Here is a 54573-nt window from a genome sequence, read left to right on the forward strand (position 1 = left end):
AGTCCAGCATGGGCGTGCTGCGCAATGGTCTCGGTTTCCTGTCGTTCGCTTCCCGAAACGTCGGCCTGCGCGAAGACCAGGCGATGATCGCCGTCGACAACGTCTTCCGCTTCGTGCGCGTGCCTGAAGGCTGCGACAACCCGTACGCGATGCAGCCCGATATCATTCGCTCCTGCTTCGTCGGCGACTTCGCACAGCCGTTGCGGTTCGAAGATGCGGCAAAGCTCAACGTGCCGGTCGAAAAGTGGACCGCGCCTGCCGATAAGGGTGATGGCACCGAGTTCGCCGCGGTGAAGGGCGAGCATGCCGAGGCCTACTGCAGCCGGCTGCGCACCGGCAACTTTGCCGACTGGCGCGTACCGACCCCAGTTGAACTGGAGATGCTCTGGCAGATGTTCCCCTACAACCAGTTGTTCACACAGATGGGCTGGTCCACCGGCGCGCACCTGACTTCCGAGCGTAATGGCGCCGGGTACACGGCGGTCAACTTGTTCGACGGTCGCCACGAAGGGCATTGGAACGCGCTTCCGGTGACCTGCATCCGCTGATTCATCGCGTCACTTGCACGTGTCGCCCATTTCTGGGCGACACGTCGAATCTTCACCGACAACATCGAGCAGCATGTCCGCGGGATGCGCGCTCCTTCCAAGGAGCGTCCTCCATGCGTCACCCACTACTCACCGCGCTCGCGTGTAGCGCCGTGTTCTTCTCCTTCGGCGCCAACGCGGCGAAGTCCGGTACCGACGGTACCTTCACCGGCACCTACGTGATCGAAGCGCTGCCGAACAACACGCTCGACCATGCGAATGCGAAGTGCATGATCTTCGATGCTGCGCAGGGGGCCTACGGGATTCGCCTGCATCGCGGGATCTGCTCAGGGCCATGCGGGGAGGGCCATCCGTATGTGGCCATCGCGATCGCGACCCCGGAACGCGCCTGGGATATCGCCCCCGTTAAACACAGCGATGGCCGCACGGCGCATGTCATTCGCAATCGCGCCAATGGGCAATGCCTGATTCGCAGCAACAACGGCCATGACGTCGTCCCGCGCCTCTTCATGTGGAACGCTTCCAACCCGCAGTGGTGTGGCCTTTCTTCCGCAAATGCGGTGATCGAAAACGGCCAGGCGGCGTGGGTGTTCGGCGACAGCCCGACCGAATCGGGCACCCTCGTATCCAGCATGGGCGTGCTGCGCAATGGTCTCGGTTTCCTGTCGTTCGCTTCCCGAAACGTCGGCCTGCGCGAAGACCAGGCGATGATCGCCGTCGACAACGTCTTCCGCTTCGTGCGCGTGCCTGAAGGCTGCGACAACGCGCACGCCACGCAGCCCGACATCATCCGCTCGTGCTTCCACGGCGACTTCGCGCAGCCGTTGCGATTCGAAGATGCGGCGAAGCTCAATGTGCCGGTCGAGAAGTGGACCGCGCTTCCCGGCAGGGGTGAGCCCGGCGCCGAGTTCGCTGCGGTGAAGGGCGAGCATGCCGAGGCCTACTGCAGTCGACTGCGCACCGGCAACTTCGCGGACTGGCGCGTGCCGAACGCAGGTGAACTGCACGGGCTCTACCTCACTTTCCCGGACAACCAGTTGTTCGAACAGATGGGCTGGTCCACCGGCGCGCACATGACTTCCGAGCGTAACGGCGCCGGCTACACCGCGGTCAACTTGTTCGATGGTGAGTTCGAAGGCCACTGGAACGCGCTTCCGGTCGCCTGCATCCGTTGATCCATCGCGTCACTTGCACGTGTCGTCCACGACGGGCGACACGTTGCAATCACTTCGCAGAAGTGTCCTTCGCAGGTTCCGTCGCCGCCGACTCCGCAGGCGAATCGCGAACGTCAGCCGCCGACTTGCGCTGCGACAGGATCCATCCATGCACCGCGATGCCGAGCGCCACCAGCGCCAGGATCGACAAGGTCAGCTTTCGATCGATCTGCATCGCATCCCTCCGCGCACCGTTCCGTCCCCCTAAGGTTGCACCATCTTCACCCGTGCGGGCGATACGTGCAGGTTGCCGGGCACGACGAAGCGCCACAGGTGTTCCAGTCCGTGGCGGATGCCGATACGCGGTGTGGCGATCGGATGCAATGGCGGCGCGGTGCCGTCGTCGTAGATCCGCGGGCCGCCGCCCTTCACCAAGTCCACCCCGTTCAACGCACCGGTGATGCCCAACGCCTGCGTCAGCCTCGCAGGTCCACTGCAGAGTAATCGCTCCGACACGCCGCCGCGCGCGTCATGCATCGCATCGAGTCCCGCGATCGGTTCGAGCGCACGGATGAGTACGCCGGCGCCGGGCGTGTGGTCCCACGCCACCGCATTCGCGCACCAGTGCATGCCGTAGGTGAAGTAGACATACATATGGCCGGGTTCGCCGAACATCGTCGCGTTGCGCGCGGTGCGGCCGCGAAAGGTGTGCGCGGCGGGGTCGATGCCCGCGCAATACGCTTCGACTTCGACGATGCGACCCGCACGACCATCGGGCATCGCCAGCACTTTGTTGAGCAACTCGCGCGCGACATGCACGGTGTCGCGGCGATAGAACGCGCGGGGCAGGCGGGTGCGTCGGGGTGGCATGCAGCGAGTCTAGGCTGCCGCGCGTCGGCGCCCGTTCACCCGTGCGACCGGCGGTGACCGAGCGGCCGTTGTCTGCGCGTTGGTTCCATTCGCCCAGTTCCGGGCGACTGATCGAGGGGTCTCGCCATGACACGCTCCCTGCTCGCGACCGCCCTGGCGGCCGCCCTCGCCACCACGCTCGTCGCGGGCTGCCAACGCGGCGAACCCACGGGTGCGGAAGCACCTGCGTCGTCCACCGCAGCCGCCGCACCTGCCGCCGACACCGCCGCAGCGACCGTCGCCGCCAAACCCGCGCCCACCGACTTCGACCAACTCTCCGGCCGCCTCGTTTCCAACGCCGCCGTGAAGGAAGGCGACGTCGTGTTGATCGTCGGCCGCGTGCACGACGCCGAGTTGATGGAAGACATCGCGGTCGCCGCGCGCAAGGTCGGCGCGTTCCCGATGATCAACTACAGCAGCGATCGCCTCGCCAAGCGCATGTTTTTCGACGTGCCGGAGAAATGGGATTCGCAGGTCGACACGCTGGACACCGAGATGGCCGATGTCGTCGACGTGATCATCTCGCTCGGCAACGGCACCAGCGAAAACCTGTTCGAAGGCGCCGATCCCAAGCGCATGGCCGCGCGCGGCAAGGCGAACGAAGGCATCGGCCAGCTGTACCAGCGCAAGGGCGTGCGCAACCTGGAAGTCGGCAACAACCTGTATCCGACGCCGTGGCGCGCGCAGCGGTTCGGCGTCAGCGAAGACGAGCTGTCGAAGATGTTCTGGAGCGGCGTGAACCTCGATTACGCCGATCTCGTGAAGCGCGGCGCCGACGTCAAGGCCGCCCTCGCCGGCGGCAGCGCCGTGCACATCACGCATCCCAACGGCACCGACCTCACCGTCGACATCAAGGGTCGCCCCGTGCTCGTCAGCGACGGCGTGATTTCGGAGGAAGACATCGAAGCCGGCGGCGCATCGAACGCGGTGTACCTGCCCGCGGGCGAGGTCTACACCACGCCGGTGAAGGGCACCGCCAACGGCAAGCTGGTGAACTCGAAGTCGTTCTATCGCGGCAAGCAGATCGACAACCTGACGATGGAGTTCAAGGACGGCAAGATGACCGGCATCACCGGCAGCGGCCCCGGCTTCGCCGACCTGAAGGCCGAATACGACGCCGTCGACGACGCACGCAAGGACGACTTCGCCTTCATCGACCTCGGCATCAATCCGAACATCAAGCTGCCCGCTGAATCCACCGTCGGCAACTGGGTGCCCGCTGGCACGATCAGCGTCGGCACCGGCGCCAACGTGTGGGCGGGCGGCGACAACACCGTGCCTTACGGCCAGACGGTGTCGTTGCCGGGCAGCACCGTGACGCTCGATGGGAAGGCGATCATCGAGAACGGGAACCTGAAGCTCTGACGCACTAGACTCCGCGGGGTCTGTCCATCGCAGGCCCCGCCCATGCCCCGCCAGTACCTGCTCGTCGATTTCGAGAACGTGCAACCCGCGAACCTCGGCGCGTTGAAGCCGGGCGAGTGGGACATCCGCGTGTTCCTCGGGCAACACCAGACGCGGCTCGAGTTCGGGCTGGTGCAGGCGGTGCAGGCGTTCGGCGCGAACGCGCAGTACATCCAGATCGTCGGCAACGGCAAGGACGCGCTCGACTTCCACATCGCGTTCTACATCGGCAGGTTGTCGATCGAAGAACCCGGATCGACCTTCGTGATCGTTTCGCGCGACACGGGGTTCGATCCGCTGATCAAGCACCTCGACAAACTCGGCATCGCCTGCAAGCGCGTCGCGACGATCCCGGGTGCGGCGGTGCGTTTGCCGACGGCGACAAAAGCGGCGAAGCAACCGGCGCCCGCGAAGCAACCGGCGCCCGCGAAGCAACCGGCGAAGCAAGCCGCGCCTGCGAAGGTCGCCGTAAAATCGACCAGGACGCCGGCCAGGAAAGCCGCAGCGAAGAAAGCACCGGCCGCGCCACCCCGCCTGCAGGAAGTCGTCGATCGCCTGCGTGGCATGAAGCATGCCCGCCCGCGCACGGTGAAGACCTTGCGTTCGTCGCTCGCGAGCTTCAATCCGCCGTTCGTCGACGCCGACATCGACCGGATGTTGCAGGCCCTGCAATCCACGGGCGTGCTGCGCGTCGAAGGCACGAAGATCGTCTACGACGCCCAGGCCTGAAGCTGAGCCGGGCTTCACGCGCCCGGCGCTAGTCTCCGCCGAATGGACGAGCAACAGGACGACCGCCGCCGCTATCCGCGCCAGCCGATGGTGCGGGCGATCATGGTGCGACCGAACGGCCACAAGATCGACGCGCACGTGCTCGATCTTTCGCTCGGCGGCGCACGCGTCACGCTGCCGCAGAACTGGAACCCGGAAAGCGGCGCAACGCTTCGCATGTACTTCCAGAACGGCGACGAACAGGAGTCGATCACCTTGCGCGGCCATGTCACGCGCGTGGGCCTGGACGACATGGGTGTCGAGTTCGAGCCGCAGCAGGAACAGGACATCCGCGAGCTGTTCGCTTCGCTCGGTCCCCGCCAATGACGACCGCTTCGGCCGGGCGTATGCTCGATCCATGGGGAACGGCGACTACAAGCTGAAGCTGGTGCACGACGGCGATGGCCTGTGGGCCACGGTGACGGGCACGCGCAGTGTCGCCAACACCGCCGCCTACTGGGAAGCGATCCTCGCCGAAGTCCTGCGCCAGCGTCCTCGCTGGTTGTACGTCGACGATCGCATGAAGGGCGCGGAAATCGCGATCGGCGAATGGTTCGCCCTTGTCGATGCCATGAAGGGTCGCGGCCTCGAAGGCCTGCGCATCGCGCACGTGAAGCCCGTCGGCGTGAACCACCTGGAGTACTGCGAGATCTTCGCGCGCGAAGCGGGACTCGAAGCGCGCGCGTTCTCCGATCCGGGCACCGCAGAACGCTGGCTACGCTATGGCGTGCCGGAAGAAACGCGGTGATCCGAAGACGCTGAACGCGCGCGTCCTTCACGCGCCATCGCGCGAACGCTGACGACACTCGAACCTCCACGTCACGGAGGCGCCCATGGCCACGCGTTCGGAGAAGACGCAGCGCATCGCGAAGCTGCTCGAAGACATCGACATCTGCATGTTCACCACGGTCGGCGAGGCTGGCTACCTGGTGAGCCGGCCATTGTCGACGCAGGCCGCCGAATTCGACGGCGAGCGATTGTGGTTCTTCACCAGCGCGCGCAGCCCGAAGATGCGTGAGATCGCGCGCAATCCGAAGGTCAACGTGGCGTACGCCTCGAAGGATCGCAACGTGTATGCGTCGGTGACGGGCGATGCGCGCATCAACCAGGATCCGGCACGCATCGACGAATTCTGGAGCGACGCCTACAAGGCTTACTTCCCGCGCGGGAAGAACGACCCGAATGTCGCGCTGGTCGAAGTCCTGGTGCGCACCGTCGAGTACTGGGAAGGCCCGGGCTCCTGGATCGGCAAGTCGGTCGCTTTCGTGATCGCACGCGTGACGAAGCGCGAAGAGATCATGGCGGAGAACAAGTTGATCCGCGTGCGCAAGGGCGCGCCGAAGAAGCGCGCCGCTGCGAAGAAGGCCGGGGCGAAGAAGGCCGCGACAAAGACGGCGACGCGAAAGACGGCGGCCCGCAAGACCGCGACGCGAACGGCGGCGACGAAGAAATCGGCTGCCAAATCGACACGCAGACCCGCCGCGAAAAAAGCCCGGCGTTAACGCCCGCCGGCCAGCGCGTTCTTCCCGCGTGCCAACTCCAGCGCCGCCTCCAGCACCGTGTCGCGCCCCGCGCGGAAATCCGCGACGGTCGGATGCACGACGACCTGCGGCTTCACTCCGACGCCGACGAACTCGCGGCCATCCGGATACGTGTCGCGCTTGGTGCAGATGCGCGCCATGATCCCGCCCGGCAGCGACACGATGAGCGGTTGCCCCGTGCTGCCGCCGGTGGCTTCGCCGACGATGCGACCGCGCTGCATCGCATCGAACGCGACCGCGAAGTCTTCCGCCGCCGAGTACGTGCGTGCGCTGGTGAGCACGTACACGGGCTTGTCGTAACGGCGCGCGCCATCGGGCGCCACCACGCCGGCCGCTTCGCGATGCGCCTGTTCGCCCTGCTGCCAGGCGCGGTAGGTCGGCACGTATTCGCGCGTTCGCCATGCGCTCGTCTGGAAGGCCTTGTCGGTGAGCGTCGCAAGCACCTTGTAGCCGACGCCGCTGTTGCCGCCGCCGTTGTCGCGCAGGTCGAACACGATCGCGTCGGCCTTCGCGATCTGCGCGAACTGCGCGAGGTATTCCTTCGCCGCCGTGTCGTCGCCGAACGAGCGCAACGCGACCCACGCGACGTTGCCGGGCAACATGCGGAACTCGAACGGCGCAGTGTTCGGCAGCAACGCGGTGCGCGGCTTGGCCGCCATGCGTGGCATCGAAAGCTCGTGCGACTTGCCCTGCAGGTCGCGCACCGTCACGCGCGCGGGCGCATCGAGCGGACCGGTCAGCAGGAAACGCTCGTACATGCGCGATTCGCGGTCCTGCTGTGTCGATGCCGCGATGTAAGGCAGCACCGCATCGTGCGCGAACGCCGTCACCGGACGGCCGTCGACTGCGACGATCTCCCAGCCTGGCGCAACACCCGCGGCACGCAGCGCGGGATCGAACACATCGCGCACGATCACGCGGCCTTCGAGCCACAGCGTGTTGATGCCCGGTCGCGACGCCCAGGCATCGGCGGCCTCCTTGTCCGGGAACACGCTCGTGTGCCCGTCGCCGAGCTGCGCGTAAAAGCGCTGCATTTCCTTGTAGTAGGCCTCGTTGCTCTTCGCGGCGCGCACGCGCGGCAGCGTCGCAAGGTAGAGCGCATCCCAATCGAGGTCGGGCACGAGATCGAAGTTGACGAAGTTGTACTTCGCTTCGCTCCACGCGCGCGATAGGCCGGCGACGCGCTGGTCTTCGGTGAGCGGCGCGTCCCACGCGCTCGTCAACGCCGGGTTGTTCCACATGCGCTCGCGTTGCGCGCCGATGCGATCGATCCGTGCAATGAGCGGCGCCCAACGTGCATCGGCGTGCAGCGATGCGAGGTCCGAGTCCTGCGCCATGTGCTTGCCGTTCGCCCAGCCTGCGTCGACGGCCTGTTGCAGGAAGTCGAAGGCAGCATCGCCGCGGCCGGCGAGCGCCGCGGAACACGCGGCGTTGTAGTACACGCCGCCGGTGTCCGCACCGGCCTTCGCGGCGGCGGCGTACAAGTCGGCGCTGCGTGCATAGTCCTTCGCGGCGTAGGCCGCCTGCGCCTGCTCGGCGAGTGCGCTCGCATCCTGCGCCAGTACGGGCAGGGCGAAGCCCGCGGAGAGGGCGAGGGTCAGCAGCGAAAGGCGCAGGCGCATGGGCGGCTCGTCGAACGATCGGGGGCTGCGCATTGTCGTCGCGCCCCCGGCACCGCCCATGTGGCGATGGTCATTCCAACCTTTCGCCGAACCTCCGCATCGCGGCTCACGCCGCGTCGGCCACCAGGCCACCGCGGTGCTTGAAGCGCAGCCACACCGTCTGCGCGACGAGCACGACGGCCAGCGCCAGCGCACACCACGCGGCAGCGGTCGCGCCCGGCACGCCCCAGCCATGCTGCATCGCGTACACGCCGAGCAAGCCCCAGGTCGCCGCGCCCGCGTAGTCGACGTTACCGCGCATGCGATGGTTCGCCCACAGCAACAACGCGGCGAGTCCCGCGAACAACACCAGGCTCCACGACAACATGTCGGTCGTCGACAACAACCGGTACGCGACGATCACCTGCGCGAGATTGAGGAAGGCCGCGAGCGACAACCACCCGGCGTGCAACGAGATCGGCGACCACGCCCACAACCACTGCTGCGGCAGGCGTTGCGCATCGTCGGTGAGCACGATCGCCGCGCGCAGCAGGCACGCAAGCGCGGCGAAGATCACCGCGAGGCACAACCAATACAGCCCCATCGAGAACAACGGCATCCACGCCGCTGTGAGCGCGAACCCCGCCGCCGTCCACGGTGCGATGCGCGACAGCGTCGCGTCGCGCCGGCGTTCTCCCGTCGCCTGCCACACGCCGTACAACACGTCGAACACGAAGATCAGCCCCCAGATCGCGAAGGCGTATCCCGCCGCGACGAGCAGCGTCGGATATTGCGCGGACACCGCGGCATTGGTCGGACCGAACGTCCCGCGCTGCGATAACCACGCAACGACGGGCATGGCGAGCGAACACAACAGGACGAGCAGGCGCATGACGGGGCACTCCATGGCGGATGCGACGGGCGAAGGTACTTCGACCCCGCCTCGCGACGCCGTGATTGCCGCTTCGCCTGCTCGCGTTCAACTGCATGAATCATCCCGCCACGCACTGTCGAGTTCGCGCCTGTCCGTTGACCGGCCGCTCACTATTGCCCGCGCACGCTCGGGGACTCTCCCAGCAGGAGTTCCACGGATGACACGCAAGACACTCTGCACGCTCATTGCCGCCATGCTCGCGACCGCCGCGTTCAGCGCAGCCGCGAACAAGAGCGGCGACGACAAGTTCAAGATGATGGACACCAACAGCGACGGCCAGGTCAGTTCGGCCGAACATGCCGCCGGCGTCACCAAGATGTTCGGCGAGATGGACGCCAACAAGGACGGCTTCGTCACCGCCGCCGAAATGGACGCCAGGCACGCCATGAAAGCCGACAAGGGCGACATGCGCGGCCACGACATGAAGTCGTCCGACAAGATCGCCAAGATGGACAAGGACGGCGACGGCAAGCTGTCTGCGGCCGAACACGACGCCGGTGCGGCCGACATGTTCAAGATGGCCGACAGCGACGGCAACGGCATGCTCTCGCAGTCCGAGATGTCCTCCGCTCACGGCAAGATGATGAGCAAGGACAAGGCATCGAAGGACAAGGACAAGGACGCGGCGGGCATGACCGATCACTCGGGCCATGACGCCGGTTCCGGCACCACCACGCCGCCCCCGGACGGCAACGACGGCTGAAGCACCGTCGCGCCGTACCGTCCTGCCTCGACGGCAGGGCGGTACGCGCGCGTCGTGTGAAGACGCATTAACGCGCGCGATGGTCCAATACGCGCGCGCGCCGCGGGGAGGTGCGCCAGCACTCGAGGGGTCCGCTTGAACCGCAATGCATCACCTTGGCCCGCGCCGCCGCCCACGGCGTGGAAAGACGACGACGCCATCTTCCGCCGGCTGGTGGAGGAGGTGCCGGACTACGCCATCTTCATGCTCGACGCCGAAGGGTGCGTGCGTACGTGGAATACCGGCGCCGAACGCATCAAGGGGTACACGGGCGACGAGATCATCGGTCGCCACTTCTCGGTGTTCTATCCGCAGGAACGCATCGATGCCGGGTGGCCGCAACACGAGTTGCGCGTCGCTGCCGAAGTCGGCCAGTTCGAGGACGAAGGCTGGCGCGTCCGCAAGGACGGCACGCAGTTCTGGGCGAACGTGGTGATCACGCGCGTGCTCGACGACCACGGCGACCTGCTCGGCTTCTCCAAGATCACCCGCGACCTCACCGCGCGCCGCCGCCAGGAAGAACTGCTTCGCCGTAGCGAAGAACGCTTCCGCCTGCTGATCGAAGGCGTGCGCGACTACGCGATCTTCATGCTCGATCCCGAGGGTCATGTCGCGAGCTGGAACGCAGGCGCGCAACAGACCAAGGGCTACGGCGCCGACGAAATCCTCGGCCGCCACTTCTCGACGTTCTATCCGCCCGAAATCGCGCGCAGCGGCTGGCCGCAGCGCGAACTCGAAATCGCGCTGGAGGAAGGCCGCTGCGAAGACGAAGGCTGGCGCGTGCGCAAGGACGGCTCGCGCTTCTGGGCGAGCGTCGTCATCACCGCGTTGCGCGACGAACACGGCAAGCACATCGGCTTCTCGAAAGTGACGCGCGACCTGACCGATCGCCGGCGCGTGCGCACGCTGGAAGACGAAGGCCGTCGCGTCACGACGTTCCTGGCGATGCTCGGCCACGAACTGCGCAACCCCCTCGCGCCGATCGCGAATGCGGTGGCGATCATGCAGCTGGAAACGCTCCAGACAGAACGCATGCGCATGTGCCGCGACGTGATCGCACGCCAGCTCGGGCAGATGTCGCGACTTGTCGACGACCTGCTCGACGTGGGCCGCATCACCAGCGGCAAGATCCACATGGAGATGGCCCCCGTCGACCTGTCGAGAACGATGGCGACGGCGATCGAAGCGATCGAACCCTTCGCGCGCAGCCGTTCGCAGACGCTGACGCTGGAACTTCCCGACGAACCGGCGTGGGTCTCCGGCGACGCCGCGCGCCTGCTGCAGATCGTCGGCAACCTGCTGAACAACGCGGTGAAATTCACCGACCGCGGCGGGCGCATCCTCCTCGCATTGCGTCGCAGCCGCGCGTTCGCGGAGATCGCGGTGTCCGACAACGGGCCGGGCATCGACCCCGCGCGCCTGCAGGACATCTTCAACCTGTTCGTGCAGGGCGACCAGGACATGGCGCGCACCCAGGGCGGCCTCGGGCTGGGCCTGAGCCTGGTGCAGCAGCTGGTGACGCTGCATGGCGGCGACGTGGCGGCGTACAGCGCCGGCCTGGGCAAGGGTGCGGAATTCGTCGTGCGCATCCCGATGATCGAAACGCCCGACGCAGATGCGGACGACGCCGGACATGCACCGCAACTGAAATCGCGCAGCGTGCTGGTCGTCGACGACAACCGCGACGCGGCCGACACGATGGCCGCGCTGCTCGAACGTCTCGGCTATCGCGCGCGCACCGCGTACGACGCCGCGACTGCGCTCGATGCGATCCGCGCCGAACGCCCGGACATCGCCTTCCTCGACATCGGCCTGCCCGACACGGACGGCATGACGCTCGCGCAGAAGATCCTCGCCGAGTGGGGCGACGGCATCGCGCTGATAGCCGTCACCGGCTACGGGCAGGGGCAGGATCGCGCGGCGACGTCGGCCGCGGGCTTCCGCGACCACCTCGTCAAGCCGATCGTGTCCGACGCGCTGACCGAAGCGCTCGCACGCATCAACGCTTGAATTCGCGGCGGATCCAGGTGTCGATCAGGCGCTTGTCGTAGCGCAGCGGATCGTTGGCGGGGAAGGGCGGCTGCGATTGCAGGTACGCAAGGTCGGCGATCTTGCGTTCGCCTTCGGCCACCACCGCGCCGCTGGCGTCGACGTGGCGGAAGTTGAGCGTCATGCGCGGCGGATAGACGTCGCGCATCACGCGGATGTCGTCGGACGTGGCGCGCGGGATCCACTCGTATTCGCCGGCGCGGGTGATGTCGAGGATCTCGACGTCGACGCGGTCGCCGGCGGGCACGGCCTTCGTGATCTTCGCCTGCATGTAGTCCGCGAGCTCGACCACCCAGTCGCCGCGCGCCGCTTCCCGGTGGTTCTGGCTGTAACGCAGCTCGGAGAAGGCGGCCGGATCGGCCCAGCGCACGTTCACGGCGGTGCCTTCGCCGACTTCGCGAGGCTGTCCGGAGCCGGTGACCATGCGCGGGCCGGTGGAGGCGCAGGACGCCAGCGACAGCGCGAGGACGAGGCAGGCGAGGGGACGGGCGTTCATGGCGGTGCTCCGCGTGGCTTTCACTCGTGAGTGTGTGCCGCAACCGCCGCCGGTTCAAACCCACGGCCGCTCTGCGTTTCGCCTTGCGTCAGCCTTCATTGACCGTCCCCCCTGGAGCACGCGATGAACCCCCTGTCCGTCCGAGTCGCCGCCTTCACCATCGCCGTCGGCACCCTCCTCATCGGTACCTGCGCCGCGCAGGTCAACACCGCCCCCGACGCCACCCCGCGCACCTCCAACCCCGTGCCGTCCGACGCCCGCCTGCCGCAGAACGCCCAACAGCGCATGGCCGCGCTCGACCGCAACGGCGACGGTTCGGTGAGCGAGGACGAGTACGAGGATTCGATCCGCGACACCTTCCGCGCGCTCGATGCCGACCGCAACAACCGCGTCAGCCCCGACGAACTCGCCAGCGCGGGCGCACCGCAGCAGGACGGCATGCTGTCGCCCGCCGACCGGATCCGCCGCATCGACATGAACACCGACGGCGAACTCACCGAGGAAGAACTGGAGCGCGGCGCGGAGCAGGCGTTCGAGTTGCTCGACACGAGCGACGACGACACGCTCGATCTCGGCGAGTTGATGTCGGGCGGCGGGTAAGCAAGAGCAGGGCAAAAACAGGGGTCAGAGCACTATTTCGGAACGAAATAGTGCTCTGACCCCTGTTTTGGCCCCTGTTTGCCCTAGTGCCGGCGCTTGTCGTACCAGAGCGCCAGGTGGTCGCGCGAATGCAGCATGCGTCGTCCGCGCAGGGCGAAGCGCAGCATCAGCCGCAGGTGATCGACGAGGCCGAAGGTGCGCAGCTTGCGATCGGAGGTGTGCACCGCTTCGCGCAGGATGCGCATCCGGCCGATGCGCGCCAGCGCGCGACCGAACGCGACGTCTTCGCCCGCATACCAGCGCGTGTCGAAGCCGCCGATCGCGTCGAAGGCGTCGCGCGTGCAGTAGAGGAAGCACCCGGGCGTCACGCGCGTCCAGCGGAACAACTGCATCAACGCCTTGGTTAGGACGCGCAGGCTCCAGCGCACGTCGCCGTCGAGTTCCACCGCGCACCCGCCGCCGACCGCGCCCGCATCGAGCGCGGCGATTGCCGCACGCAGCACGCGTGCATCGACGCGTGTGTCCGCATCGACGAAACACAACCGCGTGCCCGTCGCCTGCGCCGCGCCCGCATTGCGCGTGGCCGCGATGTGGCGGAACGCGACCGGCACGACGCGCGCCCCATGCGCACGCGCGATGTCGGCCGTGCCGTCGGTCGACGCGTCGTCCACCACGATGCATTCGTGCGCGACGCCGCACTCGCGCGCGGCCGCCTGCAGCGCATCGAGCGTCGCGCCGATCAACGGCGCCTCGTCGTGTGCGGGAACGATGAACGACCACATCCGGCGATGATCGCACGCAGGGTCGATCGGACCGGCGTCCGGCACCCCGCCGGAACCCGCGCTAGACTCCGCCCCGGAGCATCCCGGGGGCGCCATGCACGGTCCGGAGGGCGACATCGCTGAAGCCACGCAGCCCGCAACGGCCGGCGCCGACCCGGCCGCATCGGCGTTGCACGCGCGGCTGACCGGGCTGCTCGCCGAAGTCTCGCGCGAAGCGCTGCAGGGCGAGGACCTCGAGGCCGTGTTGCGGCGCATCGTCGAATGCCTCGTGCGCAACCTGCCGGTGGCCATCGCGAGCATCATCCTGCTCGACGACGACGGCCAGCATTTCGTGCACGAAACCTGGGCGGGCGACCTCGACCTGTATCCGGCCGAACTCGCGAACGGCTGGCCCATCAGCGTCGGCGCCGCGGGTCGTTGCGCACGCACGGGCGAAGCGCAACGCATCACCGATGTCGACACCGATCCGGATTACGTGCCGGGCAACACGCGCGTGCGTTCCGAGTACCTCGTGCCCATCCGGCATCGCGCGCGCCTGCACGGCGTGCTCAACATCGAAAGCACGCGCGCGGATTTCTTCGACCAGGCCGCGTGCGACGTCTTCGATGCGATCGCCGACCAGGTCGCCGGCGCGATCCACCTCGCGCGCGTCGTCGCCGAACTCGAAACCGCGAATCGCAAGCTGCAGGCGCTGTCGATGATCGACGGTCTCACCGGCATCGCCAATCGCCGCTGCTTCGACCAGCGCCTTGCGTCCGATTGGGAATGGCTCGCGGCGGAATCGCGCGAACTCGCACTCGTGCTCATCGACGCCGATGCGTTCAAGCCGCTCAACGACGCGCACGGCCACTTGTACGGCGACGAATGCCTGCGCGAACTCGCGCGCCTGTGCACGCGCTTCGCCGACGGCGGGAACGACCTCGTCGCGCGCTTCGGCGGCGAAGAACTCGTGTTGCTGCTTCCGGGTCGATCGCTAGAAGCGGCCGTGGCGCTCGGCGAAGCATTGCGCCGCGACGTCGAAGCGGCCGGCATGCCGCACGACGCATCGACCATCGCTTCCTGCGTGACCGTCAGCGTCGGCGTCAGCGCCGTCACGCCCAGCAAGGCGCGCTCCCCCGAGCGCCTGCTCGCCGCCGCCGACCGCGCGCTGTATGCGGCGAAGGCGCAGGGCCGCAATCGCGTGGTGGCCGCACTCACCGGCGACTGATTGCCCCCGTGCCAGCGCGCGCGGGCGCTGATTGCCCCGATTCCGGGACAGTCCTTCCACGTTTTGCGGTCTTATCGCCGTCGCATTGCGCGACTAGCCTGTGCGTCCCCCAGGAAGCCGGTGAGGTCCCCCATGCGCCGCCGCAAGCTCCGCATCGTCGTCTCCTTCACCCGCCTCATGCGTGCGGTCTTCGCCAGTCGCAGGCCCGCGCTCGGTTTCGGCGAGCTCGGATGAACCACGCGGGCGCGGCGCACGGCTACGATGGGTTCCCCCCCGCCCATCGTGCCGAGGCGCCGCGCATGGCCGAACGCGAACCCGTCGTTTCCATCCGCGACGTCAGCAAGACCTATGCGACCGGCTTCGAGGCGCTGAAGCACGTCGACCTCGACATCCACCGTGGCGAAATCTTCGCGCTGCTCGGCCCGAACGGCGCAGGCAAGACCACGCTCATCAGCATCGTCTGCGGGATCGTCAACGCGAGTTCCGGCACGGTCCTCGCCGCGGGCCACGACATCGTCCGGGAGTTCCGCGCCGCGCGCAGCCTGATCGGCCTGGTGCCGCAGGAGTTGTCGACCGACACGTTCGAGTCGGTGTGGTCGACGTTGCGCTTCAGTCGCGGCCTGTTCGGCAAGCCGCCGGACGACAAGCACCTCGAACGCGTGCTGCGCGACCTGTCGCTGTGGGACAAGAAGGACGCGAAGATCATGACGCTGTCCGGCGGCATGAAGCGCCGCGTGCTGATCGCCAAGGCGCTCGCGCACGAACCGCAGATCCTGTTCCTCGACGAACCCACCGCGGGCGTCGACGTCGAACTGCGCCACGACATGTGGGAGATGGTGCGCCGCCTGCGCGAGCAGGGCACGACGATCATCCTCACCACGCACTACATCGAAGAAGCGGAAGAGATGGCCGACCGCATCGGCGTCATCCGCAGGGGCGAGCTGATCGTCGTCGAAGACAAACGCACGCTGATGCGCAAGCTCGGCAGCAAGCAACTCGCGATCCAGCTGCAGGCGCCGCTCGACGGCATTCCGCAAGGCTTGTCCGATCTGCCGCTGACGCTGAGCGAAGACGGCCACTCGCTCGTCTACACCTTCGACACGCAGGCCGACGACACCGGCATCGCGCCGTTGCTGCGGCGGCTGCACGAGCAGGGCATCGACTTCAAGGACCTGCATTCCAGCGAGACCTCGCTCGAGGACATCTTCGTGAGCCTGGTGAGGACGCCCGCATGAACACGCACGCGATCCGCGCGATCTACCGGTTCGAAATGGCGCGCACGTTCCGCACCGCGCTGGAAAGCATCCTGTCGCCGGTGCTGACGACGTCGCTTTACTTCATCGTGTTCGGCGCGGCGATCGGCTCGCGTATGGGCGATCTCGGCGGCGTGAGCTACGGGGCTTTCATCATTCCCGGGCTGATCATGCTGTCGCTGTTGAACGAGAGCATCTCGAATGCATCGTTCGGCATCTACCTGCCCAAATGGTCGGGCACGATCTTCGAATTGCTGTCGGCGCCGGTGACCTACTACGAGGCGGTGATCGGCTACGTGGGCGCGGCCGCGACGAAGTCGCTGATGCTCGGCGTGCTGATCCTGGTGACCGCGCGCGCGTTCGTGCCGTACGAGATCGCGCATCCGTTCTGGATGTTGTGCTTCCTCGTGCTGACCGCGGTCACCTTCAGCCTGTTCGGTTTCATCATCGGCATCTGGGCGGACAGCTTCCAGCGCCTGCAGGTGATCCCGCTGCTGATCATCACGCCGCTCACCTTCCTCGGTGGCGCGTTCTATTCGATCGACATGCTGCCGGAGCCGTGGCGCACGCTGACGTTGTTCAATCCGGTCGTGTACCTGATCAGCGGGATGCGATGGAGCTTCTTCGGGTTCGCGGATGTCAATGTCGTGCTGAGCGCCGCGGCGATCGTCGGGTTCCTGTTCGCGTGTCTGTTCGGTGTGTGGTGGATCTTCAAGACCGGGTACAAACTCAAGGCGTAATGCGGAATCAGCGATGACACGCCGCAGGCGTTGTCTCGATCGTCGACGGAACCTGCGCTTCGCGGAAATGCTCGGCACGTGCGAGCGCCGGTGCGCGGTAGCTTCGCGCCATGACCATTCAATATCACCCTGACTTGGGCGAAGCACTCTGGTGCGAATACGAAGGGCTGTCGCCTGAAATGATGAAGCGGCGACTTGCCGTCGTCGTCACTCCGAAGGCGTGTCAGCGTATGTGGCTGGCAACGGTCGTTCCGATCAGCACGACGCCGCCGGAGATCATTCGGCCCTGGCACGTGCGCTTGACGCGCGATCCCCTGCCGGGCGGAACGAAGGGCGAGGTGTGGGTCAAATGCGACATGGTGAATGCCGTGTCGTTCGCGCGGCTGTCCAACTACCACGGACGTTGGAACGGACGTCGCGAGTATCGGAAGTTGAGAGTGTCGATCGACGAATTGCGCGCGATCCGCCAAGGAGTTATCTCGGCGTTGGGACACCCTTGGTGAATTGCTTGCATCGGTCAGGCTCGGCGCGTAGATTTCGCCCGTCCCCGGCTTGCCGGGCTGAAGTCCTCCGGCCAGGTGCGCCCTCCGGAGGCAGGCCAGAATCGGCAGCCGCCATGCCGCCTGGCCTCAGGTTTCGGGAAGCCGCCTTCGGGCGGCTTCTTTCGTTTCAGGCTGCGCCGCGGAGCAGCGCAACCGTCGGCCATCGCGCTTCCGCGACATGCGCCTGCACATGCGCGCGATAGGCCTCCGCCGACATCGGTTCGTCCGCCTCGTGCCGCGTGATGTTGCAGTACCTGCACGCGGCCACGATGTTGCGCACTTCTTCGCCGCCGTCGCGGCGCGCGAGCATGTGCTCGGCGGTGCACTGGAAGTGGCCGGTGTCTTCCAGGCGCAGGCCGTGTTGTTCGGCGAACAATTCCGGTCGACGCGTCCACATCGGCGCGTCGCAGTAGTGGCAGCGGTGCTTCTGGCGACGCACGGCCACTTTGCGGAAGCGGCGGAGCTTGTGGTTGTTCGCCATCGCGCGCTCGCTCGACTCAGGCGCCGACGCGCTTGCGCACGATGTCGACGTCGCGCACCGGTCGCACTTCGATGCAGCCCGTCGTCGCCCATGGCAACTCCGAAGCGATGCGCACGGCTTCGTCGATGTCGTCGGCTTCGATCAGGTTGAAGCCGCCGAGCAGTTCCTTGGTTTCCGCGAACGGGCCGTCGCTCACGCGCGCCTGGCCGTTGCGGATGCGCACCGAGCGCGCGGTCTTCGCGTCTTCGAGTTGCTGGAACGCGAGCAGCTTGCCTTCGCGCTGCAGGTCGTCGGCGTGTTCGAGGCAACCCTTCATCATCGTGTCGAACTCGCCCTCGGGCAGGGCGTCGAGCAGCGTGGCGTCGGTGTAGACGAGCAGGAGGAACTGCATGCGTGGGGGCTCCGGCATTTCCGAATGCGGCGATGCTAGCGCATGCGCTCACGCGGCGATGCACGACGCCGCGCTAGGGTCGCGAACATGACGACCACGCCGACGCCACCGACCACGCCAACGCCGACCACGCCGCAACCGGAAAAGCCCGCCGTTCCGCCGCAACCGCGGCCCACCGAAGTCCCGCCGCAACAACCGCCGGGCCCCGAAGTGCCGCCGCCGAACGTGCCCACGCCGCAACAACCGCCGACGGTCGATCCCGTTCCGCCGGCGCCGATCGGCTGACCGGCGCCGTTGACGCGCGCGGTCAGCTGACGCGCGCGGTCAGCTGTTCGCCGCTTCGCGCTTGGCCGCCTGCAGGCGTTCGAGTTCGATCTCGTCGCGGCGTTCCTGCTGCTTGCGCAATTCCTCGCGGCGCATCTCTTCGACTTCCGCCGGCGTGGGCTCGTGCTTGAGTTCCAGCGCCGCGCCCGCGGCCATCGCCGGTTCGCCGCGCTGGCTCTTGAGCTTGATGTTCAGGCGCAGCTCGTTGGCCGAGTCGGCGTTGCGGATCGCTTCCTCGTAACCGATCAGGCCTTCGTTGTAGAGCTCGAACAGCGCCCAGTCGAACGTGCGCATGCCGAGTTCGCGCGACTTGTTCATCACGCCCTTCAACTCGTTGAACTCGCCCTTGAAGATCTTCTCGGCGATGGTCGGCGTGTTGAGCAGGATCTCGATCGCGGCCACGCGGCCCTTGCCGTCCTCGGTGCGCACCAGGCGTTGGGAGACGATCGCGCGCAGGTTGGCCGACAGGTCCATCAGCAATTGCGCGCGGCGTTCTTCCGGGAAGAAGTTGATGATGCGTTCCATCGTCTGCGATGCGCTGTTGGCATGCAGCGTGGACAGGCACAGGTGGCCGGTTTCGGCGAAGGAGATCGCGTGCTCCATCGTCTCGGCGTCGCGGATTTCGCCGACGAGGATAACGTCGGGCGCCTGGCGCAGCGTGTTCTTCAGCGCGTGGTGCCACGAGTGCGTGTCGACGCCCACTTCACGGTGCGTGATCAGCGACTTCTGCGAGACGTGCGCGTATTCGACCGGATCTTCCACCGTGATGATGTGGCCGGCCGACGTGCGATTGCGGTGGTCGATCATCGCGGCGAGCGACGTCGACTTGCCCGAACCGGTGCCGCCGACGACGAGCACGAGCCCGCGCTTCTCCATCACCACGCTCTTGAGCACTTCGGGCAGGCGCAGCTTCTCGAAGTTGGGGATCTCCGCGGCGATCGTGCGGCACACCAGGCCGACGTGGCCCTGCTGCACGAACACGTTGACGCGGAAGCGCGACACGCCCGGCACGAGAATGGCGAAGTTGCACTCCAGCTCCTTCGCGAACTCGGCCCGCTGCTTGTCGTTCATCAGCGCGTTGGCGAGGATCGCGGTGAGTTCGCCCGTCAGCTTCTGCTGCGTCATCGGCGTCATCGCGCCGTGCGACTTCATGCTGGGCGGAAAGTCGTGCGCGATGAAGAGGTCGGAACCCCCGGCCTTGGCCATTGCCGCGAGCAGCTTGTGCATGTACTCGCGGGCTTGCGTTTCGTTGAGCATGATGCGTCGCGCCGCGTGGGCGGCGTCGTCCTTGTCTGAAATGAATTCCCCTGCGCGCGCAGTGTATTCAGCGCTGCGCCAACCGACCCGGATGCCCGTCACGGTCACCCGGTCCCCATCGGTCACCTCATTCCTGTTCAGGCGCCTCGGAGCGGAACCACGCTTCGACGGTGCCCTTCACCTTCATCGTCATCGGCAGGCCGTGGCGATCGAGCGACTTGCCCACCGGCACGCGCACCCAGCCTTCGCTGATGCAGTATTCCTCGACATTCGTGCGTTCGGTGCCGTTGAACTTGATGCCGATGCCGCGTTCCAGCACCGCCTCGTCGTAGAACTTGCTGCGCGGGTCGTTGGAGAGGCGATCGGGAGGCGTATCGGTCATGGCGTGCTCGTTGCGGGTACGTCGGAAGCCGCATTGTATTGGAGACTGCGTACTACGGCGCCTCGTGGCGCCCCTGCGCGCGGGCGCGGGCGATGACCGCGCGGTACAGCACGCGATCGCCGTGCCGGGACACGGCCACGGCTCCGAGGGTCAGCGCGGCCTCGCGCAGCTCCGCGTCCACGTCGTAGTGCGCACCGCTGGTCTTGTCCTGGAACGCGCGCTGCGGCAGGCCGATCGCCGCGGCCATCGCGTGCAGCTCGACCAGGGTGTCGGCCATCAGGTGTGCCCAGCGGCGGCCGCGCCAGAGGGTGACCGCGTCGTCGACGTAGACGCTCATGCGCGCAGGATGGCGGCTGGCGTTGCATCCTGTCCATCGCGCCACCATGTCCCAGCGCATGCAGACCCCGACCGACCCCCAACCGCAGGCCTCCGACGAGATCGTCGCCGCCCCCGACAGCGTCGCCGGCAGCGCGCCCGTCGCCCGACCCACCGGCGCCCGCGCCGACTGGCAGGTGCTGCGTTCGCTCGCGCCGTTCCTGCAGCCCTTCACGGGCCGCATCCTGTTCGCGCTCGCACTGGTCGTGATGGGCAAGCTCGCGAACCTCGCAGTGCCGATGGTGTTGAAGAAGCTGGTCGACGGGCTCAACGTCGCGCCGACCCTGCTCGTGCTGCCGGTCGGCTTGCTGCTCGCCTACGGCGCGTCGCGCGTCGGGGTGACGCTGTTCACCGAGTTGCGCCAGGTCGTGTTCGCGCGCGTGATGGCGCGCGTGTCGCGGCGCGTGACCCTGCAGGTGTTCCGCCACCTGCATGCGCTGTCGCTGCGTTTCCATCTCGCGCGTCGCACGGGCGGAGTCGCGCGCGACGTCGAACGCGGCGGCACCGCGATCTCCGACCTGCTCGACTGGACGATCTACACCATCATCCCGACCGCGCTGGAAATAGTGCTCGTCGCGGGGGTCCTCGCGTGGTTCTACGACTGGGGGTTCGTCGCGATCACCGCGGGCACGCTCGTGGCCTACGTGCTGTTCACCGTGTCGATCACCGAATGGCGCACGCGTTACTACCGCGCCGCCGTTGAAGCGGACACGAAGGCCAACGAGCGCGCGGTCGATTCGCTGCTCAACTACGAGACCGTCAAGTACTTCGGCAACGAAGAACACGAAGCGCGCCGTTACGACGAGAACCTGCAGCGCCTCGAGAACGCGCAGGTGATGAGCCGCAAGACGCTCGCCGTGCTCAACCTCGGCCAGACCGCCATCGTCGCGCTCGGCGTCTCGGCAATGATGTGGCGCGCGGCCGCGGGCGTCGTCGCCGGCGAGATGACGGTCGGCGACCTCGTGCTGGTCAACGCCTACCTGCTGCAGTTGTCCGCGCCGCTGAACATGCTCGGCATGATGTACCGCGAAGTGAAGCAGGCGATGACCAACCTCGAACGCCTGTTCGGCCTGCTCGACGAACGCCAGGACGTGCAGGACCGCGCGGGCGCGACGCCGTTGCATGCGACGCAGCCGGAGGTGCGCTTCGAAGGCGTGCGCTTCGCGTACGACGTGCGGCGGCAGATCCTGCGCGATGTCGACTTCACCATTCCGCCGGGGGCGACGGTTGCGGTGGTCGGACATTCGGGCTCGGGCAAGTCCACGCTCGCGCGCCTGCTGTATCGCTTCTACGACGTGGATGCCGGCCGCATCACGATCACCGACGCCGCCGGCACCGCGCACGACGTGCGCGACTACACGCAGCATTCGGTGCGCGCGACGATCGCGATCGTTCCGCAGGATACGGTGCTGTTCAACGACACCATCTACTACAACATCGAGTATGGCCGCCCGGGAGCGACCCGCGAAGAAGTCGAACACGCGGCACGCGCGGCGCACATCCACGACCTGATCGCCGGCCTGCCGGACGGTTACGACACCGAAGTCGGCGAGCGCGGCCTCAAGCTGTCGGGCGGCGAGAAGCAACGCGTGGCGATTGCGCGCGCGCTGCTGAAGAACCCGGCGATCCTGATCTTCGACGAGGCGACCTCCGCGCTCGATTCGCGTTCGGAGCAGGCGATCCAGTCCGAACTCGACCGCATCGCGCTGGGCCGCACGACGCTCACCATCGCGCATCGCCTGTCGACGGTGATGAATGCCGACGAGATCCTGGTGATGGATGCCGGCCGCATCATCGAACGCGGACGGCATGGCGAACTCATCGCGCGCCAGGGCCATTACGCGCAGATGTGGAAGCTGCAACAGCAGGAACGCCTGCGCGAACTGGAGGCGGAAGCCTGATGTGCCTGATCGCGGTCGGTTGGCACGCGCATCCGCGCTGGAAGCTCGCGGTGATCGCCAACCGCGATGAATCGCACGCGCGACCCACGGCGGCCGCGGCGCAGGACCCGGACTTTCCGTCGGTGTTCGGCGGCCGCGACCTCGAAGCGGGCGGTAGCTGGTTGCTCGCGTCGGCGCAGCGGCGGTTTGTCGCGGTGACCAACGTGCGCGCCGGATTGCATCCCGAAACCGCGCCGCTCTCGCGCGGTTCGCTCGTGCGCGACTTCGCGACGGGCGACGCACGCGCAGGCGACTACGTGGCATCGCTCGCACGCACCGCGCCGGAGTTCGGCCGCTTCAACCTGTTGTGTTGGGATGGCGATGCGCTGCGCTTCGCCACCAACCATCCGCAATACGACGCACGCGACGTGAGCGACGGCGTCCACGCGATGTCGAACGGCGCCTTCGACGCGCCATGGCCGAAGAGCGGGCACGCCACGCGCGCACTCGAAGCGTGGCTCTCCACATCGCAGGGCCACGATGCGATCGAGGAAACGATGCTCGCGCCGTTGTTCGACGCACTCGCCGACACCACGCCCGCGCCCGACGCACGGTTGCCCGACACCGGCGTGGGCCTGGACATGGAACGCCTGCTGTCGCCGCCGTTCGTGCGCGGCCCGCGTTACGGCACGCGCTGCAGCACGGTGGTGCTCGTCGACGAGGCGGGCATCGTGTTCGCCGAACATCGCTTCGGCCCGGATGCGGTGCCATCCGGACGCACGTTCGCGCAAGTGCCTTTCGCGTAACCCCGCGTTTTCATCGCGTTTCAATGAACGCCAAGCAAATCCGGATGACCTTCGGCACAAGCAGCCGTGTTGTCGGCGCGTGAAAATTGCGCCCACTTACAGGGAGACCCCACCGATCATGAAGCGTTTCGCCATCGCCCTCGCCACCGCCGCCTCGCTGTTCGCCGTCAATGCGAGCGCCCAGCAGGCTTCCGGCAACCTCCAGGGCGAAGCCCTCGCCGGCGACAAGATCGCCGTCACCTCGACGAGCACCGGCTTCCACCGCGAAATCACGGTCGAAGACGCGGGCAAGTACTCGATCCGTCGCCTGCCGACCGGCACCTACATCGTCGAAGTCACGCACGCCGACGGTTCGAAGGACAAGCCGAAGCAGATCGTCATCCAGGTCGGCACGACCGCGCGCATCAAGTAAGCGCGTCGAAACACCGGATGCATGGAGGGCGGCCCACGGGCCGCCCTTTTTCGTTGCGTCTCCGGTCTGCGCGGCCGGTCTCGCCGCCGCTTCCCGTAACCTGATTCGAACCAGATTCCGTCGTGTCTTTCAGGGGGAGACGACATGGGGACCGTGATCCGTGAGCTGTTCTCCGGCGAAGTGCTCTATCGCCAGGGAGATCCATCCGACTGCGCGTGGCTGATCGAGCGCGGCGGCATCGAACTGACTTCCGAACAAGGCCGCCGCAGCGTGCACCACGGCACGCTGGGCCCGGGCGAGTTGATCGGCGAACTGGGCATGCTCGACGGCCAGCCGCGCAGCGCCACCGCGACCGCGCGCGGCGACACGCAACTGCTCGCGATCGACCACGACCAGTTCCTCGAACGCCTCGAAGGCGGCGACGCGATCGTGCGCACGCTGGTGCTGAGCCTGTTGCGCCGCACGCGCGCCATCATCGCCGCGATGCCGCAGGAAGTGCAGCTGCCCGCCGAAGACATGGCGGTCGAATCGAAGGAAGAACGCGCCGGCCTGGACAAGATCCGCCTCGAAGCGCGCCTGCGCGACGCGCTCGCCACGAAGACGCTCGAAGTGCGCTACCAGCCGATCTACGACATCGCCGAAGGCGCGGTGCGCGGGTACGAAGCGCTCGTGCGCTGGCAGTTGCCGGATCGTGGCGCGGTGTCGCCGGCGGAGTTCATCAAGCTCGCCGAAGAGACCTCGCTGATCGTGCCCGTGGGCGAGTACGTGCTCGACCGCGTGATCGAAGTGCTGGTCGCGCTGCGCGACGCCGGCGTGGCGCCGTTGCCGAGCATCGCGGTCAACCTGTCGGCGCGACAACTCGTCGAGCCGGGCATGGCGCGCCAGATCGTGCAGCGCATCGAACAGGCGAAGTTGCCCGCGGGTACGCTCAAGCTCGAAGTCACCGAGAGCCGCATGCTCGACTACGCGCCGGTCGCGGCGGTCATGCAGCATTGCCGCGCGCACGGCATTCCGTTCGCGCTCGACGATTTCGGCACCGGGTATTCCAACCTCACGCACCTGCACAAGCTCGACTTCGAGTTCGTGAAGGTGGACCAGGCGTTCGCGCGCCACATGTTCGACTCCGAGCGCGCGATGGCGATCGTGCAGGCGATCGTCGCGATGGCGCACGGCATCGGCGCGCACGTGGTGATGGAAGGCGTCGAGACCGTCGAGCAACTCGAACGCCTGCGGCAGATGGGCGTGCGTTACGCGCAGGGCTACCTGATCGGCCAGGCCGCCCCGACCGCGGCCGTGTTGTCCGGCGATGCCGCGCGTGGCCTGCAGGCGAAGGAGTCCGCACTCGCCTGACCCTCACGTCGCGATGGCACCATGCGTGTCCATGCGATGCCTTCCTCTTTGCGCGCTGCTCCCCGCCGCGGCGTTCGCGCAGACGACCGCGCCTGCCGCGGCGCCGGTCGAACTCGATCGCGTGCAGGTCACCGCGACGCGCCTGCCCGAAACCGCGCGCGACGTGCCGGCATCGGTCAGCGTCATCGAACGCGACGACGGCCGTGTCGACACGCTCGGCGCGGCCTTGTCCGAACGACTCACCACCGTGCCCGGCCTGCTCGCGCGCGATCGGCGCAACTACGCGCAGGACGAACAGATCTCGATCCGCGGCTTCGGCACGCGCGCGAGCTTCGGCATTCGCGGCGTGCGCCTGTATCTCGACGGCGTGCCCGCGACGATGCCGGACGGGCAGGGGCAGGTATCGCACATGCCGCTCGCCTTCGCGCGTCGGATAGAGATACTGCGCGGACCGTTCTCGGTGTCGTACGGCAATGCGTCGGGCGGCGTGATCCAGGTGTTCACCGACGATCCCGCGTCGCCTGGATCGATGCGGGCGACGGCGGCGTACGGGTCGGATGCGGCGCGGCGCGTGTCGTTCGAAGCCAACGATCGTGGCGATGCATTGGGGTGGCTCGCGGGTGCGCAACATTTCGCGACCGATGGCTTTCGCGAACACTCCGCGGCCGAGCGCAACACGCTGCACGGGAAGCTCGCGTTCGACGCGGGCGCGACGCGGGCGACGCTCGTCGTCGATGCGCTCGCCGCGCCGAATGCGCAGGACCCCGGCGGCCTCGACCGCGATCAGTTCGCACGCGATCCGGCGCAGGCGGCGCCGACCTCGCTGCTGTTCGACACGCGCAAGTCGGTCGACCAGCGCCAGCTCGGCGCGGTCGTTGAGCACGACGCACGCATCGGCACGCTGCGCGCGATGGCGTACGCGGGGCGGCGCGACGTCGAACAATTCCTCGCCATTCCGGTCGGCACGCAACGCAATCCGTTGAGCGGCGGCGGCGTGATCGACCTCGGCGCGCCGTACTCGGGCATCGACGTGCGCTGGACGTCGCGCGAGGCCCCGTTGCAGTGGGTCGCCGGCATCGCCTGGGACCGCCAGCGCCAGGATCGCCGCGGCTACGAGAATTTCGTCGGCGACAGGCTCGGCGTGCGCGGCGCGTTGCGCGCCGACCAGACCGATCGCGTCGATGCCTTCGATCCCTTCCTGCAGGCGACATGGCGCGCGAATGACGCGTGGTCGTTCAGCGCCGGCGTGCGCCACAGCCGCGTGCGCTTCCGCTCCGACGACCACTACATCACCGCGGACAATCCCGACGACAGCGGGCGCCTCGACTACTCGGCGACCTCACCGGTGCTCGGCGCGAACTGGCGCGCGAACGACGCGGTGTCGTTCTACGCCGCGTACGGCGAAGGCTTCGAGACGCCCACGTTCAACGAATTGCAGTACCGCAGCGACGGCGGCAGCGGTCTCAACTTCGCGTTGAATGCCGCGACGACGCGCAGCGCGGAAGCGGGCATGAAGGTCTCGCGCGGCGGATTGCGCACCGAACTCGCGCTCTTCCGCGCACAGACCGACGACGAACTCACCGTCGGCACGAGCGCGGGCGGACGCACGACGTTCCAGAACGCAGGGCACGCGCAACGCACCGGCCTCGAACTTTCCGGCGCTGTTCCGTTGGGCGATGCGTGGGAGGCAGAGTTCGCGTTGACGTGGCTCGATGCGCACTTCACCGACGGCTTCCTCGCGTGCGCGGGCGTGCCGTGCACGAGCCCGAGCGTGCCGGTGCCCGCGGGTACGCGCATTCCCGGCATTCCGCGCACCGCGGCGCAGGCGGCGTTGCGCTGGGGCGGCGACATCGGGTGGCATGCGCGCATCGAAGGCCTCTATGTCGGCGCCGTGCCCGTCAACAACTTCGGCGACGAGCGCGCAGCGGCGTACGCGGTATTCGGCGCGAGCGCGGGGTACGGATTCGTGGCGGGCGACGGCGACGGTCGCGTGTTCCTCGCCATCGACAACCTGGGCGATCGCACGTACGCCGGTTCAGTGATCGTCAATGAATCGAATCGGCGCTACTACGAGCCTGCGCCCGATCGCGGCTTCACGGTCGGGGTCGAGTGGCGCTGGCGCTGAGCCTGTACGCATCGCCCTCACGCCGCGCGTCGCACGCTCCCATGGCCGAGCATTCCTTCGCATGGAGGTGAACGTATGCGAGTGCCGTTGCTATTGATCGTGATCCTGGCTGCAGGATGCGCACAGAAGTCGGAGCTCGCACCGGAAACGGTGAGCGGCCCGGCGCCCCCGTTGCCCGAACCCGACAAGGCGTTGTTGCCGACGGTGAAGATCGCGCCCGCGACCGGATGGAAATCCGGCGAAACGCCGGTGCCCGCGGCAGGCGTGCAGGTGAAGGCGTTCGCGACCGGCCTGGAACATCCGCGCTGGTTGTACGTGTTGCCGAACGGCGACGTGCTCGTCGCCGAAACCAATCGCCCGCCGACCGAAGACAAGCCCGCGAATCCGATCCGCGCGGCGTTCATGAAGTCGGCGTTCGAGAAGGCCGGCGCGTCGGTGCCGAGCCCGAATCGCATCACGCTGCTGCGCGACAAGGACGGCGACGGCGTGGCGGAAACCAAGTCGGTGCTGCTGTCCAACCTGTTCTCACCGTTCGGCATGTCGCTCGTCGGCGATCGCCTGTATGTCGCCAACGCCGATGCGATCGTGTCGGTGCCCTACAAGGAAGGCGACACGCAGATCGCGGCCGCGCCTGAAAAACTCGCGGACCTGCCGGGCGCACCGCGCAATCATCACTGGACGAAGAGCCTGCTCGCGTCGAAGGACGGCGGGACGTTCTACGTCGGCGTCGGTTCCAACAGCAACGTCGGCGAGAACGGCCTGGACATCGAAGAGAATCGCGCGGCGATCCTCGCGGTCGATGCGAAGACGGGCGCTTCGCGCGTGTACGCGAGCGGCCTGCGCAATCCCGTCGGCATCGCGTGGGGGCCGGGCGGGACGCTGTACGCCGTCGTCAACGAACGCGACGAACTCGGCAACGACCTCGTGCCCGACTACCTGACGTCGGTGAAGGAAGGCGCGTTCTACGGCTGGCCGTGGAGCTACTACGGCGCGCACGTCGACACGCGTGTCAAACCCGAACGCCCCGACATGGTCGCGAAGGCGATCGCCCCCGACTACGCGCTCGGTCCGCACGTCGCATCGCTGGGACTCGCGTTCTCGTCGGGCGACAAGATGCCGAAGGCGTGGCGCGACGGTGCCTTCGTCGGCCTGCACGGGTCGTGGAATCGCGATCCGCAGAGCGGCTACAAGGTCGTGTACGTGCCGTTCGCGAACGGCAAGCCGCAGGGCGAGCAACAGGATGTGCTCACCGGTTTCCTTGATGCGGAAGGCAACGCGCGCGGGCGCCCGGTGGGCGTCGCGATGGCGAAGGATGGTGCGCTGCTGGTCGCCGACGATGTCGGCAATGCCGTGTGGCGCGTCTCGCCGTGATCCGTTGAAGCGCCGTGACCGGTGAAAGCAACGGCGCGCGCAGTCAGCGCGCCGCGGCCTGTTTCGTCGCCTCGAACCTGCGCGCGTAATCCCGTTCGCTCGCCACGCGTTCCACTTCATCGTCCGCAAGGTCCGGCGCGGCGTACACGGCGTATGCGATCTCGCCACCATCGCGGTGGCCGACGTGATGCAGGTTGTAGCGTGGGCGTCCGCCGCCGCCGTTCTCGGGGTAGTGCATCGGCGGCGACTTCGCGTCGAGGTCCAGTTCGCTGTTATCCACCGCGCCACCGACGAAAAGGGCTCGCATGCACGTGCTCCCGCTGAGGTTTGCACGCATGTTCGGACGGCGGCTGTGGAAAACGCATCAAACCGGCGTTAGCGGAGCGCTAACGCCGGTTCGCACGATCGCGTGCGCAATGCGTATGGATCAGGCAATCGCACCGATGCGACGCGACAGGAAGTAGTAGGCGAGGTTGCCCAGGCCCGTCGCGCCGGCGAGCACCGCGACCACGCCCGGGGTGATCTCCTGCCAGCCGCCCGCTTCGATGAGGCCGAAGCCGACCGCGATCGACACCAGGATGACGCCCCAGCGCAGCGAACTGTGCTTCTGGCGCAGGTCTTCCCCGGCCATGATCGAGCGGACCATTTCATCGGAGCCGTTCGCGCCGATCAGGTGGCGGCGGGTGCGTGCATCGACCACGACCTTGATGACGTAGGCGATGCTGATGAACATGGTGATGGGGATGAGGTATGCGTAGTCCATGGGATGCTCCGGTCGGTTGCGGTGTGGCGGTGGCATTGGGGTGACGGAGCAGGGGATACGGGTGGGGGGCAGGCGGTTGCAGGGTCGGTGGAGGACAAGGCGACGAACGGTCGGTCCCCCACGGTTGCAACCGATGGCGCCCCGGGCGTATCAGGAATCGACATGGATGGAGGCCGCCCGCTGGAACGCAACGCACCACCTGCCGAGAACGTCCCCGCCGAAGGGCCGGGACGCGAGGTCGACCGCGAGGCCGACCGCGCGCTCGTGGCCGCCGTGCTCGCGGGCGCGCCCGGGTCGTTCGAGCGTTTGGTGAAGCAGTACCAGGGCCTGTGCTTCCACATCATCAATCGCATGGTCCGCCAGCCCGACGACACCCGCGAGCTGTGCCAGGACACCTTCCTGCGCGTGCATCGCTACCTGCACCAGTACCGCGGCGACAGCTCGCTGCAGGGATGGATCGGCCAGGTCGCCTATTCCGTCGCCAAGCGCCATTTGGAGCGCAAGCGCATCCCGTTGCAGGAAGCCGCCGACGCCGACGAGCACCAGGCGTTGCTGGAAAACGTCGGCGACCACTTCGACCTCGAAGGCGCGGCCGTCGACGCCGAATCCGCACGCTGCCTGCACGAAGCGATCGAAACACTGCCGCCGATGCAGCGCACGCTGCTCACGCTGTATCACCTGGACGAGTTGCCGATCGGCGAGATCGCCACCATGACCGGTCTCGCCGAGGGCACCATCAAGAGTCATCTGTTCCGCAGTCGCCAGCGCCTCCGCCAGGTGCTGGAAGCACGGATGGGAGTCGCCGCATGAACAAGAACAACGACCACGTCAACGACCGCGCCATCGACGAGCGCGAATGGCAGGCGCAGGAACGCGCGATGCGCGAGGCGCGCGAAGGCACGGCGTCCACCGATCCGATGGCGATGCGCTATCGCCGGGTCGCCGACGCGCTGCGCGAACCGCTGCCGGACCTGTTGCCGCCGGACTTCGCCGCGCAGGTCGCACGCCAGGCCGAGGCGAACGCGACGGCGCCGGTGATCGCGGAGCCGCCGGCGGACAAGGGCTTCGAATTCAACCTGATGCGCGGCCTGCTCGGCCTGCTCGGCCTCGGCAGCGCGGTGGTCGCCGCGATGTACGGCCGCGCCTGGCTCGCACCGACCCTCGAGCTGCTGCACCTGGATTCGAACGTCGCCGTGAACTGGGCGCTCGCGCTCGCCGCGTGCGTCGGCGCGAGCTGGCTCACCGAGCAATTGCGCCGCCGCCGGGAGTCTGCCGCGCACGCCGCGTAAACTGCGCGGATGCGAAACCCCACCGGATCGCGCGACACCGACGCCGCGCTCGAAGTCCTGTTCCATCCGTTCGACACGGGCGCGCTCGCGTGGCCGAGCGCGGGCGGCGCGTTGTTCCTGCGCGCGCGCGACGGCTGGCCGCTGCATGCGCGCGCCTATCCGAGGCTCGTGTGCGAGCAGGGCTTCAAGCCCGCGTTCGATGCGCTCGCGCGCTCGGGCCTGCCCGTGCATGGCGACGGCGTCGGAGGCACGTACCCACTCGTGCTCGTGCTGCCGCCGCGGCAGCGCGACGAAGCGCGGGCGTTGTTCGCGCGCGCGCTCGTACAGGCGGGGGACGCCGGCGTGGTGGTCGCGTGCATGCCCAACGATGAAGGCGCGAAGACCGGGCAATCGGACCTGGCGAAGCTCGCGGGCCCCGTCAGCGTGTTGTCGAAGCAACATTGCCGCGTGTTCTGGACCGGCGCGCGCGAGGTCGACGCGGACCTGCTCGCGCATTGGCGCGTGCTCGATGCGCCGCGACGCGTGGGCGACGGAACGTGGATGAGCCGGCCCGGCGTGTTCGCGTGGGATCGCGTCGATGTCGCGTCCGCGTTGCTGCTCCAGCATTTGCCGGCGGACCTCGCGGGGGAGGGCGCCGATCTCGGCGCGGGCACCGGCGTGCTCGCACGCGACGTGCTCGCGCGTTGCGCGCAGGTGCGCACGCTCGATCTCTACGAAGCGGAACTGCGCGCGCTGCAGCTTGCGCGCGAGAACCTCGCGACGCACGCGAACGCCGGCTTCCATTGGCACGACGTCACCGGCGGCCTTACGCGACAGTACGATTTCATCGTGATGAATCCCCCGTTCCACGCGCAGGCGCGCGCCGATCGGCCCGACATCGGCCGACGCTTCATCGCCGTCGCGGCCGAAGCGCTGCGCCCGCGCGGCCGCCTCGTGATGGTCGCCAATCGTCATCTTCCTTACGAAGCCGAACTCGGCGGTCGCTTCGCGCAGGTGCGCACGCTCGCCGCCGCGAGCGGCTTCAAGGTCGTCGAGGCGGTGCGCGCATGAAACTCGTCAAGCACATCGCGAACCTCGGCTATGGCAGTCGCAAGGAAGTCCAGTGGATGTTCCGCGAGGGGCGCATCACCGACGCCGCCGGCGACGTGCTCTACGCCGACGACCAGGTCGAACACGATGCGATCCGCGTCGACGGCGAGCCGCTCGATCCGCCGCAGGGCCTGCTATTGATGTTGAACAAGCCCGTGGGCTACACGTGTTCGACGAAGGATTCGGGTCGCATCGTCTATGACCTGCTGCCGCCGCGCTTCCGCTTGCGGTCGCCGTTGCTGTCGACCGTCGGGCGACTGGATCGCGACACCAGCGGCCTGCTGCTGCTGACCGACGACGGCGGGCTCCTGCATCGCATCGTGTCGCCGAAGGCGCAACTCTCGAAGCGTTACGACGCGACGCTCGCACAAGACCTGCGCGGCGACGAAGGCGACGTGTTCGCCAGCGGCACGCTGATGCTCGAATCCGAACAGACGCCGCTGAAACCCGCGACGCTGGAAGTGCGCGACCCTCGCAACGCGAGCCTCGTGCTCACCGAAGGGCGCTACCACCAGGTGCGGCGGATGTTCGCTGCAGTCGGCAACCACGTGGAGGCGTTGCATCGCAGCGCGATCGGCGGGTTGTCGCTGGACGATCTAGCGCCGGGCGAGTGGCGGGCGCTGGGCGACGAAGATCGGGCGCGACTGGGCGTTTGACGTTCAATCGAGCAGCTTGCGCCACCCTTCGTGGCCGAGCTGCTGCAACGTCTCCACGTTCCGCTCGACGATGACCTCCGAATCCGGGAATGCATCCACCGCGCGCGACACGCTGTCCTCGCGCAGCAGGTGCAGCGTCGGATACGGCGACCGGTTCGTGTAGTTCGCGATGTCGTCCGGGTCGCTGCCGGCGAACTGGTATTCCGGGTGGAAGCTCGCCACCTGCAACACGCCGTCGAGTTCCATCGCTTCCACGAGGCCGTCGGCGTCGCCGAGGAAATCGTTGTAGTCGATGAAGTCCTGCAACACGTGCGGATGCACGATCAGCGTCGTGTCGACCTCGTCGGGCGAAGCATCGCGAAGGAACGCGAGTTCCTCGCCCAGCTGCTCCAGCAAGTCCGCGGGCTCGGTGGCGTCGCTCAGCACCCAGCGCACCTGTCCCTTCGCGTGCACCGCCTTCGCGAACGGACACAGGTTGAGGCCGATGACGGCGCGTTCGAGCCAGCGGCGGGTGTCGGCGATGAAGTCGGCCGCACCGGCCGCGTCGTGGGTGTCGTCTTCCATCGCGCAAGGTTACAAGTAAAGCCGCTGGCACGTATCGCACCAGAACGCGCGCCGCGCTGCGCGACCGAGGTGCTTGCGGAAACTCAGCCGGGAACCGTCGCGCGGGCAGTACTGCTTCGCGTGCACCTGCCAGTGCTTGCGCAGTGCGAACTGCTTCTTCCATTCGTAGAAGTCGAAGCTGTAGTCGCGCGCTTCGCGGATCATCTCGCCGAGCTTGCGCGAGGGCAGGGCGCCGATCTCGCTCTCCGGATGCACGCGGATGCGGTGCAGCACTTCGTTCTTGATGATGTTGCCGCTGCCCGCGAAGATGTCCTGGTGCAGCAGCGCGTCGGCGGCGAGCATGTCGGGGTGGGTGACGAGCTTCTTGCGTGCCGTCCGCGGATTCCACTCGGGCGACATCACGTCCGCGCTCCAGTCGTAGACCTCGTCGAGGTCGCCTTCGATGTACTTCACCGAGCAGGCGTAGAAGTTGAGCTCGCGCCCGCGCGCGAACCCGAGCGACAGGCGCGCCTTGCGATTTTCCTTGCGCGCATCGATCGCGTAGCTGCCGAACAGCATGAAATGCACGCGCAGGGTGAAGTCGTCGAACTCGACGAGGAAATGCTTGCCCCAACTGCGCACGTCGCGCACGGTGCGGCCGACCATGCGGTCGGGTTCGATCACCTGCGTGTTGCCGGTCGCACGCAACACGCGTTTGCCGATGAAACCTTCCGCGGCTTCGCGCAGGATGACGATGGACGGGCCTTCGGGCATGCCTGCAGGCTGCCGCGCGTGGCGTCGCGAACGCGTGCAGGGTGGCGCACGACGCGGCGATGCCCCAAGCTGCGCGGATGGAACTGGCCACCCCCCACATGGACAGCCGCCGTCGCACGCGCGCGATCCTGTTGATGCTCACCGCTGTCGCGTTGTTCGCGGTGATGGATACGTTGCTCAAGATGCTGTCGGGCCACTATCCACCGATGCAGGTGGCGACGCTGCGCGGCCTGAGTTCGCTGCCGCTCGTGCTCACGTGGGCGATCGCGACCGCGGGCGTGATGCCGCTGTTGCGCGTGCGCTGGTCGCTGCACTTGCTGCGCGGCGTGCTCGGCATCGCGATGATGGCGAGCTTCATCTACGCGCTGAAATCGCTGCCGCTGTCGACGACGTATTCGATCTTCTTCGTCGCGCCGCTGATGATCACCGCGCTGTCGGTGCCGTTCCTCGGCGAGAAAGTCGGGCCGCGACGCTGGACCGCGATCGGCATCGGCCTGGTCGGCGTGCTCGTCGTGTTGCGCCCGACCGGCGAAGGCGTGCTGAGCATGGCGGGCCTGATGGTGCTGGTCGCCGCCTTGGCCTACGCGATCTCCGCGATCACCGTGCGCCTCCTGGCGAAGACCGATTCGGTGCAGGCGATGATGGTGTGGCTGCTCGCATTGATGGCGATCGGCGCGGGCGCGCTCTCGGCGCACGAGTGGGTGCCCGTGCAACGCGAACACTGGTGGCTGATCGCCGCCCTCGGCGTCGCCGGCGCGCTCGGCCAGTACGCGATCACGCTCGCCTTCAAGATCGGCGAAGCGTCGTTGATCGCGCCGCTCGAATACACCGCGCTCGTCTGGGGCGTGTGCCTAGACCTCGCGATCTGGGGCGTGCTGCCGGACAACGTCACGTGGATCGGCGCGGCGATCATCGTCGCGAGCGGGCTGTATCTGTTGAAGCGCGAGAAGGTGCACGCGGAGGCGGAGCATCCGTAACGCAACAGCGGGAAGCGGGAAACGGGAAACTCGGGAAACGGGAGGTTGGGTTCCACTTCGGCTGGTGGTACCCCAAGCCGAAGCGAATCCCTCTCTCCCGTTTCCCGCTCTTTGTTTCCCGTTTCCCCGCTTCAGTTAAAAGCGCGCCCCCACGCCAACACCCACCACCCACGGATCCACCTGCAACTCACCCGCCGGCACGCCGCCGACCTCCGCTTCGGTATCGCCCTTCAAATAACGCGCATCGGCGCGCGCGAACCAGCGATCGGTGATGTTGAAGTCGGCGCCGACCGTGGCGATCGGACCCTTCGGCGTATCGAGGCCGACGTGGTTGTCGCCCGCGACCGTCGGATCGAAGTGCTCCTGGTCGATGTTCGACTCGTAGTAACCCAGGCCCACGAAGGGGCGGATCGGCTGCGAGGCCTGGCCGAAGTGGTACTGGCCGCTCACCGCGACGGGCTGCTGCTTGAACTTGCCGCGCGCGCCGTTGGCGAGATTGACGTCGGACTCGAACTTGTCGGCGGCGCCCCACAGTTCGACCGCCCAATGCTCGTCGAAATGCCACGCGCCGCTCAGCGTCGGCGCGCCGCTGCCATCGAGGTCGGCGTCCTGGCCCGCGAGGCTGCCCGCGTTCGACTTCGGCACCATGTGCGCGTAACCGCCGACGAAGCTGAAGCGCTTCGGCGTGGTCGATGCATCAGTGTTGGCATCCTGCGCGAACGCAATCGGCGTGGCGGCGATCGCGGCAAGGATGGCGAGGGCTCGGAAAGACTTGCGCATGTTGCATCTCCTCGTTGTGGTTGTGTGCCCCGGGGAGAAGGGGCGGCGCCATCGTGTGAGGCGCCGGATGAACCACGACGGGTGCGGCGTGCGCGCGCCGCGATTTCAATGGCGGTTTTTCACCGCGAGACGATCTGGATGACGCAGTCGTTCAGCAACGTGCGCCGCGCATCGCGCGGCGCGACACAGGATTCACGCTTCGTCGGGCATCGGCGGGATGCCCTTGACGACGACGACATCGAAGACTTGCAACTTTTCGACCTTCGCCGCCTTCGACTGCATGATCGCGATCTCGGGCTTCACCGAACCTTCGACCATGTTGAAGACGTAGGCCGCTTCTTCGCGGCACGCCGTCTCATCGTGCTGCACGTCGACCGACGGGTTCGACACGTTGGCACCGACACCGCCGACGACCACCAGGCTGAGCGCCATCGCGCCGCGCCACAGGACATGTTGTACGGAATACATGACGGGACCTCGCACCGTGGCTGGGGGCGGCCACGTAATGGAAGATGCGCTCTCCCTGCAAAGGGTTGCAGTCCTATGCGACACCATGACGTCAGTCATGCCCGCTACCGGCACGTGCCCTTTCGGCACGCGGGTTGCATGATCCATTGCAAGCACGGAGGAACCGACGAATGCGTGGCACGAAGCTTGCGTTTCACATCACGGTGGGGATGTCGTTGTTGCTGGCCTGCGGCGCCGCCGTCGCCAAGGACATCGAATGCGACGTCGACAGCGATTTCGACCTGACCATCAACGATAAGTCGGTGATCCTGACCCGCTCCCACGGCACCCAGGCGCCCAAGGCCATCGTCATGCGCGACGGCCGCCTGTTCGTCGACGACGAATGGGTGAAGCTCAGCGCCGCCGACAGCCGCCGCATCGCCGAATACGAGAAGCAGGCGCGCGCGACCATGCCGCTGGCCCAGCAGATCGGCCGCGACGCGGCGGACATCGCCTTCACCGCGCTCGGTGAAGTGGCCGCAGGGCTGAGTTCGAACCCGAAGGACACCCGCGCCGACCTCGACAAGGCGCGCGCGAAGATCGACCGCAACCTGCAGCACGCCATCTCCGCGAATCGTTTCAGCGGAAACGAACTCGGCAGCAGCATCGCCGGCGCGATCACCGAAGTCATCCCGCTCGTCATCGGCGACATCGTCGGCGGCGCGGTGAGCGCGGCGCTGAGCGGCGACCAGGCGCGCCTGGAACGCATGGACAACCTCGACAAGGAAATCGAGCGCCGCGTCGAACCGCGCGCGAAACAGCTGGAAAAGAGCGCCGAAGCGCTCTGCCGCAAGATGGAGGCGCTGGACGCCATCGACGATTCGCTGGAGTTCCGCATGCCCGACGGCAGCCGCCTCGACCTGCTGGACACCAAGGTGACGATCCGCGAAGACGGCGAAGGCGTCGTCATCCGCGACTAGCGCAGAAGCGCCGCACCGCCATGTAGCGCCGGCCCAGAGCACCGGCGCTTCCCCCACGCCCGCGACTCCCCCCGCGGGCTTTTTTTTTCGCATCCAGCGCACCGTGGTTGGCGCACCGTCGCGCGACGGCCACAATAGACGGCCAACCTCCCACGGAAGTCGTCCCATGGCCGCACCCCAGGAAGCGAAAGTCCCCGACATCGGCGGATACGACGATGTGCCGGTGATCGAATTGCTGGTGAAGGTCGGCGACACCGTGAAGGCGGACCAGGGCCTGGTCACGCTCGAGTCGGACAAGGCGACGATGGAAGTGCCCGCGCCGTTCGCAGGCGTCGTGCGCGAGTTGAAGGTGAAGGTCGGCGACAAGTTGTCGGAAGGCAGCGTCGTTGCGTTGATCGAAGCCGAAGGCGATGCGGGCGGCGATGCGAAGCCGACCGATGCGAAGCCTGCGCCTGCCGCGGCACCCGCGACTGCGCCCACGCCGCCGCCGACGAAGCCGACCGCCGAAACCGGCGAGAAGGTCGAACCCGTCGCCGCATCGAAGCAGCCCGACAACATCGCGCAGCAGAGCATCGCCGCGTCGTCTGCGCGGGCGCTCGACGACAAGCCCGGCGTCGATGCCGAAGCGTTGCCGCCGCGTTCGCCGCCGGTTGCGTTCGATGCCGAAGGCCTGATGCCCGGCAAGGTGCCTTACGCGAGTCCCGCGGTGCGGTTGTTCGCGCGCGAACTCGGCGTGGACCTGGCGCAGGTGCAGGGCGGCGGTCCGAAGGGCCGCATCGAAAAGCAGGACGTGCAGAAGTTCGTGAAGAGCGCACTCGCCGGCGGCGTACCTGCCGCAGGCGCACCCGCCGGTGCGGGCGGTGGTTTCAACGTGTTGCCGTGGCCGCACGTCGACTTCTCCAAGTTCGGCGAAGTCGAAACCAAGCCGCTCACGCGCATCCAGAAGATCGCGGGCGCGAACCTGTCGCGCAACTGGGTGATGATCCCGCACGTCACGCAACTCGACGACGCCGACATCACCGACCTCGAAGCGTTGCGCGTGCAGCTCAACAAGGAAAACGAGAAGGCGGGCCTGAAGCTCACCATGCTCGCCTTCATCATGAAGGCCTCGGTCGCCGCGTTGCAGAAATACCCGACCTTCAATGCATCGCTCGACGCGAGCGGCGAGAACCTGACGCTAAAGAAGTACTTCCACATCGGCTTCGCCGCCGATACGCCGAATGGCCTCGTCGTTCCGGTCGTGCGCGACGTCGACAAGAAGGGCGTGTTCCAGGTCGCGAAGGAAACCGCGGAACTCGCGGCGAAGGCGCGCGAAGGCAAGCTCACGCCGGCCGAGATGAGCGGCGGCTGCTTCTCGATCAGTTCGCTCGGCGGCATCGGCGGCACGGCGTTCACGCCGATCGTCAACGCGCCGGAAGTCGCGATCCTCGGCGTGTCGAAGTCGTCGATGAAGCCGGTGTGGAACGGCGAAAAGTTCAAGCCGCGCCTCGTGCTGCCGCTTTCGCTGAGCTACGACCACCGCGTGATCGACGGCGCCGCCGCCGCGCGCTTCACCGCGTACCTTGCGCAACTGCTCGGCGACATGCGCCGGGCGATGCTGTGAACGAGGCGGTCGCGACGCCGGGCGGCCTGCGCAAGCGGAACGCGTTGCTGGCAGCCATCGGCGCCTGGTTCGTTGCGCCCGTGGCGTTCGCCTACGTGCAGCGCATCGGCTGGGGCATCGCGTTCGCGCTGGCCCCACCCATGAGCATGATGATCGCCGGTCGTACGGGACTCGCCTTCGTGCCCGGCGCCTATCCGATCCTCTCGGTGTTGCCGATCCTGGTGGTGATCGCGGCGATCGTCGCGGCGGTCGTCTTCGCGCGCCGCGTGCCGGAAGGCGCCACCCCGCGTTGGTATAACCGCTGGTACCACTATCTCTGGATGGGTGCGCTGACTCTCGTGGTCACGGGTTACCTCGCCGCGAATCGCGGCGCCGTCTTCGGCGCCGAGCCGTACCGAATTCCGTCCACGAGCATGGAGCCCACGATCGCGTTCGGCGACTTCATCGTCGCGGATTACCGTGCGAACACGATGGCCGAGATCCACCGAGGCGACATCGTGATCTTCGTTCCGAAGGCGCATCCCGACCAACGCTGGCAGAAGCGCGTCGTCGGCCTGCCGGGCGAATCGATCGTCGCGCGCGACCATCGCGTTTCGATCGACGGCAAGGCGCTCGACGAGCCATGGCAGACGGTACGCGATGGCGTGTCTTATCCCGGCGATTTCGAGAGCGTCACGCTCGGCCCCGACGAGTACTACCTGATGGGCGACAACCGCCCGAACTCCGAAGACAGTCGTTACACCGGGCCGGTCAAGCGCAATGCGCTGCTCGCCAAGGTGCGCACGATCTGGCTGCACTATTCGCCCGAACACGGCATTGATACATCGCGCATCGGCCTGAAGGTCGACGCGCCCGCACGCTGAGGACGCCCCATGGCACGCACCGAAGTGAAGGTTCCCGACATCGGCGGTTACGACGATGTCCCCGTCATCGAATTGCTCGTCGCGGTCGGCGAGGTGGTGAAGCAGGACCAGGGCCTGGTTACGCTCGAATCGGACAAGGCGACGATGGAGGTGCCGTCGCCGGTGGCCGGCAAGATCGTCGAGTTGAAGGTGAAGGTCGGCGACAAGTTGTCGGAAGGCAGCGTCGTTGCGATCGTGGAAGCCGAAGGCGCGGCGGAAGCGCCGGCGAAGGCGGAAGCGCCGAAGGCGGAAGCACCGAAGGAAGCCCCCAGGGCCGCGCCTGCTGCAACGCCCACGCCCGCAGCGGCGCCCGCACCTGCGGCCGCAACACACGAACACGCAACGCCTGTCACGCCATCGCTCGCAACCCCGTCGACCGGCCCCGCACCCGCCGCAGCGACCGGCCGCAAGGCCGACATCGAATGCGCGATCGTCGTGATCGGTTCGGGCCCCGGCGGTTACAACGCCGCGTTCCGCGCGGCGGACCTCGGCATGGACACGGTGATCGTCGAACGCTATTCGACGCTCGGCGGCGTGTGCCTCAACGTCGGCTGCATTCCGTCGAAGGCGCTGCTGCACGCGGCCGCGGTCGTCGACGAAGCCGCGCACGCGAAAACCTTCGGCATCACGTTCGGTGAGCCGAAAATCGAGCTCGATGCGCTGCGCGCGTACAAGGACAAGGTCGTCGGCCAGCTCACCAAGGGCCTGGCGACGATGGCGAAGCAGCGCAAGGCCCGCTTCGTGCAGGGCACGGCGAAGTTCGTGTCGCCCAACGAACTGGAGATCGCGGGCGAGGGCGGCACGCAGTTGCTGCGCTTCGATTACTGCGTGATCGCCGCGGGCTCGCAGCCGGTGAAGTTGCCGAGCTTCGACTGGAAGGACAAGCGCATCATGGATTCGACCGATGCGCTCGATCTCGTCGACATCCCGAAGACGCTGCTCGTCGTCGGCGGCGGCATCATCGGCATGGAAATGGCGAATGTGTATCGCGCGCTCGGGAGCGAAGTCACCGTCGTCGAATTGCTCGACCAGCTGATGCCTGGCGCCGACGCCGATCTCGTGCGTCCGCTCGCGACGCGCCTGAAGAAGCAGGGCGTCAACGTGCATCTCAAGACGAAGGTCGTGTCGAGCGAAGCAAAGAAGGGCGGCATCGACGTCGGCTTCGAAGGCGCGAGCATCCCTGAGCGCAAGACCTACGATCGCGTGCTCGTCGCCGTCGGCCGCAGCGCGAACGGCGGCAAGCTCGATGCGCAGAAGGCCGGCGTCAACGTCACCGAGCGCGGCTTCATTCCCGTCGACCGGCAGATGCGCACCAACGTGCCGCACATCTTCGCGATCGGCGACCTGATCGGGAATCCGATGCTCGCGCACAAGGCCGCGCACGAAGGACGCCTGGCCGCGGAAGTCGCCAGCGGCATGAAGCGCGAGTGGGTCGCGCGCGTGATTCCGTCGGTGGCGTACACCGATCCGGAAATCGCGTGGGTCGGCGTCACCGAGAGCGAAGCGAAGGAAAAGGGCTTGCAGGTCGGCGTCGGCAAGTTCCCGTGGGCCGCGAGCGGTCGCGCGATCGGCATCGATCGCACCGAAGGTTTCACCAAGCTCGTGTTCGACGAAGCGACGCACCGCGTGATCGGCGGCGGCATCGTCGGCGTGCACGCGGGCGATCTCATCAGCGAGATCGCGCTCGCGATCGAGATGGGCGCGGAGGCCGAAGACATCGGCGCGACGATCCATCCGCATCCGACGCTGAGCGAGTCGGTGGGCTTCGCCGCCGAAGTGTTCGAAGGCACGGCGACCGACATCTACGCGCCGAAGAAGAAGTAGGCGCGCACAAAAGGCGAAGCCCCGACGCGCCAAACGCCGGGGCTTCTGTGAGCCTGCCGCGAGGACCGACGAGGAAGTAGCGACAGCCTCGGGGGTTGTTGACCGGGGTTCCCCGAAAAGGTTCCAAACTTTTCGCGCCCTCCTCGTTCACACCGCTAAATGCCTGATTTCCGGTGCTTCCGGCGGTTGCCCGGCCGCGGGACGCGTTCTATACTTTCGGGGCTTCGCGGAGCCCTTTTGGTTTCGCAGCCTCTGCCACTTCCCCCGGATCCTCGCGCGTGCTGAACACCGTCGCCGCGGGCCGGCGGCTGGCGCAGCGCACGGCCGCCCTCCAGGCAGTCGTGACGCTGGCGACAGCGCTGGCTTGCCTGCTGTCCGGCCGCGATGCCGCGCTCGGTGCGCTGGCAGGCGGTGGTGCGATGACGCTCGGTGGCCTCGTGGCCGCATGGAGCGCCTTCGGTGGGGGTGTCGCGGGCGCCGGGATGGCGCTGGGCCGGTTCCTGATCGGCCAGACGGCGAAGTGGGTGGTCGTGATCACCGGGATGTTCCTGGCGATCGGTGTGTTTCACCTGCCGGCCGTGGCGGTATTGGCCGGTGTGTTGCTAGCAGGCGTCGCGTTGTTGATCGCGACGAAACTTTGGGCATGAGGAAGCGGCGTGAGTCCTGAACAGAGCGGCGAAACCAGCGGCGGTGGCCTGACCGAATACATCGTGCATCACCTGACCCATTGGAAGGTCCAGGTGCTCGGTCACGATTTCCACCTCGACTCATGGCTGGTCGCGTTGACCGTCGGCCTGCTCGGTTGCTTCCTGCTGTGGAGCCAGGCGCGCAAGGCGACGTCGGGCGTGCCGTCGAAGCCGCAGGCGTTCGTCGAAATGGTCGTCGAGTTCGTCGACAGCCAGGTCAAGGACACCTTCCACGGCGACCGTCGCTTCATCGCGCCGCTCGCGCTCACGATCTTCGTCTGGGTGTTCTTCATGAACGCCATGGACCTGCTGCCGCTCGATCTTCCGAGCGCGACCGTGCAGGCCGTCGCCGGTGCCGAAACCGCGCACCACACCTACCTGCGCTGGGTGCCGACCGCCGACCTCAACACGACGTTCGCGATGTCGATCAGCGTGTTCTTCCTGATCATCTTCTATTCGATCAAGGCGAAGGGCGGCTGGGGCTTCACGAAGGAACTGTTCACTGCGCCGTTCCATGCGCACAACCCGATCGCCAAGGCCTTCCTCGCGATCCCGAACCTCTTCCTCAATCTCGTCGAGTACCTGTCGAAGCCCGTGAGCCTCGGCATGCGACTGTTCGGCAACATGTACGCCGGCGAGCTGGTCTTCATGCTGATCTCGGGCCTGTTCGCCTCGTGGTGGACCTTCGGCTTCGGCATCGCGTTCACCTGGGCGTGGGCGGTGTTCCACATCCTGATCATCCTGCTGCAGGCCTTCATCTTCATGGTGCTGACCGTCGTGTACCTCGCGATGGCGCACGAGCATCACTAAGTTTTTTCGCGGTACGTACCAACTGTTTTCGTTTCACCTTTCCAACTAACTAGCTAAGTCATCCGGAGATCCACCATGGAATTCATCGCCAACGTCCAGGGCCTCACCGCCGTCGCCATCGGCATCATCGTCGGCCTGGGTGCGCTCGGCGCCGCCCTCGGCATCGGCATCATGGGTTCGAAGTTCCTCGAATCCGCCGCCCGCCAGCCGGAACTCGTCCCGATGCTCCAGGGCCGCATGTTCCTGCTCGCCGGCCTGATCGACGCGGCGTTCCTGATCGGCGTCGGCGTGGCGATGATGTTCGCGTTCGCCAACCCGCTGCTGGCCGCCCTCCAGGCCGCCTAAGCAGCGCTTTCGCGCGAGCCATGACGGCTCGCGCGTTGTTGGTACCGGCGTCGCGGCATCCGGCCGCGGCGCTTCAGATTCGCAGGGCATGACATGAATCCGAATATCACCTTGCTTGGCCAGATGTTTTCGTTTGCGCTTCTGGTCTGGTTCACCGTGAAGTTCATCTGGCCGCCGCTGATCAAGGCGATCGAGGAACGTCAGCAGAAGATCGCTGAAGGCCTCGCCGCTGCCGATCGCAGCCAGAAGGACCTCGCGCAGGCACAGGACAAGGTCAACGACGCGCTCAAGGATGCGCGCTCGAAGGCCAACGAGATCATCGAGCAGGCCCACGCCCGCGCGAACCAGATCATCGACCAGGCCAAGAACGACGCCATCGCCGAAGCCAACCGCCAGAAGGCGCTGGCCGAAGCGGAAATCACCGCTGCCGCCAACCGTGCGAAGGAAGACCTGCGCAAGCAGGTGTCCATGCTCGCCGTCACCGGCGCGGAAAAGCTGCTGAAGCGCGAGATCGACGCCAACGCCCACAAGGCGCTGATCGACGACCTGGCCGCGCAGCTCTGAGGACGCATCGATGAGCCAGGCCCTGACCCTTGCCCGCCCCTACGCCCGCGCCGCGTTTTCGATCGCGCGCGACGGCGGTGCGCTCGCCGGTTGGTCGAACGCGCTCGGCTTCGCCGCGCGCGTCGCGGCCGATCCGCAGGTCGCCGCGCTGCTCGGCAACCCGGCGCTGACGACGAACGACGCGGTGACGCTGCTGTCGCCGCCGGAATCGTCGATCGACGCCGAATCGTTCGCGCGTTTCGTCGGCCTGCTCGCCGACAACCGCCGCCTGCCGCTGCTGCCGGAAATCGCCGGCATGTTCGACGAGCTGCGCTTCGAAGCCGAACGCGTCGTCAAGGCACGCGTCACCTCCGCGACGCAGCTTCCGGCCGCCGAGCTCGACACCATCAAGGCCGCGCTGAAGAAGCGCTTCGGCCGCGAAGTGGAAGTCGAGACCGCGATCGACGAAGCGCTGATCGGCGGTGCGGTGATCGACGCCGGCGACGTGGTCATCGACGGTTCGCTGCGCGGCAAGCTCGGTCGCCTCCAGGCCGCGCTGTCCAACTAATCACTTTGTAATCGCCGGCGGCAACGTCGGCACATCGGGAAAACACAAATGGCTACCTCGCAGCTCAACCCGTCCGAAATCAGCGAACTGATCAAGACCCGCATCGAGAAGGTCAAGCTCGCTGCCGAAGCGCGCAACGAAGGCACCGTGACCTCGGTGTCCGACGGCATCGTGCGCATCCACGGCCTCGCCGACGTGATGCAGGGCGAAATGATCGAGCTGCCGAACGCGACGTTCGCGCTGGCGCTGAACCTCGAGCGCGACTCGGTCGGCGCCGTGGTCCTCGGCGACTACGAGCACCTTCGCGAAGGCGACACCGCCAAGACCACCGGCCGCATCCTCGAAGTGCCGACCGGTCCGGAAATGCTCGGCCGCGTCGTCAACGCGCTGGGCGAGCCGATCGACGGCAAGGGCCCGATCGACAACAAGACCTCGGCTCCGGTCGAAACGATCGCGCCGGGCGTGATCTGGCGTAAGTCCGTTTCGCAGCCGGTGCAGACCGGTTACAAGTCGATCGACTCGATGATCCCGATCGGCCGCGGCCAGCGCGAGCTGATCATCGGCGACCGCCAGACCGGCAAGACCGCGGTGGCGATCGACGCGATCATCAACCAGAAGCACTCCGGCGTTAAGTGCATCTACGTCGCGATCGGCCAGAAGAACTCGACCATCGCGAACATCGTGCGCAAGCTCGAAGAGTTCGGCGCGATGGCCTACACGACCGTCGTCGCCGCCTCGGCGTCCGAATCGGCCGCGATGCAGTACATCGCCGCCTACTCGGGCTGCACGATGGGCGAATACTTCCGCGACCGCGGCGAAGACGCGCTGATCGTGTACGACGACCTGTCGAAGCAGGCCGTGGCCTACCGCCAGATCTCGCTGCTGCTGCGCCGTCCGCCGGGCCGCGAAGCGTATCCGGGCGACGTGTTCTATCTCCACTCCCGCCTGCTCGAGCGCGCCGCGCGCGTCTCCGAGGAGTACGTGGAGAAGTTCACGAACGGCGCCGTCAAGGGCAAGACCGGCTCGCTCACCGCGCTGCCGATCATCGAAACCCAGGCGGGCGACGTCTCGGCGTTCGTGCCGACCAACGTGATCTCGATCACCGACGGCCAGATCTTCCTCGAGACCGACCTGTTCAACGCCGGCATCCGCCCGGCCGTGAACGCCGGTATCTCGGTGTCGCGCGTCGGCGGTGCGGCCCAGACCAAGATCATGAAAAAGCTGTCGGGCGGCATCCGCATCGCGCTCGCGCAATACCGTGAGCTGGCTGCGTTCGCGCAGTTCGCCTCGGACCTCGACGACGCGACGCGCAAGCAGCTCGAGCGCGGCCAGCGCGTGACCGAACTGATGAAGCAGAAGCAGTACGCGCCGATGTCGGTCGCCGAGCAGGCGCTTTCGATCTACGCCGTCGACAAGGGCTACATGGACGACGTGGCGATCGCCAAGATCGGCGCGTTCGAAACCGCCCTGCAGGCGCACTTCGTCAACACGAAGGGCGACGTGATGAAGAACATCGACGCGACGGGCGACTGGAACGATTCGATCGAAGGCGCGTTCAAGGCCGGCATCGAAGAGTTCAAGAGCACGGGCACCTGGTAATCGGAGAAGCACGATGGCAGGCGGTCGCGAAATCAAAACCAAGATCAAGAGTGTGCAGAACACCCGCAAGGTGACGCGCGCGCTCGAGATGGTCTCGGCTTCCAAGATCCGCAAGGCGCAGGACCGCATGAAGGCCTCGCGCCCGTATGCGCGCGCGATGAAGCAGGTGATCGGACACCTGGCCCAGGCCAACTCCGAGTACCGCCATCCGTACCTGGTGCAGCGCGCGGACGTGAAGCGCGTCGGCTACATCATCGTCTCGTCGGACCGCGGCCTCGCCGGCGGCCTGAACAACAACCTGTTCCGCAAGCTGCTCGGCGAGTTCCGCGAGTGGCAGAAGCAGGGCGTCGAGATCGACGTGGTCACGATCGGCCAGAAGGCGTCGGTGTTCTTCCGCCGCATCAAGGTCGGCATGCTCGCTTCGGTCACGCACCTGGGCGACATGCCGCACGTCGAGCAGCTGGTGGGCGTCATCAAGGTGATGCTCGACCACTACACGAACGGTTCGGTCGACAAGGTGTTCCTGGCGTACAACGACTTCGTCAACACGATGACGCAGAAGGCGACGTTCGACCAGCTGCTGCCGTTGCCGGCGGCGGAAACGCAGGTCGCCAAGCACGACTGGGATTACCTGTACGAACCCGACGCGCAGGCGGTGCTGGAGCATGTGCTGACGCGTTACATCGAGTCGCTCGTGTACCAGGCGGTGCTCGAGAACGTGGCCTCCGAACATGCCGCGCGCATGGTCGCGATGAAGGCCGCTTCCGACAACGCCACCAAGCTGATCGGCACGCTGAACCTGGTCTACAACAAGGCCCGCCAGGCGGCGATCACGCAAGAAATCTCCGAAATCGTGGGCGGCGCCGCGGCGGTTTAAGCCACGCGCGCATCCAAGAAGACATCAAGAGTTACTACTGAGGCTATGGCAATGAACCAGGGCAAGATCGTTCAGATCATCGGCGCGGTCGTCGACGTCGAATTCCCGCGCGAGAACGTGCCGAAGGTGTACGACGCGCTGAAGGTGCAGAACACTGCAATCACGCTGGAAGTCCAGCAGCAGCTCGGCGACGGTATCGTGCGCACGATCGCCCTCGGTTCCACCGATGGCCTGAAGCGCAACCTCATTGCCGACAACACCGGCCGCGCGATCTCCGTGCCGGTCGGCAAGGGCACGCTGGGTCGCATCATGGACGTGCTCGGCACGCCGATCGACGAAGCGGGCCCGGTGAAGGCCGACACGACGTGGGAAATCCACCGTTCGGCGCCGAGCTACGAAGACCAGGCATCGACCTCCGAACTGCTGGAAACCGGCATCAAGGTCATCGACCTGATGTGCCCGTTCGCGAAGGGCGGCAAGGTCGGCCTGTTCGGCGGCGCCGGCGTCGGCAAGACCGTCAACATGATGGAACTGATCAACAACATCGCGACCGAGCACTCGGGCCTGTCGGTGTTCGCCGGCGTGGGTGAGCGCACCCGCGAAGGCAACGACTTCTATCACGAGATGCAGGAATCGGGCGTCGTCAACGTCGAAGAGCCCGAGAAGTCGAAGGTGGCGATGGTGTACGGCCAGATGAACGAGCCGCCGGGCAACCGCCTGCGCGTCGCGCTCACGGGCCTGACGATGGCCGAGTACTTCCGCGACGAAGGCCGCGACGTGCTGCTGTTCGTCGACAACATCTACCGCTACACGCTGGCCGGTACGGAAGTGTCGGCGCTGCTCGGCCGCATGCCGTCGGCGGTGGGCTACCAGCCCACGCTCGCCGAGGAAATGGGCGTGCTGCAGGAACGCATCACCTCGACCAAGACCGGTTCGATCACCTCGATCCAGGCCGTGTACGTGCCCGCGGACGACCTGACCGACCCGTCGCCGGCAACGACGTTCGCGCACCTCGACGCCACCGTCGTGCTCTCGCGCAACATCGCCTCGCTCGGCATCTACCCGGCCGTCGACCCGCTCGACTCGACCTCGCGCCAGCTCGACCCGAACGTCATCGGCAACGAGCACTACGACACCGCGCGTCGCGTGCAGTCCACGCTCCAGAAGTACAAGGAGCTGAAGGACATCATCGCGATCCTCGGCATGGACGAACTGTCGGAAGAAGACAAGCAGGCCGTGTCGCGCGCCCGCAAGATCGAACGCTTCTTCTCGCAGCCGTTCACGGTCGCCGAAGTGTTCACCGGCTCGAAGGGCAAGTACGTGCCGCTGAAGGACACCATCCGCGGCTTCAAGATGATCGTCGACGGTGAACTCGACCACCTGCCGGAGCAGGCGTTCTACATGGTCGGCGGCATCGAGGAAGCGGTCGAGAAGGCCAAGAAGATCGCGGCCTAAGGAGTTCCTGGCATGGCATCCACCATCCGCTGCGACATCGTCAGCGCCGAAGCCGAGATCTTCCACGGCGAGGCGGAACTGGTCGTCGCCACCGGCGAACTGGGCGAGCTCGGCATCGCGCCGAAGCACGCCCCGCTGATCACGCGCCTGAAGCCGGGCAAGGTCGTCGTGACCTTGCCGGGTGGCGAGAAGCTCGACTTCGCGATCTCCGGCGGCATCCTCGAAGTGCAGCCGCAGGTCGTGACCGTCCTGGCCGACACCGCGGTGCGCGCGCAGGACATCGACGAAGCCGCCGTCCGCGCCGCCAAGGAAGAAGCCGAGCGCATCATCGCGGGTCGTGGCGAGGCGATGGAAATCGCCGAAGCCCAGGCGCGCCTTGCTGAAGTCACGGCGCAGCTGCAGGCGCTGGAGCGTCTGCGCAAGAACCTCAAGCACTGAGGTTCGCCAACGCGACATGCAAACGCCGGCCACGTGCCGGCGTTTTGCTTTTCGGGTATTTACTTCTTATAGACCCAGTGGCGCGAGAGGAAGAACCCGGTCACGCCGAGGACCCCTTCGACCGCCGGCTTCGCAAGCCAGGCCCACTTCAATCCGAGGTGTTCGTCGATCGCGCCCATCGACCACGTGCTGACCGTCGTCGTGCCGATCCACATGAGGATGAAGCGGGTCAGCTGCGTGCGGCCGACGTGCGTGTGCTCGCCCTTGAACGTGATCTTGCCGTTCATCCAGTACCCGAGCATCGCGCCGGCCACGCGCCCCAGGACGTTGGCCGGTTCGATCGGCATGCCCCAGTTGCTCAGGAGCACCATGACCGCCCAGTCCACGAACCATTGGACGAGGCCGACGATGAGGTAACCGCGTGCGTGCTTCCCGAGCGTCATCCCGGACCCATGAAAGGAGGCCGACGCATCCTAGCAGCGCGCGCCGGTAGAATCCGGCAATTCGTTTTCTCACGCCGGACCCGTCGATGACTGCACCCCTCCACGTCGTGATCCTCGCCGCCGGCGAAGGCAAGCGCATGCGCTCCACCCTCCCGAAGGTGCTGCACCGCATCGCGGGGCGGCCGATGCTGGCGCAGGTGATCGCTTCGGCGCGCGCGTTGTCGCCCGCCGGCGTGCATGTCGTGTACGGCCACGGCGGCGACCAGGTGCGCGCCGCATTCGCCGACCAGCCCGACATCCAGTGGGCCGAGCAGACGAAGCAACTCGGCACCGCGCACGCCGTGCAGCAGGCGATGCCCAACGTGCCGGACGGTGCGCAGGTGCTCGTGCTGTATGGCGACGTTCCGCTGATCACGCCGCAGACGCTGCGCCGCTTGCTCGACGCACCCGGTCGCCTCGCCGTGCTCGCCGCGGAACTCGCCGATCCCACCGGTTACGGCCGCATCCTGCGCGACGCCGAAGGCCGCGTGTCCGCGATCGTCGAACACAAGGACGCGAGCGACGACGAACGCGCCATCCGCCTGGTCAACACGGGCGTCATCGCGGTCGAATCCACGGCGCTCAAGCGCTGGCTCGCGCGCGTTTCCAACGACAACGCGCAGGGCGAGTACTACCTCACCGATGTCTTCCGCGAAGCCGCGGCCGAATTCAGCGCCGCCGAGATCGTGGTCGCCGCCGATCCGCTCGAGACCGAAGGCGCGAACGATCCGTGGCAGCTCGCGCAACTCGAACGCGCGTTCCAGCTGCGCACCGTGCGCGCGCTGTGCGCCGAAGGCGTGCGCTTCGCCGATCCCGCGCGCGTCGACATCCGCGGCGAAGTCACCGTCGGCCGCGACATCGAGATCGACGTCGACGTGATCTTCGAAGGCAATGTGTCGATCGGCGACGGCGTGCGCATCGGTCCGTTCTGTCGCATCAAGAATGCGACGCTCGCCGCCGGCACCGAAGTGCGCGCGCATTGCGACATCGAAAGCGCGCGCACCGAAGGCGCCGTGCAGATCGGCCCGTTCGCGCGCCTGCGCCCCGGCACCGTGCTCGCCGACGGCGTGCACGTGGGCAACTTCGTCGAAACCAAGAACGCGAAGCTCGGCGTCGGCAGCAAGGCCAACCACCTCACGTATCTCGGCGACGCCGTCATCGGCGCGGGCGTGAACGTCGGCGCCGGCACGATCACCTGCAACTACGACGGCGTGAACAAGTCGACGACGACCATCGACGACGGCGCCTTCATCGGCTCCAACAGTTCGCTCGTCGCGCCGGTGACGATCGGCAGGAACGCGACCATCGGCGCAGGTTCGGTGATCACCAAGGACGCGCCCGACGGCAAGCTCACGCTCGCGCGCGGCAAGCAGGCGACGATCGACGGTTGGCAGCGGCCGGTGAAGAAGGCGAAGTAAGCGCAAGAGCGGGAAGCGGGAAACGGGAAACAAGAAGCGGGAAACAAGAAGCGGGAAACGGGAGAGCAAACTTCACTTCGGCAGACAGGTCGTCAAGCCGAAGCGGACTCCAACCTCCCGTTTCCCGCTTTTGTTTCCCGTTTCCCGCCCTTTGCCCTAAGCAGGCAACGTCATCGCCACGCACAACCCGCCGCCCTGGCGATTGAGCAGGGCGATGCGCCCGCCGTGCGCTTCGGCGATCTCGCGTGCGAGCGCGAGGCCGAGGCCGGTGCCGTGGCGCTTGGTCGAATAGAACGGCAGTAATGCGTTCGCGAGCACGGCATCGTTCATGCCGCTGCCGCGATCGAGCACTTCGATGCGCCACGATTCCGGCAGGCGCCGCAGCGACAGCGCGACGTCCTCGGGCTTCGATCCGGATTCGTGCGCGTTCTTGAGCAGGTTGAGCAGGCACTGCGACAACTGCGCCGTGTCGAAGCGCCCGACGCCCGGTTCGGGCGGGCCGTCGTAGGTGAACTCCACCTGCGAATGCAGTTGCGCGACGAAGCGCTTCCAGTCGACCGCTTCCACCCGCGGCGCGGGCAACTTGGCGAAGCGCGCGTAGTCGCGGATGAAGCCTTCGAGATGGCGCGCGCGATCTTCGATCGTCGCCAGCGCATTGGGCAGGCGCTCGTACTGCCCGCGGCGCACGAGCTCGGCGCCGGAATGCGCGAGCGAGGCGATCGGCGCCAGCGAGTTGTTCAACTCGTGGCTGATCACGCGGATCACCTTCTTCCACGTCTGCACTTCCTGGCGGCGCAGCTCCGCGGTGAGCTGGCGCAGCAGGAGCAGCTCGTGCTTGCGGCCGTTGAGCCGGAACGTACGACGCGCGAGGTGGTAGATCTCTTCGTGTTCCTCGTCGCCGACGGTGAACATGCCGTCGCCGCCGCGCACGAGTGCGTCCCGCAACGCCTCGGGCGAGCGATCGAGGATATCGTCGAACGACTGGCCCTCGACCCGCTTGCCATCGCCCAGCAACTTGCGCGCGGCGAGGTTGCCGTGCACGACGCGATGGTGCGGATCGACGAGCAGCATCGCGACCGGCGTGTGCTGCACCATCGTGTCGAGCAGCAGTTCGCGTTGCACGAGGGCGAGGCGTTGTTCGCGCAAGGCATCGCCGAGCGCGTTGTGCGCATCGACCAGGTCACCGAGCTCGTTGCGGTTGTGCCACGACAGGCCGAAGCCGAAGTCGCCGTCGCGATAACTCGCGACCGTGCCCGCGAGCGCGCGGAACAGGGAACGCATCGGCGCGAAGGCGCGACGCACGTGATAGAACAACAGCGGCAGCAACACGATCGGCGCGATGAGGATCGCCCACCACGGTCGTTCGAGCACCATGGTCAGCGCTACCGCGAGTGCCGACGACGCCAGCGTGTAGGCCGCCGCGAGGACGGTGAACGTCACGCTCAGCGAGATGCGGTTGCGCATCGTCAGTCGCGCTTGATGCCGAGGCGGTCGAGCCGCCGGTACAGGGCCTGTCGCGACATCCCGAGTTCGCTCGCGGCCTGCGCAAGCACGCCGCCGGCGCGTTCGAGCGCGGCTTCGATCGCGGCGCGGTCGGGTTCGTCGGCGCTTGCCGGCGGCACGCTTGCCACGGGCGCGGCATGCAATCCGAGATCCGTCGGCGTCATTTCCTCTTCGCGCGACAGCAGCCCCGCGCGCTGCAGCGTGTTGCGCAACTCGCGCACGTTGCCCGGCCATGCATGCGCACGCAACGCGCGTTCCGCCGCCGCGCCGAGGCGCTTGCCGTGCGGCAGGAAGTGGCGTGCGAGCGGGAGGATGTCGTCGGGTCGCTGCGCGAGCGGCAACAACTTCAGTTCGATCGCGTTGAGGCGGTAGTAGAGGTCTTCGCGGAACTGGCCGGCCGCGATCAGCGACGCGAGGTCCGCGTTGGTCGCGCTCACCACGCGCACTTTCACTTCGCGCTCGCGGTTGCTGCCCAGGCGCTGGAAGCGCCCGGTTTCCAGCACGCGCAACAACTTCACCTGCCCGGCGAGCGGCAGCGTGCCGATCTCGTCGAGGAACAGCGTGCCACCGTCGGCGGCTTCGAACTTGCCTTCGCGCGCCTTGTTCGCACCGGTATAGGCGCCGGCTTCCGCGCCGAACAGTTCCGCTTCGATCAGCTCGCCCGGCAGCGCGCCGCAGTTGACCGCGACGAACGGACCGTTCCGCACGCTCGAATTCGCGTGGATGATCTCGGCGTACTTTTCCTTGCCGGTGCCGTTCGGTCCGGTGATCAGCACGGGCAGGTCCGAACGCGCGACCTGGCACGCGAGCGCGAGCGTCGCTTCGCTCGCTGCATCGGCGAACACGAGGCCACGCAGGTCGTGTTCGCGCAACAAGGCATCGCGACGACGTCGTTCGCCACTGCGATGGCGTTGCAATTCGTCGCGCGTGGCCGCGAGTTCGAGCAGGTTGTTGACCGTCGCGAGCAACTTGCGGTCGTCCCACGGCTTGGCGAGGTAATCGGCCGCGCCGGCCTTCACCAGGTCGACCGCCGATTCCAGGTGCGTCCACGCGGTGAGCAGGATGACGGGCAGGTCGGGGTGGCGTTCGCGGATCGCGCGGAACAACGCGACGCCTTCCTCGCCCGACGTCGTGTCGGCATGGAAGTTCATGTCCTGCACCACGAGATCGACCGCCTCGCGCGCGAGCAGCGCGAGCCCGTCGTCGGGCGTGGTCACCGAGCACGTGTCGATGTCGTGCAGCGAGAACAGCGTTTCCAGCGCCGTGGCGACGGCGGGGTTGTCGTCGATGACCAGGATCGTGGGCATGCGGCTTTATACACGAGGGGTGCGCGCGGCCGCAGCCGCGCGGGGGTCAGGGGTCGAGGAGCGCGAGCACGTCGGCTTCGGGCACCGCATGGTCCGTCAGCGCGCGCGGATCCTGGCCGGGCGCCATGCGCAGCGGCTTGTATCGCACCCAGTCGACGCGCGCCTTCAGGTCCGGCTTGCCGTTCTTCATGACGGTCGTGTTGAAGCGGTGCGGATCGCGTTGCAGCTCGCCCGCGCTATCCCAGTCGGTATACGCGACGAGGCCGACCTGCACGGTGGGCGGCAGGTCCATGCGGAAGAAGCGTTCGTGGACGCGCCACTTGCCGTCTTCGCGCACGAGCAGGATGAACGATGGCCCGAGGCGCGCGATGCCCACTTCGACCCAGCCCGTCGGTGCAGGCCGCAGCTTGAGGTTGGAACGCGAATTCACCGTGGTCTTGCTTTCGTACACGGGGACGTCGATGCGGTCGGCGACACCGGTCGTGATGAACAACCAGTTCTCCGCGCGCGGTTCCCACGTGGCGGGCGTGACGGTGCGCGGTTCGCGCACCATCAGGCCGGCGAGCGACCAGGTGGACGTCGGCGTTTCGCCCTCGAGGCCGTTCGCCGCGATGCGCGCGGTGACGAGGAAGTCGCCGCTGACTTCGCGATGCAGGAACGGCGCGTGGTATTCGGCGTACCAGCCGCTCGTCCACGGCTCGATCTCGAGCACGCCGTCGACGACTTTCGCGCTGCGCAGGTGGTCCGGCCAGCCGTGGGCCGCTTCGAAACTGGTCCACGTCGCCAGCGTGTCGGCGTTGTCGAACTCGTCGCCGATCGACACCGCGGGCACCTGCAACGACACGCGCTTGGGCGTGTCGTCGGCGACCGCGAGGGCCGGGGCCAGCGCGCACAGCGCGCTGGCGAGGAAGGCATGTCGCAGGCGCGCCGTCATACGCTGCGCGTCGCGACGGCCGGCGGCACCGCGGCGGCGCGCCGCGCGGGACCGAACACCGACACTTGGCCGAGGATCCAGAGCACGAGCGCACCGGCCGGCAGGTACATCAGCGGCAGGCGCGGCAGCTCGTAGCGGCCCATCAGCAACTGGTTGATGCCGAAGGCCATCACCATGCCGACGAAGATGCCGAGCGTGGCGAGCAGGAAGTTCTCGGTCTGGAAGTAGCGCAGGATCTGGCCCTTCGTCGCGCCGAGCGCACGCCGCACGCCGATCTGGCGCGTGCGCTGCTGCACCCAGAAGCTCGCCAGGCCGACGATGCCGAGCGCGGTGACGATGAGCAGCGCGATGCACACGCCGACCAGCATCCACGCCATCGAACGATCGCCGCGGAAGAAGTCGCTGCGCATCTGCTCCATCGTCTGCTTTTCGATGATCAGGCGGTTGGCCGCATTGGCGGTGAGCTGCTTCTCGGCCGCGTCGAGGATCGCCTGGCGCTGCGACGGGTCGTCGACGCGCAGCATGTAGTTGCCGCCGACGACGTAAGGCGTGCGCAC

The 54573-nt window shown here is 67.1% G+C and carries 61 protein-coding genes and 1 pseudogene (1 of these 62 cut by a window edge); 40 read left to right on the plus strand and 22 right to left on the minus strand.

From position 1 onward, the window contains the following. The coding region (locus LK996_RS14460; protein ID WP_230528075.1) for a DUF1566 domain-containing protein at window positions 1-548 on the plus strand (548 nt) is incomplete at its 5' end. 113 nt (window positions 549-661) lie between these two features. After that, window positions 662-1723: a hypothetical protein gene (locus LK996_RS14465; RefSeq protein ID WP_230528076.1), complete on the plus strand. Its 1062-nt coding sequence runs from the start codon at window positions 662-664 to the stop codon at window positions 1721-1723. Between the two features lie 49 nt (window positions 1724-1772). On the opposite strand, the gene LK996_RS14470 is transcribed toward LK996_RS14465, so the two are convergent. Continuing rightward, window positions 1773-1937, minus strand: a complete 165-nt coding sequence (locus LK996_RS14470; RefSeq protein ID WP_230528077.1) for a hypothetical protein — start codon at window positions 1935-1937, stop codon at window positions 1773-1775. Between the two features lie 29 nt (window positions 1938-1966). Beyond that, a complete protein-coding gene (locus tag LK996_RS14475) occupies window positions 1967-2572 on the minus strand; it encodes a DNA-3-methyladenine glycosylase (protein ID WP_230528078.1) in 606 nt (201 codons plus the stop codon). A 126-nt stretch (window positions 2573-2698) separates the two neighbouring features. On the opposite strand from LK996_RS14475, the gene LK996_RS14480 reads away from it, so the two are divergent. The 5 genes from LK996_RS14480 to LK996_RS14500 all read left to right on the plus strand — a co-directional run bounded on the left by LK996_RS14480 (window position 2699) and on the right by LK996_RS14500 (window position 6285). Next, entirely contained in the window at window positions 2699-3976 is a 1278-nt protein-coding gene (locus LK996_RS14480; protein ID WP_230528079.1) for an aminopeptidase, read from the plus strand. 42 nt (window positions 3977-4018) lie between these two features. Next, a complete protein-coding gene (locus LK996_RS14485) occupies window positions 4019-4744 on the plus strand; it encodes a PIN domain-containing protein (RefSeq protein ID WP_230528080.1) in 726 nt (241 codons plus the stop codon). Between the two features lie 42 nt (window positions 4745-4786). After that, window positions 4787-5110 carry a PilZ domain-containing protein gene (locus tag LK996_RS14490; RefSeq protein ID WP_230528081.1) on the plus strand — a complete coding sequence of 108 codons (324 nt, stop codon included), beginning with the start codon at window positions 4787-4789 and terminating at the stop codon, window positions 5108-5110. A 31-nt stretch (window positions 5111-5141) separates the two neighbouring features. Next, on the plus strand, window positions 5142-5531 hold the full coding sequence (locus LK996_RS14495) for a hypothetical protein (protein WP_230528082.1): 390 nt from the start codon (window positions 5142-5144) through the stop codon (window positions 5529-5531). An 85-nt stretch (window positions 5532-5616) separates the two neighbouring features. After that, window positions 5617-6285: a pyridoxamine 5'-phosphate oxidase family protein gene (locus tag LK996_RS14500; RefSeq protein WP_425493793.1), complete on the plus strand. Its 669-nt coding sequence runs from the start codon at window positions 5617-5619 to the stop codon at window positions 6283-6285. Here the strand turns inward: LK996_RS14500 and LK996_RS14505 are convergent. Both LK996_RS14505 and LK996_RS14510 read right to left on the minus strand, forming a co-directional pair. Continuing rightward, the gene (locus LK996_RS14505) at window positions 6282-7946 is read right to left on the minus strand and encodes a S41 family peptidase (protein ID WP_230528083.1); all 1665 of its coding nucleotides are present in this window, start codon (window positions 7944-7946) and stop codon (window positions 6282-6284) included. The two genes, LK996_RS14500 and LK996_RS14505, sit on opposite strands and share 4 nt — an antisense overlap. Window positions 7947-8052: 106 nt before the next feature. Next, window positions 8053-8817, minus strand: a complete 765-nt coding sequence (locus tag LK996_RS14510; RefSeq protein ID WP_230528084.1) for a hypothetical protein — start codon at window positions 8815-8817, stop codon at window positions 8053-8055. 199 nt (window positions 8818-9016) lie between these two features. Here LK996_RS14510 and LK996_RS14515 point away from each other — a divergent pair, with 199 nt between their 5' ends. Together LK996_RS14515 and LK996_RS14520 are read left to right on the plus strand one after the other, a co-directional pair. Beyond that, window positions 9017-9562 (plus strand): EF-hand domain-containing protein, encoded by a 546-nt coding sequence (locus tag LK996_RS14515; protein ID WP_230528085.1) that lies wholly within the window; start codon window positions 9017-9019, stop codon window positions 9560-9562. A 135-nt stretch (window positions 9563-9697) separates the two neighbouring features. Then, complete coding sequence (locus LK996_RS14520) at window positions 9698-11611, plus strand: PAS domain-containing hybrid sensor histidine kinase/response regulator (RefSeq protein ID WP_230528086.1); 1914 nt, start codon at window positions 9698-9700, stop codon at window positions 11609-11611. On the opposite strand, the gene LK996_RS14525 is transcribed toward LK996_RS14520, so the two are convergent. Next, window positions 11601-12146: a DUF3016 domain-containing protein gene (locus tag LK996_RS14525; protein ID WP_230528087.1), complete on the minus strand. Its 546-nt coding sequence runs from the start codon at window positions 12144-12146 to the stop codon at window positions 11601-11603. The genes LK996_RS14520 and LK996_RS14525 overlap by 11 nt on opposite strands. Before the next feature lie 123 nt (window positions 12147-12269). On the opposite strand from LK996_RS14525, the gene LK996_RS14530 reads away from it, so the two are divergent. Beyond that, entirely contained in the window at window positions 12270-12746 is a 477-nt protein-coding gene (locus tag LK996_RS14530) for an EF-hand domain-containing protein (protein ID WP_230528088.1), read from the plus strand. 83 nt (window positions 12747-12829) lie between these two features. Here LK996_RS14530 and LK996_RS14535 read toward each other — a convergent pair whose 3' ends face one another. Then, window positions 12830-13528 carry a glycosyltransferase gene (locus LK996_RS14535; protein ID WP_230528089.1) on the minus strand — a complete coding sequence of 233 codons (699 nt, stop codon included), beginning with the start codon at window positions 13526-13528 and terminating at the stop codon, window positions 12830-12832. A gap of 94 nt (window positions 13529-13622) precedes the next feature. Here LK996_RS14535 and LK996_RS14540 point away from each other — a divergent pair, with 94 nt between their 5' ends. The 4 genes from LK996_RS14540 (at window position 13623) to LK996_RS14555 (ending at window position 17231) form a co-directional block, all read left to right on the plus strand. After that, window positions 13623-14735 carry a sensor domain-containing diguanylate cyclase gene (locus LK996_RS14540; RefSeq protein WP_230528090.1) on the plus strand — a complete coding sequence of 371 codons (1113 nt, stop codon included), beginning with the start codon at window positions 13623-13625 and terminating at the stop codon, window positions 14733-14735. Window positions 14736-15034: 299 nt separating this feature from the next. Beyond that, complete coding sequence (locus tag LK996_RS14545) at window positions 15035-15970, plus strand: ABC transporter ATP-binding protein (protein WP_230528091.1); 936 nt, start codon at window positions 15035-15037, stop codon at window positions 15968-15970. Beyond that, the gene (locus LK996_RS14550) at window positions 15967-16728 is read left to right on the plus strand and encodes an ABC transporter permease (RefSeq protein ID WP_230528092.1); all 762 of its coding nucleotides are present in this window, start codon (window positions 15967-15969) and stop codon (window positions 16726-16728) included. Before LK996_RS14545 ends, LK996_RS14550 begins: the two co-directional genes overlap by 4 nt. Window positions 16729-16838: 110 nt before the next feature. Continuing rightward, window positions 16839-17231 carry a type II toxin-antitoxin system PemK/MazF family toxin gene (locus LK996_RS14555; RefSeq protein WP_230528093.1) on the plus strand — a complete coding sequence of 131 codons (393 nt, stop codon included), beginning with the start codon at window positions 16839-16841 and terminating at the stop codon, window positions 17229-17231. A 166-nt stretch (window positions 17232-17397) separates the two neighbouring features. On the opposite strand, the gene LK996_RS14560 is transcribed toward LK996_RS14555, so the two are convergent. Both LK996_RS14560 and LK996_RS14565 read right to left on the minus strand, forming a co-directional pair. Continuing rightward, the gene (locus LK996_RS14560; RefSeq protein ID WP_230528094.1) at window positions 17398-17751 is read right to left on the minus strand and encodes a restriction endonuclease; all 354 of its coding nucleotides are present in this window, start codon (window positions 17749-17751) and stop codon (window positions 17398-17400) included. A 16-nt stretch (window positions 17752-17767) separates the two neighbouring features. Beyond that, window positions 17768-18142, minus strand: a complete 375-nt coding sequence (locus tag LK996_RS14565) for a YciI family protein (protein ID WP_230528095.1) — start codon at window positions 18140-18142, stop codon at window positions 17768-17770. Window positions 18143-18229: 87 nt separating this feature from the next. Between LK996_RS14565 and LK996_RS14570 the strand changes: the two genes are divergently transcribed. Further along, entirely contained in the window at window positions 18230-18427 is a 198-nt protein-coding gene (locus LK996_RS14570) for a hypothetical protein (RefSeq protein WP_230528096.1), read from the plus strand. Between the two features lie 39 nt (window positions 18428-18466). Here the strand turns inward: LK996_RS14570 and LK996_RS14575 are convergent, their stop codons facing one another. The 3 genes from LK996_RS14575 to LK996_RS14585 all read right to left on the minus strand — a co-directional run bounded on the left by LK996_RS14575 (window position 18467) and on the right by LK996_RS14585 (window position 20442). Beyond that, window positions 18467-19723, minus strand: a complete 1257-nt coding sequence (locus LK996_RS14575; protein ID WP_425493794.1) for a PilT/PilU family type 4a pilus ATPase — start codon at window positions 19721-19723, stop codon at window positions 18467-18469. 127 nt (window positions 19724-19850) lie between these two features. Then, a complete protein-coding gene (locus tag LK996_RS14580; protein ID WP_230528097.1) occupies window positions 19851-20105 on the minus strand; it encodes a DUF3297 family protein in 255 nt (84 codons plus the stop codon). Window positions 20106-20157: 52 nt separating this feature from the next. Further along, the gene (locus LK996_RS14585) at window positions 20158-20442 is read right to left on the minus strand and encodes a DUF4031 domain-containing protein (protein ID WP_230528098.1); all 285 of its coding nucleotides are present in this window, start codon (window positions 20440-20442) and stop codon (window positions 20158-20160) included. A 58-nt stretch (window positions 20443-20500) separates the two neighbouring features. Between LK996_RS14585 and LK996_RS14590 the strand changes: the two genes are divergently transcribed. The 6 genes from LK996_RS14590 to LK996_RS14615 all read left to right on the plus strand — a co-directional run bounded on the left by LK996_RS14590 (window position 20501) and on the right by LK996_RS14615 (window position 28424). Further along, window positions 20501-22381: an ABCB family ABC transporter ATP-binding protein/permease gene (locus tag LK996_RS14590; protein ID WP_230528099.1), complete on the plus strand. Its 1881-nt coding sequence runs from the start codon at window positions 20501-20503 to the stop codon at window positions 22379-22381. Next, window positions 22381-23166: an NRDE family protein gene (locus LK996_RS14595; protein WP_230528100.1), complete on the plus strand. Its 786-nt coding sequence runs from the start codon at window positions 22381-22383 to the stop codon at window positions 23164-23166. The genes LK996_RS14590 and LK996_RS14595 overlap by 1 nt, the downstream gene beginning before the upstream one ends. Window positions 23167-23284: 118 nt before the next feature. Continuing rightward, the gene (locus LK996_RS14600; protein ID WP_230528101.1) at window positions 23285-23578 is read left to right on the plus strand and encodes a carboxypeptidase-like regulatory domain-containing protein; all 294 of its coding nucleotides are present in this window, start codon (window positions 23285-23287) and stop codon (window positions 23576-23578) included. Window positions 23579-23722: 144 nt separating this feature from the next. Beyond that, complete coding sequence (locus tag LK996_RS14605; protein ID WP_230528102.1) at window positions 23723-24928, plus strand: EAL domain-containing protein; 1206 nt, start codon at window positions 23723-23725, stop codon at window positions 24926-24928. Between the two features lie 31 nt (window positions 24929-24959). After that, window positions 24960-27053, plus strand: coding sequence for a TonB-dependent receptor family protein (locus LK996_RS14610; RefSeq protein WP_230528103.1), 2094 nt, complete (start codon window positions 24960-24962; stop codon window positions 27051-27053). A 75-nt stretch (window positions 27054-27128) separates the two neighbouring features. Then, window positions 27129-28424, plus strand: a complete 1296-nt coding sequence (locus LK996_RS14615; protein WP_230528104.1) for a PQQ-dependent sugar dehydrogenase — start codon at window positions 27129-27131, stop codon at window positions 28422-28424. 43 nt (window positions 28425-28467) lie between these two features. Here the strand turns inward: LK996_RS14615 and LK996_RS14620 are convergent, their stop codons facing one another. Continuing rightward, window positions 28468-28731 carry a hypothetical protein gene (locus LK996_RS14620; protein WP_230528105.1) on the minus strand — a complete coding sequence of 88 codons (264 nt, stop codon included), beginning with the start codon at window positions 28729-28731 and terminating at the stop codon, window positions 28468-28470. Window positions 28732-28851: 120 nt separating this feature from the next. Beyond that, window positions 28852-29187 carry a hypothetical protein gene (locus LK996_RS14625; RefSeq protein ID WP_230528106.1) on the minus strand — a complete coding sequence of 112 codons (336 nt, stop codon included), beginning with the start codon at window positions 29185-29187 and terminating at the stop codon, window positions 28852-28854. Between the two features lie 162 nt (window positions 29188-29349). On the opposite strand from LK996_RS14625, the gene LK996_RS14630 reads away from it, so the two are divergent. From LK996_RS14630 to LK996_RS14645, 4 genes are read left to right on the plus strand one after another with little or no spacing between them, the layout of a single operon-like run. Further along, window positions 29350-29997 carry an RNA polymerase sigma factor gene (locus LK996_RS14630; protein WP_230528107.1) on the plus strand — a complete coding sequence of 216 codons (648 nt, stop codon included), beginning with the start codon at window positions 29350-29352 and terminating at the stop codon, window positions 29995-29997. Further along, entirely contained in the window at window positions 29994-30476 is a 483-nt protein-coding gene (locus LK996_RS14635) for a hypothetical protein (protein ID WP_230528108.1), read from the plus strand. Before LK996_RS14630 ends, LK996_RS14635 begins: the two co-directional genes overlap by 4 nt. A 9-nt stretch (window positions 30477-30485) precedes the next feature. Then, window positions 30486-31526 (plus strand): class I SAM-dependent methyltransferase, encoded by a 1041-nt coding sequence (locus LK996_RS14640; RefSeq protein WP_230528109.1) that lies wholly within the window; start codon window positions 30486-30488, stop codon window positions 31524-31526. Then, window positions 31523-32221: a pseudouridine synthase gene (locus tag LK996_RS14645; protein ID WP_230528110.1), complete on the plus strand. Its 699-nt coding sequence runs from the start codon at window positions 31523-31525 to the stop codon at window positions 32219-32221. Before LK996_RS14640 ends, LK996_RS14645 begins: the two co-directional genes overlap by 4 nt. A gap of 3 nt (window positions 32222-32224) precedes the next feature. Here LK996_RS14645 and LK996_RS14650 read toward each other — a convergent pair whose 3' ends face one another. Next, the gene (locus LK996_RS14650; RefSeq protein ID WP_230528111.1) at window positions 32225-32785 is read right to left on the minus strand and encodes a DUF1415 domain-containing protein; all 561 of its coding nucleotides are present in this window, start codon (window positions 32783-32785) and stop codon (window positions 32225-32227) included. Window positions 32786-32794: 9 nt separating this feature from the next. Next, on the minus strand, window positions 32795-33538 hold the full coding sequence (locus tag LK996_RS14655; RefSeq protein ID WP_230528112.1) for a DNA-formamidopyrimidine glycosylase family protein: 744 nt from the start codon (window positions 33536-33538) through the stop codon (window positions 32795-32797). A gap of 77 nt (window positions 33539-33615) precedes the next feature. Here LK996_RS14655 and LK996_RS14660 point away from each other — a divergent pair, with 77 nt between their 5' ends. Then, window positions 33616-34515, plus strand: coding sequence for a DMT family transporter (locus tag LK996_RS14660; protein ID WP_425493795.1), 900 nt, complete (start codon window positions 33616-33618; stop codon window positions 34513-34515). 135 nt (window positions 34516-34650) lie between these two features. Here the strand turns inward: LK996_RS14660 and LK996_RS14665 are convergent, their stop codons facing one another. Continuing rightward, window positions 34651-35295 carry an OmpW/AlkL family protein gene (locus LK996_RS14665; protein ID WP_230528113.1) on the minus strand — a complete coding sequence of 215 codons (645 nt, stop codon included), beginning with the start codon at window positions 35293-35295 and terminating at the stop codon, window positions 34651-34653. A gap of 192 nt (window positions 35296-35487) precedes the next feature. Continuing rightward, window positions 35488-35763, minus strand: coding sequence for a hypothetical protein (locus LK996_RS14670; RefSeq protein ID WP_230528114.1), 276 nt, complete (start codon window positions 35761-35763; stop codon window positions 35488-35490). A gap of 170 nt (window positions 35764-35933) precedes the next feature. On the opposite strand from LK996_RS14670, the gene LK996_RS14675 reads away from it, so the two are divergent. The 13 genes and pseudogenes from LK996_RS14675 (at window position 35934) to LK996_RS14735 (ending at window position 48372) form a co-directional block, all read left to right on the plus strand. Then, window positions 35934-36722 (plus strand): DUF2884 family protein, encoded by a 789-nt coding sequence (locus LK996_RS14675; protein ID WP_230528115.1) that lies wholly within the window; start codon window positions 35934-35936, stop codon window positions 36720-36722. A gap of 1 nt (window position 36723) precedes the next feature. Beyond that, window positions 36724-38325: pseudogene (locus LK996_RS14680) on the plus strand (dihydrolipoyllysine-residue acetyltransferase); the annotation flags it as partial. After that, the gene (lepB, locus tag LK996_RS16700) at window positions 38322-39188 is read left to right on the plus strand and encodes a signal peptidase I (protein WP_230528117.1); all 867 of its coding nucleotides are present in this window, start codon (window positions 38322-38324) and stop codon (window positions 39186-39188) included. The pseudogene LK996_RS14680 and the gene lepB, both read left to right, overlap by 4 nt. A gap of 9 nt (window positions 39189-39197) precedes the next feature. Beyond that, window positions 39198-41051: a dihydrolipoyl dehydrogenase gene (gene lpdA, locus LK996_RS14690; RefSeq protein WP_230528118.1), complete on the plus strand. Its 1854-nt coding sequence runs from the start codon at window positions 39198-39200 to the stop codon at window positions 41049-41051. 278 nt (window positions 41052-41329) lie between these two features. Further along, window positions 41330-41698: an ATP synthase subunit I gene (locus tag LK996_RS14695; RefSeq protein ID WP_230528119.1), complete on the plus strand. Its 369-nt coding sequence runs from the start codon at window positions 41330-41332 to the stop codon at window positions 41696-41698. A gap of 9 nt (window positions 41699-41707) precedes the next feature. Then, window positions 41708-42547 carry a F0F1 ATP synthase subunit A gene (gene atpB / locus LK996_RS14700; protein WP_425493797.1) on the plus strand — a complete coding sequence of 280 codons (840 nt, stop codon included), beginning with the start codon at window positions 41708-41710 and terminating at the stop codon, window positions 42545-42547. A gap of 75 nt (window positions 42548-42622) precedes the next feature. Next, entirely contained in the window at window positions 42623-42892 is a 270-nt protein-coding gene (atpE, locus tag LK996_RS14705; RefSeq protein WP_230528120.1) for a F0F1 ATP synthase subunit C, read from the plus strand. Between the two features lie 93 nt (window positions 42893-42985). After that, window positions 42986-43456 carry a F0F1 ATP synthase subunit B gene (locus tag LK996_RS14710; protein ID WP_230528121.1) on the plus strand — a complete coding sequence of 157 codons (471 nt, stop codon included), beginning with the start codon at window positions 42986-42988 and terminating at the stop codon, window positions 43454-43456. 10 nt (window positions 43457-43466) lie between these two features. Then, window positions 43467-44003, plus strand: coding sequence for a F0F1 ATP synthase subunit delta (locus tag LK996_RS14715; RefSeq protein ID WP_230528122.1), 537 nt, complete (start codon window positions 43467-43469; stop codon window positions 44001-44003). 48 nt (window positions 44004-44051) lie between these two features. Further along, window positions 44052-45602 carry a F0F1 ATP synthase subunit alpha gene (gene atpA, locus LK996_RS14720; RefSeq protein ID WP_230528123.1) on the plus strand — a complete coding sequence of 517 codons (1551 nt, stop codon included), beginning with the start codon at window positions 44052-44054 and terminating at the stop codon, window positions 45600-45602. Window positions 45603-45615: 13 nt separating this feature from the next. Then, complete coding sequence (gene atpG / locus LK996_RS14725; RefSeq protein WP_230528124.1) at window positions 45616-46479, plus strand: F0F1 ATP synthase subunit gamma; 864 nt, start codon at window positions 45616-45618, stop codon at window positions 46477-46479. 51 nt (window positions 46480-46530) lie between these two features. After that, complete coding sequence (gene atpD / locus LK996_RS14730) at window positions 46531-47934, plus strand: F0F1 ATP synthase subunit beta (protein ID WP_230528125.1); 1404 nt, start codon at window positions 46531-46533, stop codon at window positions 47932-47934. A 12-nt stretch (window positions 47935-47946) separates the two neighbouring features. After that, window positions 47947-48372, plus strand: coding sequence for a F0F1 ATP synthase subunit epsilon (locus tag LK996_RS14735; RefSeq protein WP_230528126.1), 426 nt, complete (start codon window positions 47947-47949; stop codon window positions 48370-48372). A 59-nt stretch (window positions 48373-48431) separates the two neighbouring features. On the opposite strand, the gene LK996_RS14740 is transcribed toward LK996_RS14735, so the two are convergent. Further along, window positions 48432-48815 (minus strand): GtrA family protein, encoded by a 384-nt coding sequence (locus LK996_RS14740; protein ID WP_230528127.1) that lies wholly within the window; start codon window positions 48813-48815, stop codon window positions 48432-48434. Between the two features lie 86 nt (window positions 48816-48901). Between LK996_RS14740 and glmU the strand changes: the two genes are divergently transcribed. Next, window positions 48902-50272 (plus strand): bifunctional UDP-N-acetylglucosamine diphosphorylase/glucosamine-1-phosphate N-acetyltransferase GlmU, encoded by a 1371-nt coding sequence (glmU, locus tag LK996_RS14745; RefSeq protein ID WP_230528128.1) that lies wholly within the window; start codon window positions 48902-48904, stop codon window positions 50270-50272. Window positions 50273-50428: 156 nt separating this feature from the next. On the opposite strand, the gene LK996_RS14750 is transcribed toward glmU, so the two are convergent. The 4 genes in view from LK996_RS14750 to LK996_RS14765 are tightly spaced (at most 46 nt apart) and all read right to left on the minus strand, a layout consistent with a single transcriptional unit that may run on beyond the window. Continuing rightward, window positions 50429-51736 (minus strand): sensor histidine kinase, encoded by a 1308-nt coding sequence (locus LK996_RS14750; protein ID WP_230528129.1) that lies wholly within the window; start codon window positions 51734-51736, stop codon window positions 50429-50431. A 2-nt stretch (window positions 51737-51738) separates the two neighbouring features. Next, window positions 51739-53082: a sigma-54-dependent transcriptional regulator gene (locus tag LK996_RS14755; RefSeq protein WP_230528130.1), complete on the minus strand. Its 1344-nt coding sequence runs from the start codon at window positions 53080-53082 to the stop codon at window positions 51739-51741. Between the two features lie 46 nt (window positions 53083-53128). Next, window positions 53129-54016 (minus strand): DUF1349 domain-containing protein, encoded by an 888-nt coding sequence (locus tag LK996_RS14760; protein WP_230528131.1) that lies wholly within the window; start codon window positions 54014-54016, stop codon window positions 53129-53131. Beyond that, window positions 54013-54573, minus strand: the 3' portion of a protein-coding gene (locus tag LK996_RS14765; protein WP_230528132.1) for an ABC transporter permease. 669 nt of this gene lie beyond the right edge of the window; only the last 561 of its 1230 coding nucleotides appear in the window; its start codon lies off the right edge, out of view; its stop codon occupies window positions 54013-54015. Before LK996_RS14765 ends, LK996_RS14760 begins: the two co-directional genes overlap by 4 nt.

Source organism: Noviluteimonas lactosilytica, from assembly GCF_020866925.1.
Classification (GTDB): domain Bacteria; phylum Pseudomonadota; class Gammaproteobacteria; order Xanthomonadales; family Xanthomonadaceae; genus Noviluteimonas; species Noviluteimonas lactosilytica.

Bases quoted from the DNA above. Each gene is read 5' to 3' on its own strand.
- LK996_RS14675 (WP_230528115.1), top strand. From the start codon at position 35,934: ATGCGTGGCACGAAGCTTGCGTTTCACATCACGGTGGGGATGTCGTTG.
- LK996_RS14670 (WP_230528114.1), bottom strand. From the start codon at position 35,763: ATGTATTCCGTACAACATGTCCTGTGGCGCGGCGCGATGGCGCTCAGC.
- LK996_RS14585 (WP_230528098.1), bottom strand. From the start codon at position 20,442: ATGAGCGTCTACGTCGACGACGCGGTCACCCTCTGGCGCGGCCGCCGC.
- LK996_RS14635 (WP_230528108.1), top strand. From the start codon at position 29,994: ATGAACAAGAACAACGACCACGTCAACGACCGCGCCATCGACGAGCGC.
- LK996_RS14715 (WP_230528122.1), top strand. From the start codon at position 43,467: ATGAGCCAGGCCCTGACCCTTGCCCGCCCCTACGCCCGCGCCGCGTTT.
- LK996_RS14620 (WP_230528105.1), bottom strand. From the start codon at position 28,731: ATGCGAGCCCTTTTCGTCGGTGGCGCGGTGGATAACAGCGAACTGGAC.
- LK996_RS14755 (WP_230528130.1), bottom strand. From the start codon at position 53,082: ATGCCCACGATCCTGGTCATCGACGACAACCCCGCCGTCGCCACGGCG.
- LK996_RS14495 (WP_230528082.1), top strand. From the start codon at position 5,142: ATGGGGAACGGCGACTACAAGCTGAAGCTGGTGCACGACGGCGATGGC.
- glmU (WP_230528128.1), top strand. From the start codon at position 48,902: ATGACTGCACCCCTCCACGTCGTGATCCTCGCCGCCGGCGAAGGCAAG.
- LK996_RS14565 (WP_230528095.1), bottom strand. From the start codon at position 18,142: ATGCAGTTCCTCCTGCTCGTCTACACCGACGCCACGCTGCTCGACGCC.
- LK996_RS14550 (WP_230528092.1), top strand. From the start codon at position 15,967: ATGAACACGCACGCGATCCGCGCGATCTACCGGTTCGAAATGGCGCGC.
- LK996_RS14475 (WP_230528078.1), bottom strand. From the start codon at position 2,572: ATGCCACCCCGACGCACCCGCCTGCCCCGCGCGTTCTATCGCCGCGAC.
- LK996_RS14510 (WP_230528084.1), bottom strand. From the start codon at position 8,817: ATGCGCCTGCTCGTCCTGTTGTGTTCGCTCGCCATGCCCGTCGTTGCG.
- LK996_RS14645 (WP_230528110.1), top strand. From the start codon at position 31,523: ATGAAACTCGTCAAGCACATCGCGAACCTCGGCTATGGCAGTCGCAAG.
- LK996_RS14605 (WP_230528102.1), top strand. From the start codon at position 23,723: ATGGGGACCGTGATCCGTGAGCTGTTCTCCGGCGAAGTGCTCTATCGC.
- LK996_RS14560 (WP_230528094.1), bottom strand. From the start codon at position 17,751: ATGGCGAACAACCACAAGCTCCGCCGCTTCCGCAAAGTGGCCGTGCGT.
- LK996_RS14490 (WP_230528081.1), top strand. From the start codon at position 4,787: ATGGACGAGCAACAGGACGACCGCCGCCGCTATCCGCGCCAGCCGATG.
- LK996_RS14610 (WP_230528103.1), top strand. From the start codon at position 24,960: ATGCGATGCCTTCCTCTTTGCGCGCTGCTCCCCGCCGCGGCGTTCGCG.
- atpE (WP_230528120.1), top strand. From the start codon at position 42,623: ATGGAATTCATCGCCAACGTCCAGGGCCTCACCGCCGTCGCCATCGGC.
- LK996_RS14525 (WP_230528087.1), bottom strand. From the start codon at position 12,146: ATGAACGCCCGTCCCCTCGCCTGCCTCGTCCTCGCGCTGTCGCTGGCG.
- LK996_RS14735 (WP_230528126.1), top strand. From the start codon at position 47,947: ATGGCATCCACCATCCGCTGCGACATCGTCAGCGCCGAAGCCGAGATC.
- LK996_RS14760 (WP_230528131.1), bottom strand. From the start codon at position 54,016: ATGACGGCGCGCCTGCGACATGCCTTCCTCGCCAGCGCGCTGTGCGCG.
- LK996_RS14750 (WP_230528129.1), bottom strand. From the start codon at position 51,736: ATGCGCAACCGCATCTCGCTGAGCGTGACGTTCACCGTCCTCGCGGCG.
- LK996_RS14515 (WP_230528085.1), top strand. From the start codon at position 9,017: ATGACACGCAAGACACTCTGCACGCTCATTGCCGCCATGCTCGCGACC.
- LK996_RS14470 (WP_230528077.1), bottom strand. From the start codon at position 1,937: ATGCAGATCGATCGAAAGCTGACCTTGTCGATCCTGGCGCTGGTGGCG.
- LK996_RS14485 (WP_230528080.1), top strand. From the start codon at position 4,019: ATGCCCCGCCAGTACCTGCTCGTCGATTTCGAGAACGTGCAACCCGCG.
- LK996_RS14535 (WP_230528089.1), bottom strand. From the start codon at position 13,528: ATGTGGTCGTTCATCGTTCCCGCACACGACGAGGCGCCGTTGATCGGC.
- LK996_RS14540 (WP_230528090.1), top strand. From the start codon at position 13,623: ATGCACGGTCCGGAGGGCGACATCGCTGAAGCCACGCAGCCCGCAACG.
- LK996_RS14660 (WP_425493795.1), top strand. From the start codon at position 33,616: ATGGAACTGGCCACCCCCCACATGGACAGCCGCCGTCGCACGCGCGCG.
- LK996_RS14640 (WP_230528109.1), top strand. From the start codon at position 30,486: ATGCGAAACCCCACCGGATCGCGCGACACCGACGCCGCGCTCGAAGTC.
- LK996_RS14530 (WP_230528088.1), top strand. From the start codon at position 12,270: ATGAACCCCCTGTCCGTCCGAGTCGCCGCCTTCACCATCGCCGTCGGC.
- LK996_RS14590 (WP_230528099.1), top strand. From the start codon at position 20,501: ATGCAGACCCCGACCGACCCCCAACCGCAGGCCTCCGACGAGATCGTC.
- atpG (WP_230528124.1), top strand. From the start codon at position 45,616: ATGGCAGGCGGTCGCGAAATCAAAACCAAGATCAAGAGTGTGCAGAAC.
- LK996_RS14505 (WP_230528083.1), bottom strand. From the start codon at position 7,946: ATGCGCCTGCGCCTTTCGCTGCTGACCCTCGCCCTCTCCGCGGGCTTC.
- LK996_RS14650 (WP_230528111.1), bottom strand. From the start codon at position 32,785: ATGGAAGACGACACCCACGACGCGGCCGGTGCGGCCGACTTCATCGCC.
- LK996_RS14500 (WP_425493793.1), top strand. From the start codon at position 5,617: ATGGCCACGCGTTCGGAGAAGACGCAGCGCATCGCGAAGCTGCTCGAA.
- lpdA (WP_230528118.1), top strand. From the start codon at position 39,198: ATGGCACGCACCGAAGTGAAGGTTCCCGACATCGGCGGTTACGACGAT.
- LK996_RS14570 (WP_230528096.1), top strand. From the start codon at position 18,230: ATGACGACCACGCCGACGCCACCGACCACGCCAACGCCGACCACGCCG.
- LK996_RS14555 (WP_230528093.1), top strand. From the start codon at position 16,839: ATGACCATTCAATATCACCCTGACTTGGGCGAAGCACTCTGGTGCGAA.
- LK996_RS14740 (WP_230528127.1), bottom strand. From the start codon at position 48,815: ATGACGCTCGGGAAGCACGCACGCGGTTACCTCATCGTCGGCCTCGTC.
- LK996_RS14595 (WP_230528100.1), top strand. From the start codon at position 22,381: ATGTGCCTGATCGCGGTCGGTTGGCACGCGCATCCGCGCTGGAAGCTC.
- atpD (WP_230528125.1), top strand. From the start codon at position 46,531: ATGAACCAGGGCAAGATCGTTCAGATCATCGGCGCGGTCGTCGACGTC.
- LK996_RS14465 (WP_230528076.1), top strand. From the start codon at position 662: ATGCGTCACCCACTACTCACCGCGCTCGCGTGTAGCGCCGTGTTCTTC.
- atpA (WP_230528123.1), top strand. From the start codon at position 44,052: ATGGCTACCTCGCAGCTCAACCCGTCCGAAATCAGCGAACTGATCAAG.
- LK996_RS14575 (WP_425493794.1), bottom strand. From the start codon at position 19,723: ATGCTCAACGAAACGCAAGCCCGCGAGTACATGCACAAGCTGCTCGCG.
- LK996_RS14625 (WP_230528106.1), bottom strand. From the start codon at position 29,187: ATGGACTACGCATACCTCATCCCCATCACCATGTTCATCAGCATCGCC.
- LK996_RS14630 (WP_230528107.1), top strand. From the start codon at position 29,350: ATGGATGGAGGCCGCCCGCTGGAACGCAACGCACCACCTGCCGAGAAC.
- LK996_RS14545 (WP_230528091.1), top strand. From the start codon at position 15,035: ATGGCCGAACGCGAACCCGTCGTTTCCATCCGCGACGTCAGCAAGACC.
- LK996_RS14480 (WP_230528079.1), top strand. From the start codon at position 2,699: ATGACACGCTCCCTGCTCGCGACCGCCCTGGCGGCCGCCCTCGCCACC.
- LK996_RS14600 (WP_230528101.1), top strand. From the start codon at position 23,285: ATGAAGCGTTTCGCCATCGCCCTCGCCACCGCCGCCTCGCTGTTCGCC.
- LK996_RS14615 (WP_230528104.1), top strand. From the start codon at position 27,129: ATGCGAGTGCCGTTGCTATTGATCGTGATCCTGGCTGCAGGATGCGCA.
- LK996_RS14580 (WP_230528097.1), bottom strand. From the start codon at position 20,105: ATGACCGATACGCCTCCCGATCGCCTCTCCAACGACCCGCGCAGCAAG.
- LK996_RS14655 (WP_230528112.1), bottom strand. From the start codon at position 33,538: ATGCCCGAAGGCCCGTCCATCGTCATCCTGCGCGAAGCCGCGGAAGGT.
- LK996_RS14665 (WP_230528113.1), bottom strand. From the start codon at position 35,295: ATGCGCAAGTCTTTCCGAGCCCTCGCCATCCTTGCCGCGATCGCCGCC.
- LK996_RS14710 (WP_230528121.1), top strand. From the start codon at position 42,986: ATGAATCCGAATATCACCTTGCTTGGCCAGATGTTTTCGTTTGCGCTT.